General features: G+C 53.1%; 25 protein-coding genes and 22 pseudogenes (1 of these 47 running past the window's edge). 4 read left to right on the top strand and 43 right to left on the bottom strand.

What is annotated here, in order from left to right; translation table 11 throughout:
* From pyrC to JCM12539_RS05175, 39 genes and pseudogenes are all read right to left on the bottom strand, one after another.
* Positions 1-440: pseudogene (gene pyrC / locus JCM12539_RS05360) on the bottom strand (dihydroorotase); it reaches 858 nt to the left of the window's first position.
* Positions 440-1,357 carry an aspartate carbamoyltransferase catalytic subunit gene (locus JCM12539_RS05355; protein ID WP_156302072.1) on the bottom strand — a complete coding sequence of 306 codons (918 nt, stop codon included), beginning with the start codon at positions 1,355-1,357 and terminating at the stop codon, positions 440-442. Before JCM12539_RS05355 ends, pyrC begins: the two are co-directional and overlap by 1 nt.
* Before the next feature lie 423 nt (positions 1,358-1,780).
* Positions 1,781-2,317 (bottom strand): annotated as a pseudogene (gene pyrR / locus JCM12539_RS05350) (bifunctional pyr operon transcriptional regulator/uracil phosphoribosyltransferase PyrR).
* A gap of 750 nt (positions 2,318-3,067) precedes the next feature.
* Positions 3,068-4,905: pseudogene (gene lepA, locus JCM12539_RS05345) on the bottom strand (translation elongation factor 4).
* A 263-nt stretch (positions 4,906-5,168) separates the two neighbouring features.
* Positions 5,169-5,888, bottom strand: a complete 720-nt coding sequence (gene budA, locus JCM12539_RS05340) for an acetolactate decarboxylase (protein WP_054649821.1) — start codon at positions 5,886-5,888, stop codon at positions 5,169-5,171.
* A gap of 605 nt (positions 5,889-6,493) precedes the next feature.
* Positions 6,494-8,179 carry an acetolactate synthase AlsS gene (gene alsS, locus JCM12539_RS05335; protein ID WP_054649819.1) on the bottom strand — a complete coding sequence of 562 codons (1,686 nt, stop codon included), beginning with the start codon at positions 8,177-8,179 and terminating at the stop codon, positions 6,494-6,496.
* Positions 8,180-8,325: 146 nt separating this feature from the next.
* Complete coding sequence (gene dnaJ / locus JCM12539_RS05330; RefSeq protein ID WP_054649817.1) at positions 8,326-9,468, bottom strand: molecular chaperone DnaJ; 1,143 nt, start codon at positions 9,466-9,468, stop codon at positions 8,326-8,328.
* A 125-nt stretch (positions 9,469-9,593) separates the two neighbouring features.
* Positions 9,594-11,464: pseudogene (dnaK, locus tag JCM12539_RS05325) on the bottom strand (molecular chaperone DnaK).
* Positions 11,465-11,496: 32 nt separating this feature from the next.
* Complete coding sequence (gene grpE, locus JCM12539_RS05320; protein WP_156302070.1) at positions 11,497-12,060, bottom strand: nucleotide exchange factor GrpE; 564 nt, start codon at positions 12,058-12,060, stop codon at positions 11,497-11,499.
* A gap of 25 nt (positions 12,061-12,085) precedes the next feature.
* Positions 12,086-13,110, bottom strand: a pseudogene (hrcA, locus tag JCM12539_RS05315) (heat-inducible transcriptional repressor HrcA).
* Between the two features lie 792 nt (positions 13,111-13,902).
* A complete protein-coding gene (gene ribF, locus JCM12539_RS05310; RefSeq protein ID WP_054649827.1) occupies positions 13,903-14,853 on the bottom strand; it encodes a riboflavin biosynthesis protein RibF in 951 nt (316 codons plus the stop codon).
* A 54-nt stretch (positions 14,854-14,907) separates the two neighbouring features.
* Positions 14,908-15,802: pseudogene (gene truB / locus JCM12539_RS13410) on the bottom strand (tRNA pseudouridine(55) synthase TruB); the annotation flags it as partial.
* Positions 15,803-15,806: 4 nt separating this feature from the next.
* Positions 15,807-16,554 (bottom strand): annotated as a pseudogene (locus tag JCM12539_RS05300) (TerC family protein).
* A gap of 315 nt (positions 16,555-16,869) precedes the next feature.
* Positions 16,870-18,519, bottom strand: a complete 1,650-nt coding sequence (locus tag JCM12539_RS05295; protein ID WP_054649813.1) for an oligopeptide ABC transporter substrate-binding protein — start codon at positions 18,517-18,519, stop codon at positions 16,870-16,872.
* 283 nt (positions 18,520-18,802) lie between these two features.
* A pseudogene (locus JCM12539_RS05290) lies at positions 18,803-20,574 on the bottom strand (oligopeptide ABC transporter substrate-binding protein).
* A gap of 125 nt (positions 20,575-20,699) precedes the next feature.
* Entirely contained in the window at positions 20,700-21,635 is a 936-nt protein-coding gene (locus JCM12539_RS05285) for an ABC transporter permease (RefSeq protein ID WP_054649811.1), read from the bottom strand.
* 11 nt (positions 21,636-21,646) lie between these two features.
* A pseudogene (opp4B, locus tag JCM12539_RS05280) lies at positions 21,647-22,604 on the bottom strand (oligopeptide ABC transporter permease).
* A pseudogene (locus tag JCM12539_RS05275) lies at positions 22,604-23,565 on the bottom strand (ATP-binding cassette domain-containing protein). The pseudogenes opp4B and JCM12539_RS05275 overlap by 1 nt, the downstream one beginning before the upstream one ends.
* On the bottom strand, positions 23,552-24,628 hold the full coding sequence (locus JCM12539_RS05270) for an ABC transporter ATP-binding protein (RefSeq protein ID WP_054649809.1): 1,077 nt from the start codon (positions 24,626-24,628) through the stop codon (positions 23,552-23,554). Before JCM12539_RS05270 ends, JCM12539_RS05275 begins: the two are co-directional and overlap by 14 nt.
* Before the next feature lie 178 nt (positions 24,629-24,806).
* Positions 24,807-25,193, bottom strand: coding sequence for a 30S ribosome-binding factor RbfA (gene rbfA, locus JCM12539_RS05265; RefSeq protein ID WP_054649807.1), 387 nt, complete (start codon positions 25,191-25,193; stop codon positions 24,807-24,809).
* A gap of 57 nt (positions 25,194-25,250) precedes the next feature.
* A complete protein-coding gene (gene infB, locus JCM12539_RS05260) occupies positions 25,251-28,034 on the bottom strand; it encodes a translation initiation factor IF-2 (protein ID WP_054649805.1) in 2,784 nt (927 codons plus the stop codon).
* A gap of 19 nt (positions 28,035-28,053) precedes the next feature.
* The gene (locus JCM12539_RS05255; protein ID WP_439645119.1) at positions 28,054-28,329 is read right to left on the bottom strand and encodes a ribosomal L7Ae/L30e/S12e/Gadd45 family protein; all 276 of its coding nucleotides are present in this window, start codon (positions 28,327-28,329) and stop codon (positions 28,054-28,056) included.
* Positions 28,330-28,357: 28 nt separating this feature from the next.
* Positions 28,358-28,648 (bottom strand): annotated as a pseudogene (gene rnpM / locus JCM12539_RS05250) (RNase P modulator RnpM); the annotation flags it as partial.
* Positions 28,649-28,659: 11 nt separating this feature from the next.
* A pseudogene (gene nusA, locus JCM12539_RS05245) lies at positions 28,660-29,860 on the bottom strand (transcription termination factor NusA).
* 17 nt (positions 29,861-29,877) lie between these two features.
* The gene (gene rimP, locus JCM12539_RS05240) at positions 29,878-30,351 is read right to left on the bottom strand and encodes a ribosome maturation factor RimP (protein ID WP_054649801.1); all 474 of its coding nucleotides are present in this window, start codon (positions 30,349-30,351) and stop codon (positions 29,878-29,880) included.
* Positions 30,352-30,712: 361 nt separating this feature from the next.
* Positions 30,713-31,498, bottom strand: a complete 786-nt coding sequence (locus JCM12539_RS05235; RefSeq protein ID WP_054649800.1) for a Fic family protein — start codon at positions 31,496-31,498, stop codon at positions 30,713-30,715.
* Complete coding sequence (locus JCM12539_RS13100) at positions 31,488-31,700, bottom strand: hypothetical protein (protein ID WP_156302069.1); 213 nt, start codon at positions 31,698-31,700, stop codon at positions 31,488-31,490. Before JCM12539_RS13100 ends, JCM12539_RS05235 begins: the two co-directional genes overlap by 11 nt.
* 50 nt (positions 31,701-31,750) lie before the next feature.
* Positions 31,751-32,865: pseudogene (locus JCM12539_RS05230) on the bottom strand (lactate oxidase).
* 285 nt (positions 32,866-33,150) lie between these two features.
* Positions 33,151-37,480: pseudogene (locus JCM12539_RS05225) on the bottom strand (PolC-type DNA polymerase III).
* 1,275 nt (positions 37,481-38,755) lie between these two features.
* Entirely contained in the window at positions 38,756-40,477 is a 1,722-nt protein-coding gene (locus tag JCM12539_RS05220; RefSeq protein ID WP_054649798.1) for a proline--tRNA ligase, read from the bottom strand.
* Positions 40,478-40,491: 14 nt separating this feature from the next.
* Positions 40,492-41,773 (bottom strand): annotated as a pseudogene (gene rseP, locus JCM12539_RS05215) (RIP metalloprotease RseP).
* A gap of 41 nt (positions 41,774-41,814) precedes the next feature.
* Positions 41,815-42,605, bottom strand: a pseudogene (locus JCM12539_RS05210) (phosphatidate cytidylyltransferase).
* A gap of 20 nt (positions 42,606-42,625) precedes the next feature.
* Positions 42,626-43,307, bottom strand: a pseudogene (gene uppS, locus JCM12539_RS05205) (undecaprenyl pyrophosphate synthase).
* Positions 43,308-43,593: 286 nt separating this feature from the next.
* On the bottom strand, positions 43,594-44,151 hold the full coding sequence (frr, locus tag JCM12539_RS05200) for a ribosome recycling factor (protein WP_054649796.1): 558 nt from the start codon (positions 44,149-44,151) through the stop codon (positions 43,594-43,596).
* A pseudogene (pyrH, locus tag JCM12539_RS05195) lies at positions 44,151-44,872 on the bottom strand (UMP kinase). The gene frr and the pseudogene pyrH overlap by 1 nt, the downstream one beginning before the upstream one ends.
* A 192-nt stretch (positions 44,873-45,064) precedes the next feature.
* Positions 45,065-45,946 (bottom strand): translation elongation factor Ts, encoded by an 882-nt coding sequence (gene tsf, locus JCM12539_RS05190; RefSeq protein WP_054649794.1) that lies wholly within the window; start codon positions 45,944-45,946, stop codon positions 45,065-45,067.
* 82 nt (positions 45,947-46,028) lie between these two features.
* Positions 46,029-46,788, bottom strand: a pseudogene (gene rpsB, locus JCM12539_RS05185) (30S ribosomal protein S2).
* Positions 46,789-47,469: 681 nt separating this feature from the next.
* Entirely contained in the window at positions 47,470-47,766 is a 297-nt protein-coding gene (locus JCM12539_RS05180) for a GIY-YIG nuclease family protein (protein WP_054649790.1), read from the bottom strand.
* Positions 47,763-48,500: a tRNA1(Val) (adenine(37)-N6)-methyltransferase gene (locus tag JCM12539_RS05175; protein ID WP_054649788.1), complete on the bottom strand. Its 738-nt coding sequence runs from the start codon at positions 48,498-48,500 to the stop codon at positions 47,763-47,765. The genes JCM12539_RS05180 and JCM12539_RS05175 overlap by 4 nt, the downstream gene beginning before the upstream one ends.
* 103 nt (positions 48,501-48,603) lie before the next feature.
* Between JCM12539_RS05175 and JCM12539_RS05170 the strand changes: the two genes are divergently transcribed.
* The 3 genes and pseudogenes from JCM12539_RS05170 to JCM12539_RS05160 all read left to right on the top strand — a co-directional run bounded on the left by JCM12539_RS05170 (position 48,604) and on the right by JCM12539_RS05160 (position 52,001).
* A complete protein-coding gene (locus JCM12539_RS05170; RefSeq protein ID WP_054649786.1) occupies positions 48,604-49,254 on the top strand; it encodes a lysophospholipid acyltransferase family protein in 651 nt (216 codons plus the stop codon).
* A gap of 185 nt (positions 49,255-49,439) precedes the next feature.
* Positions 49,440-50,839, top strand: a pseudogene (locus JCM12539_RS05165) (APC family permease).
* Positions 50,840-51,386: 547 nt separating this feature from the next.
* Positions 51,387-52,001 (top strand): TetR/AcrR family transcriptional regulator, encoded by a 615-nt coding sequence (locus tag JCM12539_RS05160; RefSeq protein WP_054649784.1) that lies wholly within the window; start codon positions 51,387-51,389, stop codon positions 51,999-52,001.
* 91 nt (positions 52,002-52,092) lie between these two features.
* On the opposite strand, the pseudogene JCM12539_RS05155 reads toward JCM12539_RS05160, so the two are convergent.
* Together JCM12539_RS05155 and JCM12539_RS05150 are read right to left on the bottom strand one after the other, a co-directional pair.
* Positions 52,093-53,890, bottom strand: a pseudogene (locus JCM12539_RS05155) (ABC transporter ATP-binding protein).
* Positions 53,883-55,640: pseudogene (locus JCM12539_RS05150) on the bottom strand (ABC transporter ATP-binding protein). Before JCM12539_RS05150 ends, JCM12539_RS05155 begins: the two co-directional pseudogenes overlap by 8 nt.
* Before the next feature lie 236 nt (positions 55,641-55,876).
* Here JCM12539_RS05150 and JCM12539_RS05145 point away from each other — a divergent pair.
* Positions 55,877-56,560 (top strand): NAD-dependent protein deacylase, encoded by a 684-nt coding sequence (locus JCM12539_RS05145; RefSeq protein ID WP_054649782.1) that lies wholly within the window; start codon positions 55,877-55,879, stop codon positions 56,558-56,560.
* A gap of 214 nt (positions 56,561-56,774) precedes the next feature.
* Here the strand turns inward: JCM12539_RS05145 and JCM12539_RS05140 are convergent, their stop codons facing one another.
* Positions 56,775-57,002 (bottom strand): YneF family protein, encoded by a 228-nt coding sequence (locus tag JCM12539_RS05140; RefSeq protein WP_054649780.1) that lies wholly within the window; start codon positions 57,000-57,002, stop codon positions 56,775-56,777.
* Between the two features lie 104 nt (positions 57,003-57,106).
* The gene (gene rplS / locus JCM12539_RS05135; RefSeq protein WP_054649778.1) at positions 57,107-57,454 is read right to left on the bottom strand and encodes a 50S ribosomal protein L19; all 348 of its coding nucleotides are present in this window, start codon (positions 57,452-57,454) and stop codon (positions 57,107-57,109) included.
* Between the last annotated feature and the right edge of the window lie 217 nt (positions 57,455-57,671).

Raw genomic sequence — 57,671 nt, 5'->3', positions numbered from 1 at the left:
GCAAAGGCTCCCGCCTGGGCAACCGCCTCAAAGTCGACTAGCTGACCGGCAGTGCGGTTGCGGGTAATGCTAGCGTATTGGTAGACGCGCACGTGCCCCTCGCGACAATTACGTCCGCGAATAGCAGCAATGCCGTCCGCGTCGTCTGGGACTGGCACCACGTTTGGCATCGCACCCACCGTGGTAAAACCACCGTGGGCCGCCGCCATGGTACCGGTGCTGATGGTCTCCTTTTCGGTTTCACCAGGGTCCCTGAGGTGGACGTGAAGGTCTACTAAGCCCGGAGTAACAACTTTGCCCGTGCAGTCCAAAACTTCGTCCGTTGGTCCGACAGGCAGATGGTCGCCCAAAGCAGCGATCCGTCCGCCCTCGATGCGCACATCCACGTTGAGCTCCCTGTCGCCCAAAATTCCGCGGCCGTTCTGTAGTATGTATGCCATTATTCAATTCCTCCCAGCTGGTTTGCCCGCAATACTGACTCAATCATCGCCATCCGCATAAATACACCGTTGCGCATCTGCTGGACGTAACGCGATTGGCGACCCTGCACCAAGTCGCTGGCTAATTCGACGCCGCGGTTTACCGGGCCCGGATGCATAATAATCGCCCGTTGCTGCATTAGCGCGGCGCGCCCATGAGTTAAACCGTAGTGCTCATGGTACGCGTCCGCGCTAAACCCGGTGGTGGCGTGTCGTTCGTGCTGAACGCGGAGCAACATGACCACGTCGACAGTTGGCAGTACAGCGTCCAGATCCGTATAGGTACCCAATCGGTCAAAGTCGTGGCTGTACCAGTCTTCTGGGCCGGCAAAGAATACGTGGGCGCCAAGGCGTTGCAGAATCTCTGCGTTGGAGCGGGCCACCCGTGAGTGGGCGATGTCCCCGCAGATAACGATGCGTAGTCCAGCAAAGTGGCCGAACTCCTCGCTAATCGTCATCAGGTCCAGCAGGCTTTGGGAGGGGTGTTCGCCGGAACCGTCCCCGGCGTTAATCAACGCCAGCCCCAAATCGCCGCCTTCAACTAATGGCTCGTAATAGCGATCTTCCGGGTGCCGAACTACTGCCAGGTCAACACCGAGCGCGTCCAGCGTCAACAGCGTGTCGTGTAACGATTCACCTTTGCTAACGGAACTTGCCGCCGGGTTGAACGCAATTTGTGTCAGACCCAACTTGGTCTCGGCCATCTCAAAACTAGTGTGCGTCCGCGTACTGTTTTCAAAGAAGGCGTTGACGACGTACACCGGTTCGGCCAATCGCAATTGGGCGCCGTGCTTATACTCTTCGGCGCGCTGGATGAGCGCCAACGCCTCGTCCTGGTCGACGTCTAACATGTTGGTAAAGTTGCGCTGTTTGGTCATCATGATATGTGTTCCTCCGTGTGGGTGGCGGTGATTAGCGGGTTCGGGATGAGGTGCTGGGTTAAGCGAGCGTGCAATGCAGAAATCTGCGTGTAACCCGCTGCGGCAAGGAAGCCGTTCCAACCGTTGCCCGGGTGTGGGAATCACGCTACTCGTACTTATTGAAACGGGCTGCGCAAGGCAGAAAGCGACGCATAAGGCACTCAAACCCAAAGGCCAAACCCGGGCCTTTCGGTCTGAGTACCTTATGCTCTGCTTTCTAACCGCCTTGCTCCGCCCTCTGCCTTCTAAACGGCCTGCTCCGCTCTCTAAAAAAAAGGCGCCCCCTCATCTCGAGAGTGCGCCAATGTAGTTCCGGCTGCGCTAAACAGCCACCACCACAATTCTGGCTCTCTCTGGAGTCAATTAAATTGTCTGGATCAACTAAATCTGTTCAATTGTAATGCCGTCGTGCCCGTCCACCTCTTCCACGGCCACCGAAATCTGTTCCTTGGTCGAGGTCGGCACATTCTTACCAACAATATCTGCCCTAATCGGCAATTCCCGGTGTCCGCGGTCAACGAGTACCGCCAACATAATCCGCTGGGGCCGGCCCTGTGCTACCAAGCGTCCATCGCTGCCCGTGCGGTGCGACCCGTGAACAACACGTCATCGATCAGGACCACCGTCTTGTCGTCAATGTTAACCGGCAAATTTGCACCATTCACCGTAGCTTGATCTCGGTGCCCAATTTCGTGGTGATCGTCACGGTACAACGTGATATCCAAAGTTCCCACTGGTACCTTTTGACCCTCAAGTTGCTCAATCCGTTTGGCCACCCGCTGTGCTAAATAGATACCGCGGGTCTTGATTCCAACTAATACGGTGTCCTGCAGGCCCTTATTTTTTTTCGATGATTTCGTAGGTCATGCGCGTCAGCACTCGTTGCATGCCCAACGCGTCAACTAATTGTTTAGTCATCACTACCTCCTCCATTTTTGGTATAAAGCCAAGCCACAAAAAAATACCTACCACCGTGAGGATGATAGGTACTCTGCGTCCAATGTTGACGCCGATTCCTTTGCAGCCTCACGGGACTGTTTTTAAAGGACTTGTTTAATTGAGTTAAGGATAGCGGTTTTACTTGCCAAAAGCAAGGGGCATCACCAGACAATCGATTTTGTCGTTCTAGTAATCTTTTTGCGCAAACATAACAGTTCTCGTTACGGTCACAAGCACTCGTTCCAAACGATTTGAGTGGTTGAATATCATTTGGTATAATCAACCTGTGAAAAAGGAGCCACCGGGATGGACCCCCAGTGACCCCGACACAGTCTGGATGACTTTTGGTGGGCTAACCCTTGTGGTTAGCTTTTTTTTATTTGCTGATATGCACGGGCAAACCAATAGGCTGCTCGTGCCACAATCAGCAAAGCAATGGCCGCTTGGACCATCACGTCCCCTCCAGTCGTTCCAATTTAGCATGGCTACACCTCCAGTCCAAATGATTTGTGAAGGGTGTGTGCCACCTAAAACTGCTAGGCAACGACGAGAGCTACCCGTATGGTGTGACCATAGTTAAGAGTATATCTTATCTCTGTCAGTAAATAAATCTTATTAGTATTGGCTAAAAAAATGGACAGCCGTAGATAGCTGCCCAGTTAAAAGTAACGCTGATAACCATGCTGATGTTTATAGCTTTGCTTCCGAAAGTCCGCGCACTCACAACGCCTATTTTCCGCGTGTATTCTCGTCCTTAACCTTCAAAAGTGACATGAACGCTTCCTGCGGGACATCGACTGAGCCCACGGCCTTCATCCGCTTTTTACCCCGCTTCTGCTTGTCCAGCAACTTGGCGCGCCGGTCGGGGTCACCCGTGTGTATCCGGGCGGTTACGTCCTTGCGGTAAGCCTTGACCGTTGAGCGGGCAATTACCTTTGTTCCGAGCGCCGCCTGAATTGGCACATCAAACATCTGCCGCGGGATTGTTTCCTTGAGTTGGGCAACCACGCCACGGCCACGTTCGTACGCAAAGTCGCGGTGCACAATCGTACTGAGGGCATCAACGGGATCACCATTGAGCAGAATGTCCATTTTAACCAGGTCACTTTCCCGGTAACCAATCAGGTCGTAATCTAAGCTTGCGTAACCCTTGGTGCTACTTTTCAGGTCGTCAAAGAAATCGTAGATAATTTCGGATAATGGCATGTCGTACACCACGCTCACCCGGTACTTATCCAGGTAGTCCATGGTCACAAAGTCGCCCCGCTTGCGTTGGCAAAGTTCCATCACCGGCCCAACGTAATCGTTTGGCACCATGATTTGCGCCTTCACGTAGGGTTCCTGGATTTCTTTGACTTCACTCGCGTCCGGCATAGCCGCCGGATTGTCGATTGTTTCCTCGGAACCATCCGTGCGCATAATGTGATAGTCCACTGATGGTGCGGTCATAATTAGATCAAGGTTAAATTCACGTTCCAGCCGCTCCTGCACCACGTCCATGTGCAACAACCCCAGAAAACCGACACGGAAACCAAATCCGAGCGCCTGACTGTTTTCGGGTTCAAACTCCAAGGACGCGTCATTCAGCTGCAGTTTTTCGAGCGCTTCGCGTAAATCCCCAACTTGGCGTTATCCACCGGGAAGACCCCAGAGTAAACCATCGGCTGAATCTGACGGTATCCTTTGAGGGCGTGCTCGGCCGGTCGGTCCGCCAGCGTCACCGTATCACCAACCCGCGTGTCCTGAATAGTTTTAATTGCAGCCGTAATGTAACCCACGTCCCCTGCCATCAGGGCGTCCCGCTTAACGGACTTTGGCGACATTACACCCACTTCTGTTACTTCGAAGGTTTTGCCATTACTCATCAATTGGATGCGATCGCCCACTTTCACCGATCCGTCGTGCACCCGCACGTTGAGCACCACACCCCGGTAAGCATCATAGACAGAATCAAAAATCAACGCCTTGAGCGGAGCCTCAACGTCACCAGTCGGTGCGGGAATATCCGTCACGATGTGCTCGAGAATATTTTCCACGCCCAGGCCGGTCTTCGCACTCGCCATCAGTGCGTCGTCGCCGTCCAAGCCAATCATCTCTTCCAATTCCTCGCGCACCATGTCGGGCTGCGCACTCGGCAGGTCCACTTTGTTAATAATGGGTACGATCTCCAGGTCGTCGTCCAAAGCCAGGTAAGTGTTCGCCAGCGTTTGGGCCTGAACCCCCTGGGAAGCATCAACCAATAGTAAGGCACCCTCACACGCGGCCAAGCTACGGCTAACTTCGTAGGTGAAGTCCACGTGCCCCGGAGTATCGATGAGGTGAAAAATATAGTCTTCGCCATCCTGAGCATGGTAGGTCAGTTCCACCGCGTTCAGCTTGATGGTAATTCCCCGCTCCCGTTCCAGCGGCATATCATCCAGTACCTGCGCCTGCATATCGCGCTCGGAGACCGTATCCGTTAATTCCAGAATTCGGTCCGCCAACGTACTCTTGCCGTGGTCAATGTGCGCAATAATGGAAAAATTACGAATGTGTTTTTGACGCTCACGCATTTCGTCGAAGTTCATTAATTAGTTCCCGCTTTCTGTTCAAGTACATCACTGATGACCATTATACCAAAGATAGTGCAGCCACGGGTGGTCCGGGGATTAGCCGCGACATACAATGTTAGGTTACCGGGCAAAGTTGTCGCGATATTCTCTAGCAAATTGGCCGGCCAAAACAATCGTCAATCTGATTATACCTAAGTTTTAAGCATTTAAAAACTACAAATTAAAGCAGCACGAGCCGCGCCAGATAGGCAACGATTCGTACTGCTGCTTTGATTAACTTAATTTTCGGCCTGATTAATATCCCGGAGCACTTCATCAGTATTAAACTGCTCTTGACGAAATTGTTCGTTACCCGTAGGCAAATGTAGCTGCAGGTCAGTGAATTCTTGCAAGTACAAAGTCGCCCTGCGTACCTTTGCATCCAATACATGACCGCCAAAGGTCGGCTCGTCGTCTAAGAAATGCAGGTGGAAACCTGGGGACGTAGCCCCACCATAGATTGCCGGGGAATAATATCCCGACAACGTCCCTGCAATGTCCGTAGCGTTAAACACCGACTGGGCTTTAGCAGTCTCGGCCAGGGTGCCAAAAGGCGGCTGCTGGGTACCACGAACAGCTCGCGTCTGTACTTGGTCAAACTCCCCCACCAACCGAACAGCGTAGAACACATTACTCGTGCCCATCACTTGCAGAATCGTCGCCTTGATTCCAGCAAAGTTTTGGTCGGTAATTTTACCAACGGCACGATCGTCCTGGTAGTGAACGTTTGCGAACGGTACCTGCTCTTCTGGACCAACAATCCGGACATGGCCATCCGCATTTACCTGGTAGACCTGACCCGCACGCATGATTAATTCACCATCAAGCCCGGTTAACGTTCCGATACCTGTATCGCCGTGATGCATGAGTTCACCAATGGTCTGCGTACCGGCAAGTAAGCCTGGAACAAGTAAGGCTAAAGTTCCGTGCTGATATAAGGTTTGCGTATTCTTGGACACTGTTGACACTTCTTTCTTTGATGTGGTTGGTATTGGAATGGGTATATTAGGGTACTATTCGCAAAAGGCAAGTGCGAACGGGTTCTGCATGGGGAAAGCCGCTGTCCTCCACGGTACATGTGCTTATTGAGATTAACTGCGCAGGCCAGAAGACGCCACATAAGTTACTACCACTAAAAGGCCAAAAACGAGTTCGTTCCCTTACCGGTAAATACTACGGCGCTCCCGCGTTAGTTGTGCGTTTTAAAACGAGCTGCGCAGGCCAGAAGACGCCGCATAAGCAACTCCAACCAAAAGGCCAAAACCGGGTCCGTTTCTTTGGCGGTAAATGCTACGGTGCTCCCGCGTTAGTCGTACTTATTTAAACGAGCTGCGCAGGCCAGAAAGTGACGCATAAGCTACTAACACCAAAAGGCCAAGTGCGGGCCTTTCGGTGTTAGTAACTTATGCTCTGCTTTCTAAACGGCCTGCTCCGCTCTCTGCCTCTAAAACGAGCTGCGCCCCGCAGAAACTTGCGCGTAACCCGCTACGCAATGAAGCCAAACCCGGGCTTCACCGCCGTAGCAAGTTACGCTCCAGTTTCTAACCGCGGGGCTCCGCTCTCTCTAATACAGCTGATCCTCCAAAATACTCTTACCCAATTCCTCACTATCACTATAATCCACGGGAATATCAACCACAACCGGGCCATCCGTCGCGAACGCCTCATCTAACACCCGCCCCAAATCAGCTGGGTGGTCCACACGCAACCCCTTTGCGCCAAAACTCTCCGCGTACTTCACGAAGTCAACCGGGCCAAAATTGACCCCCGCCGACTGCCCGTACTTCATTTCCTCCTGGAACTTCACCATGTCATAATGGCCATCATTCCAAATGATGTGCACCAAGTTTGAGTGCAGCCGCACCGCCGTCTCCAACTCCTGCCCGGAAAATAGGAAACCACCGTCACCGGACACCGATACTACTTTGTGCTCCGGCCGCAGCAAGCTCGCCGCAATCCCCCATGGCAACGCCACACCCAACGTCTGCATCCCGTTGCTGAACAGTAGGTGACGTGGCTCAAAACTGCGGAAGTGCCGGGCCATCCAAATGTAATGCGTCCCAACGTCGACAGTGACCGTCATATCGTCGCTCACGCGTTCCTGGAGCTCACGAATGATACTGAGTGGGTGCGCCAAAGTCGCGTCAGGCGCGATTGCTGGCGGCTCGTCACGTTGCTGAATTCGCTCCTGCTCGTGGTCCAGAAAGTGCTTGGCCCCCGGCGTAACGTGGTATCCGCGCATCAGTGGAATCAACAAGTCCAAAGTCTGCGCGATATCTCCAATTAGCTCCGTCTCCGGCTGGAAGTGCGTATCAATCTCGGATGGTAATGAATCAATGTTGACGATGCGCGCATCGGCTGCCGCGTTCCAGTTGCGGGGCTCGTATTCAATTGGGTCATAGCCAATAGTAATGATCAGGTCACTCTGCTGAAGCAACTCATCCCCAGGCTGATTGCGGAAGAGCCCCACACGGCCAAAGAAATTATCGATCTGCTCGTGACTGATAATTCCCGCACCCTGGAAGGTTTCAACCACTGGCAGTTCGCTCACTGCCAGCAGATCGCGGATGGCGCGCGTCACGTCTGCGGACGAGGCCCGCATGCCCACCAGTAATACTGGCAGCTCGGCTTCCTTAATCGCCCGGGCCAGGTTGGTCATCTCGCTCAAAGACGCCGGACCGAGTTTCGGGGCCGCTAACCGCTTAATCGGAGCAGTGGTGACGGGACTGTCGGTCACGTCCTGTGGCACGGACACAAAACTAGCACCCTGCTTACCAGACGCTGCGGCCCGGTAGGCGTTCGCAATGGTTTCACTCGTGTTTTCGGGATCCTGCACTTCAACCGAGTATTTCGTAATGGGTTCAAAGACAGGCGCGTTCCGCATGCTTTGATGTGTCAACCTCTGGAGGTCACCACGCTGCACCTGACCAGAAATTGCGAGTACCGGGTCCCCCTCGGCCGTCGCCGTTACCAATCCGGTCGCCAAGTTCGACGCACCAGGGCCCGACGTCGTCAGTACTACCCCTGGTTTGCCCGTAATCCGACCGATTGCAGCCGCCATAAACGCCGCATTTTGTTCGTGGCGCGCCACGATGAGTTGGGGAGCATTAGGATTAACTGGATGTTCCAACCGTTCAAACACCCGGTCAATCTTGGCTCCAGGGATACCAAATACATACTTAACATCATGGTTTGCCAAACTGTCCACGATCATATCCGCACCGTAGCGTTGCGTTGATTTCTTTGTCATGCGTTAACCTCACAATCTTTTCGCTTATCTTTTGTAAGTGGTTCGCTATTCATACTACCACTATTGCCGGTGCAAACGCTACCCGAATTGCCGAAAAAAAAGTGGGCGTGAACAAATTTTTAGCTTTGTCCACGCCCACAATCTACTTACTTATTGAACGCATCACGAATTTTGTCGAACAGACTGCTTTCGTGCGGCTCAACTTTGTCGCCACTAGCCGCGGCGTACGCCATTAATGCGTCCTTCTGCTTCTGGTTAAGTTTCTTTGGCGTCCGAATCTTCACCGTAACAATCTCGTCACCGGTACCACTGCCGTTCAGGTGCGGTGCGCCTTTGCCACGTAAACGAATCTTGGTCTCCGTCTGCGTACCGGCTGGCACCTTCAACTGGACGGGTCCATGAACCGTATCCGCCTTCACTTCGTCACCAAGGGCGGCCTGGGCAAAGGAGATGTCCATATTCATCAAGATATCCGCACCGTCACGCACGTACTTCTTGCTTGGCTGCACGCGGAATACCACGTACAGGTCACCGAACGCCGCACCGTTGGGCCCAGCATCCCCAGCACCATCAAGCCGCATCTGCTGACCATCGTCAACACCAGCAGGCACCTTCACGTCGATACTGTGACGCTCCTGTTCCACACCAGTACCACGACAGTTAGTACACTTGTCCTTGATTTCCTTACCAGTACCGCCACAGACGTCACAGGTTTCGCGGGACTGCATCGTGCCGAGCATGGTCTGCCGCGTTACCGTGATGTAACCGGCACCGTGACACTTGCTACAGGTCTGCGGTTGCGCGCCATCTTTGGCCCCCGTACCCTTGCAGACGTGACAACGGCCCTGACGGTTGTAACTAATATTGTCGGTCTTGCCAAAGACAGCCTCCTCAAACTTGAGGTCCATCCGGTACTGCAGGTCGGCACCCCGGCGTTGACGCGCCTGAGTACCAGCACCCTGCGCGCCACCACCAAAGAAGGAGCTGAAAATGTCGTCGAAACCACCGAAGCCACCGCCGTCGAAGCCACTGTACGTTTGACCGCCAGCACCGCCACCAAATCCCTGCGGACCATCGGCACTGCCGTACTGATCAAAGGCGGCCTTCTTCTGCGGGTCGGACAGCACGGAGTACGCTTCGTTGATTTCCTTGAACTTTTCTTCCGCGCCTGGTTCGTGGTTGATATCTGGGTGGTACTTCTTAGACATCTTGCGGTACGCCTTACGAATTTCGTCCTCGCTCGCGTCCCGGCTAACACCTAAAGTCTCGTAGTAATCTTTATCAGCCATCATGACCTCCCCAAAATCGGGTTTTCAAATTGTTGTAATACATACCTACTTAATTTACCACAGGTAGCTCCATAGCAAAAGGCCAAGGCCCGCCATGAGCGGCCTTGGCCCGTTTGCTAGGAATATTACTTCTTGTCACCGTCATTAGTATCGGTGTATTCACCGTTGATGGTGTCATCGTCCTTGCCGTTGGCACCGTCAGCACTGCTACCAGCATCACTGCCAGCTGCACTGTCTGCGCCCGCAGCACCAGACTGGGCCTCTTGAGCCTGCTGGTACAACTTCACGGTCATGTCTTGGACAATCTTGTTCAGGGCGTCCTTCTTGTCCTTCATGGCGTCAACATCATTCTGTTCCTGGGCCTTCTTCAGCTCATCACGAGCGTCTTCGGCCTTCTTGATGTCAGCGTCATCAACCTTACCCTTAACGTCCTTCAACGTCTTGTCGGTCTGGAACAAGAGTTGGTCAACTTCGTTCTTGAGGTCAACTTCGTCTTTGCGCTTCTTGTCGGCGTCGGCGTTGGCCTCGGCTTCCTTCACCATCCGGTCAATTTCGTCGTCGGACAGGCCTGACGAACTCTTAATCGTGATGTTCTGGGACTTGCCGGTACCCATATCCTTAGCGGAAACCTGGACGATACCGTTCTTATCGATGTCGAACTTAACTTCGATTTGTGGCACGCCACGTGGTGCGGCCGGGATATCTGCCAACTGGAAGCGACCCAAAGTCTTGTTGTCAGCGGCCATTGGGCGTTCACCCTGCAGCACGTGGATATCAACGGCAGACTGGTTATCAGCAGCGGTACTAAATACCTGGGACTTGCTGGTAGGGATAGTCGTGTTGCGGTCGATCAGCTTAGTGAAGACACCACCCATGGTTTCAATCCCCAGGGAAAGTGGCGTAACGTCAAGCAGTACGACGTCCTTCACGTCACCGGAGATAACACCACCCTGGATAGCGGCACCCAAAGCAACGGCTTCATCAGGGTTGATGGAGTGGTCAGGTTCCTTGCCAGTCCAGCTCTTAACGGCGTCCTGAACCGCAGGAATACGGGTAGAACCACCATTCAGGATAACCTTGTCAATGTCACCATTGGAGAGGCCGGCATCCTTCAGTGCGTTCTCAACGGGTACGCGGGTCTTCTCAACCAGGTCAGCAGTCATTTGGTCAAACTGTGCCCGGGTCAAGGTCTTTTCCAAGTGCAGTGGGCCGTTAGCGCCAGCGGAAATAAACGGCAAGGAAATCTGGGTCTGAGAAACACCAGACAGGTCCTTCTTCGCCTTTTCAGCCGCGTCCTTCAACCGTTGCATGGCCATCTTGTCCTTGGACAGGTCAACGCCATTGTCAGCCTTGAAGCCTTCAACCATCCAGTCGATGATCTTGTTATCAAAGTCATCACCACCAAGGTGGGTATCACCGTTCGTGGACAGCACTTCGAAGACACCGTCACCTAATTGCAGGATGGAAACATCAAAGGTACCACCACCAAGGTCGTAAACCAGCACCTTTTCGTCGGCATCACCTTTGTCCAAACCGTATGCCAAAGCGGAAGCAGTTGGTTCGTTGACAATCCGCTTAACGTCCAAACCAGCAATCTTACCGGCATCCTTAGTTGCCTGCCGCTGGCTGTCGTTGAAGTACGCTGGGACGGTAATAACGGCCTCAGTGACGTCTTCGCCCAAGTAGTCTTCAGCGAACTTCTTAATGTACTGCAAAATCATGGCCGAAATTTCCTGCGGCGTGTAGGTCTTGTCGCCAACGGTTACCTTGTAGCCGGCTTCACCCATGTGACGCTTGATGGAAATAATCGTGTCTGGGTTCGTGATAGCCTGACGCTTAGCCACTTCACCGACCTGAATTTCACCATCCTTAAAGGAAACAACGGACGGTGTCGTCCGGTTGCCTTCTGGTTGGTGATAATCTTTGGCTCGCCACCTTCAAGAACGGCGACGGCACTGTTTGTAGTACCCAAGTCAATACCAATAATTTTAGCCATATTGATTTACTCCTTAAATTTGATTAACTGATTTATTTAGCAACAACTACCATGGCGGGACGCAGAATCCGGTCGTGCAAGCGGTAGCCCTTCTGCAGAACCTGCGCCACCGTATCAGCCGGATGCTCGTCGTCCGCGGGGACGGTCTGCACTGCCTGATGGATGGTGGGGTCAAAGGTGGCCCCGGCAGCCTCTACTTCGCTGACACCCGCTTCTTTGAGCGCCTGCTGCAGGTGATTGGCCACCATGGATACCCCCTGCTTCAGCTGCTCGGCGGCGGGGTCGGAAACCTCCGTCGCCAGGGCACGTTCAAGGTTATCCAGTGACGGCAAAATTGCCGTGATGACCTTTTGTCCGTCGTAGCGGGCGAGCTGTTCGCGCTCCTTCTTGAAGCGGGAGCTCATGTTCTTGATTTCCGCCGCAGCGCGCAGGTAATTATCCTCAAGCTCGTCCCGTTCGGCCTGCAACTGCTTAGTTGCCTCCGCTTCGGGACTATCGGCATCAATCAAATGCTCCAAGTCTTCCGCTGAACGTTGCAAATTGTCGTCCGCAACGTCAGCACCTGATTCGGGCTGTTGCCCTTCCTTTTTGGACATTGTGGTGCTCCTTTCCAAACCCACCCTAGTGGTGGTCATAGTAGTTAGTTAAGCGTGATGCTAATTCCGTTCTGAACGCCTCGAGCAAACCGATCATCTTGGAGTACGGCATCGACTTTGGCCCCAGGATGGCAATCATCCCCTGGCCGTGGTCGTTAACCGAATAGCGCGCGGTGATCAGACTTAAATTGCGGAGCGACTGTTCCGACAACTCCGAACCCAGGCGCACCGAGATTGGTCGTTGACCAGAACCATCGGTGTTCGCGTCCAACAACTGGTTTAACTCGTCTTGCCGGTCAATTAAACGGTAGATTTGCTTGAGCTCACCCAGGTTGTCGGACCCAAAGTAGTCCATGAGGTTTAGCCGACCGCAACGTAGAAACGTTCGCTGACCGCCTTTTGCAACACGTCGCCAAACGCATCTAGGAATCCCTTGGGTGTTTGTAACTGTTGCATCAAGATGGCCGGTACGTCGGTCCGCAACTTTTGCGCGACGGTGGTGAGGCTCTGGCCTACCAACTGGTCGTTGATAATCCGAATAGCTTTCTCCACCTGATCCGAATCCAACTCACGGGGCAAAGTAAACACTTGGTTCTGTACGCTACCGTCACTAGCTACGATGATGGCCATCACCTGGTGGTTACCTAGCGGCACTAGCCTGAAGCCTTCAAGGGTCAGGTTAGCCACCTCGGGCCCCAGTGTAATGGCAGTGTAACTAGTCAGGTTGGACAGAATCCGTGCCGATTGCTCGATGATTTCATCGATGCGACCAAAGTCGTTCCCGAAGGACTGACGAATGGTTTGCATCTCCTGCTCGGGAACCCGGGCCGGTGTCAGCATGTTATCGAGATAGTAACGATAACCAGCCGAACTGGGCACACGACCCGAACTGCTATGCGTTTTGCGAATCAACCCGGCATCCTCCAGCGCGGCCATGTCGTTGCGAATGGTTGCCGAACTGACGCGAATCGGTAGCGACGTCATGAGCGTTTTACTGCCCACGGGCTGACCCGTTTCGGTGTATAACTTGATGATATCTTTGAGTACCATCAATTCCCGTTCCGTTAACATGTCCTCACCTCCGGAATTAGCACTCATACTTTCTAAGTGCTAACAACAATAATATACAACCCCGGGTTAGCAATGTCAACGCGCGTTTGCTAATTTGGGTTAATTTCAGCCTTAGGTCTTAGTGGGTTAGTGGGTTAGTGGGTTAGTGGGTTAGTGGGTTAGTGGGTTAGTGGGTTAGTGGGTTAGTGGGTTAGTGGGTTAGTGGGTTAGTGGTAGAAACTGTGTGCGGCGTTTGGGGTTACGGCTTACGCGTCCTGCGCCGTGATTGCTATACCCGCACGCTCCGGCCGTTCCGGCTCCCACGAAGTTTATAGCCCGAGAAAACCACTCGGTCTATAAACTTTGCCGCCCTACGTCGCTGCGCTCCTAGGGCGCTCTGGGGTCACAGCAACCACGTCTCCGGACACGACGCCTCCACCCCAAACGCCACACAGTTTCTAGTTAAATAGTAAAGTAACCATCAATTCTTCGAAAACTCGAAATCTCTAAATGACTTGATTGTAAGGAATGATGAAATTATTTTCCATGCCAAGCAATCCAAATAATCAGTCAAGCAAACCTTGGAACAAGGACTATAAACTACTATCCGTAAATCTACTAGCATTTATAGGGAATTCGGCCGTAACGGTTATTTGATAACCATTTACACGGGCGAGAGCGTGAGGCCTGTAGCCGGTCATGACCAACGCCCACTCCACCTCCGCCATCAGTTCATTCCGACCAGCCACTTGCAATCAAAAACACCCGCCATCATCAGCGGGTGTCCTCTACCTATACTTGTGGATGTTGCGCCAAGTATGTCCGGCTGTTCGCCTCGTCCTGGTGCAACTGCTTAATCAGTCCCGCAGCGCCGTCAAACTTCACCTCGCCGCGTAAACGGTGGTACCACTCAACGGTGACCGTCTCGCCGTACACATCCTGGCTGAAATCGAACAGGTTTATTTCCACCGTCAAGGCACGTCCAGCGCCAAAAGTCACGTTGTAACCGACCGAAGCCATTCCCCCGTACCACTGGCCGCGCACACGGACCCGCGTTACATAAATACCGACCCCGGGGACCCATTCGTGTACGGGTGTCTCGATATTTAGCGTCGGAAAGCCCAACTCACGCCCGCGGGCCTCACCGTGGACCACTTTGCCCGTCGTCTGGTAACCGTAACCCAACAGCTCGTTGGCCGCGTCAATATCGCCGCCAGCCAGCGCCGTGCGGATGCGCGTTGAGCTAATCTTGTTGCCCTGCATTGTCTGCTCAGGAACCGTAATCACGTCGAACCGCCCGCGCGCGTAGCCGGGGAGTAACTCCATGTTGGCCACATCGCGCTTGCCATACGTGTAATCAAAGCCGGCTACGACCACCGCCGCTTTGAGGCGCACCAGGTACTGATCCACAAATGCCTGCGGCCCCAGGCGGGCGAACTCCGGCGTGAAGTGCGCCACGTAGAACAAGTCGACCCCTAAACCTGCTGCCAACTCCTCCTTGCGCGGGAGCGTTGATAAGTATTTAAAGGTCGCCTCGTCGGCATCACCATACACTACTGACGGGTGCACGTTAAACGTCATTAATGCCAACGGTGCGTGCCGCTTATCGGCCTCCTCGCGGGCACGACGAATAACCGCCTGGTGACCCCGGTGTAGGCCATCAAAGAAGCCCAGCACCAGCACAATTGGCTCTCCTGGTATCTCAGCATCGGTTAATGGCCGCGTAATATCAATTCTTTGCACTACAATCCCTCTATTCTTGGTGCCGGCGCCACTGCGAGTCGCGCGTGGCACCGTGTTGCCTAAGTACATCGTTTCGGGTTTGTACGCCCCGTCGACGAACCGGTAAATCCCCTTCATGACGTTATCGCGATACACACGAATACGTGGCGCCGTGGTTTCCTGAGTTAAAAACGAGTGTCCGTGCTGCACAATCTGCCACTGGGCGTCGGTTAAATCAAGTGCTGGTAGCTCACCGTACGCCCAATCCACCCCGTCAATCAAAGTATCCACGGTGCCGTCCGCAGCTGCCTGCGCTAGCTGCTCTAACGTCACGCTGTCGGCCAGAGCAAAACCACCACTTTGTTGCCGCGTCAGTTGGCTCATCACGGCCGCGAAGCCTAGCTTGCGACCTAGATCAACGGATAAAGTGCGGATGTATGTCCCCTTGCTCACCGTTGCCCGAAAAGTAAACGACTGTGTGCCAGCATCGGCATCAAAGCTGGTTGCGGAAGTCCGCACGAACTCGCTAATATGCGCGTGGCGCTCCGGGCGGGCCACCGTTTCGCCAGCCCGCGCGTATTCGTATAGCCGCCGTCCGTTAACGCGGACCGCGGAGTACATCGGTGCGACCTGAATAATGTCGCCGTTAAACGTGGCCATAGCGGTGTCAATCGCATCATCTGCTATCGGAGCCGTCAGCGGTGTGCGCGTCACCACCTCGCCATCCAGATCCTCGGTAGTGGTCGCAAAGCCCAGAGTTACCTCGCCAGTGTATACCTTGCCTCCACTTTGGAGCTGCGTAATCGCCTTGGTGGCCGTCCCAATTGCTAGCGGCAACACGCCGTCAACGTTCGGATCCAACGTGCCACTGTGCCCAATTTTTTTTGATGTGCAAAATTTTCCGTACTTTGTAAACCACGTCCGCACTGGTCATGCCGCGTGGCTTGTTAATTGGTAGTAATCCGTCCATTCGTCTAATCCTTTGTCTGTTGTTGACGCCTCTGCGTGTGGTTGTGCCATAGAATCGTGATGACAAACGCCGCTAACACAAAGACGCTAAACAATACGTTGGGCACCTCTATGTCAATTTGGGGGAGGCTCAGAAATAGTTTGACCGCAATCACCGCGATGAGCACGTAAGCCATGTAAAGTAACTCCGGCACCCGGGCAATGAGCCCAATCATTACCTGCGCAACAAACCGCATCGCGAGAATCCCAATACAGCCGCCCAATAGCACAATCACTGGGTTATTATCGATGGCCAAAGCCGTGAGGATGGAGTCCACCGAGAACACAATGTCCATCAACTCGACCGTCGCTACGGTGCCCCAAAAGGAGCGTTGCTTACGCGGTTGCTTTGCCCCATTCGCGCTTTCAGGATGGTGCTGTTCGTAAAAAAAAGTGCACCGACATGTACAGTAAGTAAACTGCACCTAGTGCCTTAATGCCCCAAAAACGCATCAAGTACGTACCCATACCGATTGCGATAAAGCGGAAAAGGTAGGCACCCCACAATCCGTACACCAGGGCTTCTTTTTCCAATTTCTGGTCGTGGAGCCCCTGCGTTTGGGCGGCCAAAACCACGGCGTTATCGACCGACAGCAAACATTCCATAATGGCCAACATGAGGATTGTCAGTAAGCCGGAGCCGGTCATGACGGCGGCATGCCAGTCACTGGCCGCAAAGAACGGGCCGTATAATTTTTCGATTAAGTGTACCATGCGTCAGGCCCCCGTTTAATTCGTACTAATATGCATTATAGCTTATGCAGTCCCCCACTGGCTATCGCTTTGTGCCGGTAAAAAGAGAGTGGACCACAATGCAGTTAGCTCCCGAGCACTAACGTAATAAGGCAGATATTCCCGAACTTAGGAATATCTGCCTCATTGTGTTAGACACAGGGAGCTGCATTGTGGTCCACGTTTGTAGGTAGCTTCTCACCATAACTCTAATTGGTCAGAAGTCGGCCGGCGTCGATGTTCGTCGTTTTCTCGAAGCAGCGAATTATGGCCGGGCCCCTTCCTAATTAGCGTTAATTAACGGGATGCACTCGTTACCGCAACGTCATCCCAATGGTTATCAGGTTTGAGCGACAAATCCTTCACCCGCGAACTAACCGGCAGCACCGTGACGCCATACGTCAACGGCGCAACGGCAGCTTCATTCAGCATGTACTTTTGCCACCGCTTGAATACGGCCACGCGGTAACCGTCGTTAAACGCTCGCGACCCGTCTATTTCTTCAAGCAGCTGCGTATTGCGCTTTGAAACAAAGCGGCTAAAGTTATACGGCGCTTGGGGGCCGTACAGTGCCATCGGTGACGGTTCAGCCCCCAGCGACCACGAACCCGCGATGATATCGATTGTAGCGGGGTTAGCCGCCACCATCTTATAGAAGGAGTTGAATTCGATTGGTCGCCCGGTAGTGAGGCGCACCCGCAGGCCCACTTTGCGCCACTGTTGCATGAAATCCGCGTACATCGCGTCGCTCGTGTCGTCACCCTGCATGACGGCTAAGTGCACGGTCAATTTGTGTCCGTCAGGATCCGTCCGGTAGCCGTCCTTGCCCTTCCGGTACCCTGCCTCATCCAACAACTTCCGCGCCCGCGTGCGGTTCAGAGTGTACCCGGAAGTCCGGAGGTGATAGCGACCAAAAGCAGTGGGAATGAGCGTGGTGCCTCGCGTCCTGGTGCCCGGATACAGCTTTTTGACCACCGCATCCACATTTAACGCGTACAGCATGGCCTGGCGCAACTTCTGATTAGCCATTTTGGCGTGTTTATTCATCACGTTACGCCCAGTCTTCTGGTCAAAGTGGCCCAGGTTAAATGCCAAATAATCGTATGACATTGACTGATCCGTGAGCATCGTGTACCCCGATGTACGCCGATAGTGCGTGTATTGCGCGCTGGGCATACCGAAAACCACGTCATACTTCTTCGCCTTCAACGCCGCGGTAGCTTTACTACTAGCCAACGTTTCGACGTTCACGTGCTGGAGGTGCGGCATCCCCCGGTAATAGTAACGGTTGCGGGCATACCGCACCGACTGCCCGTTAACCACTTTGGTCATGCGGAACGGGCCAAAGGTCAGCAGTTGACTGCGCATACGGGAACTCTTAGCTAGGTCGGCGAACGGAATGTTCTTCAGGTAGTGGTATGGTTCCGCGTACTCCCAGATGTAACCATTACCGGTCCGCTTCATGCCCGGCTTTAGTGCCTTAAAGTGCAGTATAACGGTACGCCCGTTATCACCTTGGGGTAAATTGATACCGCTGATACTCTTCGCGGCGCCAGCGTGGTAGGCAGCCATCCCCTTAATGTTAGCCAAAGCGTCCGTGTAGCGAGACGAATTTGACGCCTTGTTAGCTAAAATCTCGTAGGCGTACTCGACGTCCTTTGCGACCACTTTGTGCCCATCCGCCCACCGCACATTGCGGCGTAATTTGATGGTCGCCGTACGCGCGTGACGGTTCAGCCGCAGCGTCGCCGCCCCGTTCTGGTTGAACGTGTAGTCCCGGTTGACCCCAAAGAGGGGCTCCAAGCCAAACTGAGCAAAGTTGAGGTCCACGGTAGTCTCAGCAAACTCCGGCGCAAACGTACCCGTGAACGGAGAATTGCTGACCACGGCGGCGTCAAGCGTGCCACCCTTAATCGCGGTGTGATTGTTCGTTGTTCGCACGTGCATTGACGGCGATTTGCCAGCAGCCTGCCTACTCCCACAAGCTGCCAAAAGTAGCGTTAACGATCCCAGCATTATTAATCCCGTTCGTAAACGGTTAGTCATAATTAATTATCGACCCTTCCAGAAATCCAATATATTTTCCCCGCGTGTTCCCTAACGCTCCCCGAACAGTATAGCTCACGGTGTGCGCGGACAACAGTTAAATATCGGTGATAACGCAAACGCCCACCCCGAGATGGGGGTGGGCCGTTACGATCTTGAAAACTGGTAGAGCGGTGGTCACGGTTTAGCGACTAGTGCTAGTAACCGCAACGTCTTGCCATTGTGCATACTCTTTGTCAGCAGGTGAGATTGCATAGTTCTTAACCCGGGTGCTAGTTGGGTAAATCGTGTTGTAATACAGCGTTGGAACAACGGCTGCTTCATTCAGCATGTACTTCTGCCACTTCTTGAATGCCTTAACACGATATGCGGTGTCAAACGACTTCTCACTGTCGATTTCGTCGAGTAACTTAGTGTTTTCCTTAGAGGTAAAGCGACTAAAGTTATATGGGGCATCCTTGGAGTACAGGTCCATCGGCGATGGTTCGGAGCTTAACTGCCATGCCGCTGCGAATACGTCAATGTCGGAAGTATTGTTTTCGACCTTGTTGTAGAAGGCGTTGAATTCGATTGCGCGACCCGTAGTGAGCTTAACGCGCAGACCGACCTTCTTCCACTGCTGGATGAAGTCCTGGTACATTGCGTCACTGGTATCATCATTCTGCATTACAGCAAAGTGAATGGTCAGTTTCTTTCCCTTAGGTCAGTACGGTATCCGTCCTTCCCCTTCTTGTAACCAGCCTTGTCCAGGAGGTTCTTAGCCTTCTTGAGGTTCAAAGCGTAACCCTTGCTGTCAAGGTGGTAAGAGCTAAATGCAGGCGGGATCAGTGTAGTTGCCCGCGTCCGAACCCCAGGATAGAACTTCTTGGCCACTTCATCCAGGTTCAGCGCGTACATCATTGCTTGACGGAGTGAACGGTTGTTCATCTTGGCGTTCTTATTCATAACGTTGGTGCTAGTCTTGGTATCGTATTTGCCCAAGTTAAACCCAATGTACGAGTACTGCAAAGCTTGCTGACCAACCATCTGGTAGCCCTTCGCGTTTTTGTAATTCTTGTATTGTGATGCTGGTGTATCCAACACAATGTCGTACTTCTTTGACTTAATCGCGGTAACCGCCTTTGCAGGAGCCAGCACCTCAACATTAACCGCCTTGAGCTTAGGCGTGCCTTTGTAGTAGTACTTGTTGCGAGTAAACTCGACGGACTGACCACTGACAACCTTACTAAATTTAAATGGTCCAAACGTCACGGGGTCTTTACGAACCTTGTCGCTCTTAGCGAGATCGCTAAACGCAACGTCCTTGAGGTAGTGGTACGGTTCTGCACTTTCCCAAATATAACCATTGCCTGACTGCTTCATCCCGGGCTTCATTTGCTTGAAGTGGAGGACAACAGTCTTACCATTGTCACCATCTGGTTCAGTAATACCAGAAATGTTGTTGGCACTACCCGAATGGTATTCTTCCATACCCTTTATGTTTTGCAGTGAGTCAGTATAGCGCGATGATTTGGAGTTCTTGTTCGCGATAATCTCGTACGCGTACTCCACATCCTTGGCCACAACGGGCTTGCCGTCCGACCAGGTAACGTTTTTCTTAACCTTGATGGTGGCTGTCTTTGCCTTACGGTCCAGCTTCAGGGTTGCGGCGCCTTTATCCGTGTACTTATAGTCCTTGCCAACGCCAAACAGACTTTCAGTGGCAAATTGCATGAACTGGGCGTCAGAAGCGTTATCAGATAACTCTGGAGCAAAGATCCCAGCGATTGGAGAGCTGGATACCTCCGCCACACTCAGCGTGCCACCTTTAATCGCCTTTTTATTGTTGGTGGTAGACGACTTCATTGATGCTACAGCACTCTTCGTACTCGTTGAACTATTTGACCCACACGCCGCCAGGGTCAATGCCAGAACGGCGGTCATCGCACCCGCCATATATTTGGAACGTTTCTTCATTCTCAAATCCCCTTCCCAGAAAAATCCCGAAGTAACTACCCACAAATAATTAATAATTTCTAACTTCAAACTAATTATATACACATTATTAACAAATGCAACCGCAATTTTAATTTTTTTTGCAATTATCCACGCCGCTGCCGTGCGTTAGCTGCACGCTTCAGTGCCTGGCCAACCGCATTAATGGACAACGATAGCGTCAGCAACAGTACCGCTGCCGGCAACCACACCCACCAATAGTCGATGATCGTCACGGGATCATTCGCGTACCCGATCAACGTCCCTAGAGACGGCTGTGAGGCGGGTAGCCCAAAGCCCAGGAAGGACAGCCCGGTCTCAATACCGATGGAACTCGCTACCGTCAGCGTCAGGTCAGTGATGACAAAGGAGCTGATGTTGGGCAACACCTCGCGGAACATAATGACCACGTTCGGCGTCCCCGACGTCTTGGAGGCCATCACGTACTCCCGCTTCGCCTGCGTCAGAATCTGCGAGCGAATTAGTCGTGTGGTGGACGTCCAACTGAACAGGGTCAGAATCCACACCAGCTTCAGCGGGTCCAGATTGTTGACCAATTGGGCCAGGATGATGATGATCAGGAAGTGCGGCAACACCATCCAGAAATCGACGATGCGCATCAGCACGTTATCAATTGCCCCACCAAAGTAGCCCGAGACGGTTCCTAAGACAATCCCGATCAACTCGTTCAGAATCGCGACCGAAACCCCAATGAAGATTGAGTTCCGTGCGGCTACGAACAGGTAGTGGAACATATCCCGACCACTAGCGTCCGTACCCAGTATGTGGCCGTCCACTCCGGGAGCCAGGTACCGGTCGAGCACATTCACCGTCGTGACTTTGTCAGCGGACCAGATGATGCCACCCACAAAGGCGCCCAGGATAATCACCACCGCAATGGAAAACGCGACGATGGCGAATTTGTCCTTCAAAAACTCACGTACCAGCACCCGCATTGCAGAGGGGGTGACCAGCGTATCCGCGTCAACGTTCGCGACGCCCGCAGCGACAACCTGCGGATTTTGCTTCTTGCGTGAAAACATAAACACCCCTCCTATTCAATCCGAATGCGTGGGTCAACGATGCTCATGATGATATCGGAGAGCAGGTTACCCAGCAGCGCCAGCAGGCCAAACAGCAACGTGAGCGCGGTAATGACCGAATAGTCACGACCCGCAATCGAGTTGACGAACAGTTGGCCCATCCCGGGGTAACTGAAGATGGTTTCAACAAAGATGGACCCACCCAGCAGTCCGGTAATGGAATTACCCATGAACGCCGCAATCGGCAGAATGGAGTTGCGCAAAATATGGCGGTTGAAAACCACCTTTTCCGGGACCCCTTTGGAACGCGCCGTCCGGACAAAGTCCTCGGACGTGTTGTCAATCACCCCGGAACGTAAGTACAAAATGATGCTGGACGTGCCCAGCACACCCGCCAAAATGGCTGGCAAAATCATGTGCCGCAGCTGGCTCAGCATGACGGCCAGGCCGCCGTTAGCGCTGAGCGAGACGGATCCGGTCGTCGGGAACCAGTTCAGCACGTAGCCAAACAGCCAAATACCGAACAGGAAGAAGACGAACGACGGTAAAGACAGTCCCACGTATGAGTACAACTGAATCGCCTTGTCGCGCTTCGAGCCTTCATACCGACCGGCAATCACACCCAAAGATGGCAATTGCGTACACAATGATCAGGGTCAGCAGTGACAGCCAGAAGGTGTTAACGGCACGTTCGCCAATCAACCCGGTCACGGCGCGCTTGTAGGAGTAGCTTTGCCCCAAATCACCGTGGAATAGGTTAATCAGCCAGTGCCAATACTGAATCCACCACGGGTCGTTCAGCCCGTACTCTTGGCGCAGGTGGGCAATTTGTGCCGGGTCGGTCTGCGGCGTAATCGCGCCGGTTAGTGGATCGCCGGGCATCATCTTGGCGAGAATGAAGATAATCACACTCAACAAGAAAATTTGCGGAATCATGACCAGGACGCGTTTGAGAATTGTCTTCCACATTACTCGACGCCCCCCTTGTTGGCCGCCAAAGTCGCATCAGGCAGCGCAACGTAATGGGTCGCGGACAACTGTTGCAGGTCCAGCACCCGCCCGTCGGCACCGTAGTAACGCGACTCCTCCTGCTTGAACTCCGCCTCCACGGCCCGCCGGTGTTGGCGGTCGGCCTCGCGTTCATCGGGATTAACCTCCGGAATGGCGGATAACAGACGCTTCGTGTAAATATGTTGTGGGTGCCGGTAAATGTCCTCCCGCGTACCGATTTCAACAAACCGACCGCGGTGCATGATGCTAGGTTCTTACACATGTGCCGCACAACGCCCAGGTCGTGTGAAATGAACAGGTAGGCGATGTTGTATTCCTGCTGGATGCGCTTCATAAAGTTCAGCACCTGCGCCTGCACGGATAGGTCCAGTGCGGACACTGGCTCGTCGGCCACGATCAGCTTCGGGTTGGTCGCCACGGCTCGGGCCACACCGATACGCTGACGTTGACCGCCCGAAAACTCAAAGGGGTACTTGTACATCGCGTCCTGAGGCATCCCCACAATGTCGAGCAGTTCCTTAATGCGGTGCTGTTCCTCGGTGGCGCTCATGTTTTCAAAGTTACGGATGGGTTCCGCAATAATGTCCGCAATTCGTTTACGCGGGTTCAGGCTACTCAGTGAATCCTGAAAAATCATCTGCACATCTTTGTTGTACCGCAGATTGCGACGGGTCTGGGCCTTGGTGATGTCCTGACCTTCATACAGAATCTGCCCACTGGTCACCTTTTCCAGCCCCACAATTGCCTTACCAGTCGTGGATTTGCCGGAGCCAGATTCACCGATGAGGCCGTACGTCTCGCCCGGTTCAATGTCAAAGTTGATGCCATCAACGGCCAGCACGCGGTCCGTCACCCGGTTCCAGAAACCAGAACGGATGGGGTAGTGCACCTTTAAATCCCTAATTTCAATTAGTGCCATTAGCTACACCTCCGGCCGCAACAACGTCGTCATCTTCAAAGTGGAATGTGCGGTAACACGTACATTGAACCAGGTGCCCCGGTGCCACTTCGTGCATTGAGGGGTGCTCTTCGTGAGCAGAGGCCGGTATCCACGGAATTCGTTGGGCAAACCGACAACCGTCAATCTGCATGTGCTTCAAGTCCGGCACCGTTCCCTGGATAACGTGTAATTCATCGTCTTCGGAGTCCGCTTGCGGCATGGACCGCAGCAAACTGCGCGTGTACGGATGCTGCGGGTGGTTAAATACATCCCCCACGGTGCCCTGTTCGACGATTTGCCCAGCGTACATTACTGCCACACGGTCGGCCACTTCGGCCACCACACCCAGGTCATGGGTAATCAAGATAATACCGCTGTGACTTTCCTTCTGAATGTTAGCCAAGAGGTCCAAAATCTGTGCCTGAATCGTCACGTCCAATGCGGTCGTCGGTTCGTCGGCGATGATAATCGGTGGCTTGCAGGCAATCGCAATGGCGATCACGACCCGCTGACGCATACCACCAGATAGTTCGTGCGGGTATTGTCGTGCCACCCGTTTCGGTTCGGGAATGCCCACCTGGTCCAGCAACTCAAGCACCCGCTGTTGCCGCTCGTCTTTGTTCATATCCGTGTGGTAAACCAACGTTTCGGCAATCTGGTCACAAATCCGCATTAGGGGGTTCAAAGCCGCCAGCGGATCCTGGAAAATCATGCCAATGTCCTTGCCCCGAAACTGGTTGTACAGTTTTTCATTAAGATCGACTAAGTTGTAAGTGTTGTACTGAATCGTACCCGTCACGCGGGTGTTATGAGGATCGTGGAGCCCAATAATGCTAGTGGCGAGGGTGCTTTTACCACACCCAGATTCCCCCACGATGGCCAGTACTTCATCGCGGTGCAGCTCCAAACTTACGTCGTTCACGGCATCAAAGTAATCATCACCGTTACGAAAGGCCGTATGTAGGTGCTGAATATCTAGTAATACGTCATCCTTCTCTTCCACGAATATACCCCCTTCATTATTCTGTTGATGCCTAAACATAAAACCAACGGCACAACTTCTTAATTATTAATAATAGTGTGAATTCGATTAAATTTCAATGGACTTTTTGTGCATTTATAACCCATATTCACAGTAATAACAGAAAAAGCGCGGTCACCATAACGGTAACCGCGCTCAACGCGCATTAGCATAACAAACTATTTGTTAATGTTAATGACTATTTAGGTTCATTTTGATCCTGTTCAGCATCAGTCTCGGCGTCCTCCTTGTTGGCCTGCGCCAACAATTCGTCAATCCGGGCACCGTACTGAACCGATGTATCCTGAGCAAAGTGCAAACTCGGCACCTTGAACAACCGGATCCGCCGACCGACTTCACGCCGAATCAGGCCCTTAGCTTTGTTCAGACCCGCCAATACTTCCTCAACGTGCGCTGGTGAATCGTCCAACACGCTAAAGTAGATGGTCGCCTGCTGGAGGTCACCGGTTAACTGTACACCGGTGATGGTCACCCCATCCACACGCGGGTCGTTGACCAACTTCAGCAGAATGTCATCAACCTCCCGCTGAATCTGTTGCTCTACGCGTCCAATGCGATGTTTCATGATGATTGCCTCCTCACTGGTAATTACCGTTTGCTGCGGCTGATTGCCACAGCGTGACTACTTAACTGGCACCTGCTCCATCGTGTAGGCTTCAATTTGGTCGTCAACCTTAACGTCGTTGTAGTTTTCGATGGTGAGCCCACATTCAAACCCACTCTTAACTTCCTTGACGTCATCCTTGAAGCGACGTAGACTCGCTAGCTTGCCTTCGTAAATGACGATACCGTCACGAACCAGGCGTACGCCGGAGTCACGCGTAATGCGGCCACTATCAACCAAACAACCGGCAACCGTACCAATCTTCGAGACCTTGATGGTTTCGCGGACGGTTAGGGAACCAATCACCTTTTCCTCGTAAACAGGATCCAGCTGGCCCTTCATGGCTGCTTCAATTTCGTCGATGGCCTTGTAAATGACACTGTGCAGACGAATGTCGACATCCTCCTGCTCGGCCTGAGCCCGGGCTTGTGCGGTTGGCCGCACGTTAAACCCGATGATGATGGCGTTGGAAGCACTAGCCAGGGTCACGTCGCTTTCGTTAATGGCACCCACGGATTCGTGAATGATGTTAACGCGGACACCCTCGACCTCAATCTTCTTCAGCGAACCATCAATGGCTTCAACAGAACCCTGAACGTCGGCCTTGATGATGACGTCAACTTCCTTCATCTGGCCTTCCTTCATCGTTTCGAAGAGGTTGTCCAGAGTGACGTGTGAGCCTGCACGCCGTTCCTTATCCAGGGCACGGCTGGCACGCTCTTCACCAGCGGCACGAGCGGTCTTTTCGTCTTCAAAGACGATCAGCTTATCGGCAGATTGTGGCACGTCGTTCAAACCGGTAATTTCAACTGGCGTGCTTGGCGTTGCTTCCTTGACCCGGCGACCATGATCGTTGGTCATGACACGCACGCGACCGTACGTGTTACCAACAACGATTGGGTCACCCACACGCAGCGTACCCTGCTGAACCAGCACGGTCGCAACTGGGCCTTTGCCCTTGTCCAAACGGGCTTCGATAACGGTACCAACGGCCTTCTGGTCAGGGTTAGCCTTCAGCTCCAACACGTCAGCTTCGAGAAGAATCATTTCCAGCAGTTCGTCGATGTTCTTACCGAACTTGGCGGAAATGTTGACGAAGATGGTGTCGCCACCCCATGATTCTGGAATCAGTTCGTATTCGGCCAATTCTTCAATTACACGGTTCGGGTTAGCACCCGGCTTGTCAATCTTGTTCACCGCCACGATAATTGGTGCGTTGGCGGCCTTGGCGTGGTTGATGGCTTCAACGGTTTGTGGCATCACGCCATCGTCCGCAGCCACGACCAGCACCACGATGTCGGTGATATCGGCACCACGAGCACGCATGTTTGTGAAGGCCGCGTGTCCTGGCGTGTCCAGGAAGGTAATCAGACGGTCATTCAACTTAACCTGGTAAGCACCAATATGCTGGGTAATCCCACCGGCTTCGTCTTCAGTCACGTGCGTGTGACGCAGCTTGTCCAACAGCGTCGTCTTACCATGGTCAACGTGACCCATGATGGTAATAACTGGTGGCCGTGCCTGCAGGTTTTCCGTAGAAGTAGTTTCGGCTTCAAAGACCTTGTCCAGGTCGGTGATGTCTTCCTCAACCTTTTCCTCAGACTTAATACCGTAGTCTTCAGCAATCAACTCAATGGTTTCCTTGTCGAGACTCTGGTTTTGGTTAACCATAATCCCCAACATGAAGAGCTTCTTGATGATTTCAGCTGGTTCACGGTGCAGGATCTTACCCAGTTCCTGCGCGTTCATACCCTCACTGAAGACCAAAGTTTCTGGTAACGGCCGGTCTTTACGCTGTGGCATTGGCTTCTTTGGTTCAGTCCGCTGCTGACGGCGCTTCTTGTTCTTCCGCTTGCCCTTATATGGCGTCTCACGGCCAGTACCATAGTTACGCTGACGCGTTGGCTTTGGCCGGGACGACGTGGACGCAGCTGGCTTGCTGGCAGCCGAACGTGCGGGTGCGGCTGACTTAGCTGCTGGCTTGGCAGCCGATAGCGCCTGACGGGACTGTGATGTAGCTGCCGCGGACTTAGCCGCTGCACTCGACGGCTGAGCCGGGCGCTGTGGCTTTGGTTCCTCAAAGCGGCCAATCGGTGCGTTAGTAGCACGGAACTCCGTCTGCTGGTGCTGACGAAGACGCGCTGCCGCCGCCGCCGCGCGCGAAACACGTGGCATTGGTGCTGAAGCCTGGTTGTTGTTACCGCGACGGTTATCGTTGCGCCGGTTGTCATTGCGGTTGTTGTTGCCGCTACGACGGTTGTCGTTACGAGTAGCATTGCCGTTGTTCCCACCACGATTACCACCGTTTTGGTTACGGTTGCGGTTATCGTTCTGGGTACGGTTACCGTTACTACCCTGGTTCCGGTTACCATTACTCTGGTTCCGGTTGCCACTGTTGTTATTGCCGTTATGGTTACGGGTCGCATTGTGGTTGTTCTGCGTACCCGGGCGGCGAATAGCGCTGCGACTAATCAAAGTCTTACCATCAGCGCTCTTGTGCTGCGCGTGGCTAGTGCCCGGCTTTTTGGCCTCAGCACTAGCGGCGCTAGCTGGCTGTGCCTCTTTAGCGGGCGCGGCCTTAACTGGTGCTGCGCTGGCTGCAGAACTAGTTGGTGCCTTTGGGGCCGCCGTCGTTGCGGACGCACCCTTCAGTGCAGCACTCACCTTGCTAGCATCACCATCATCAATGGAATTCATGCTGGACTTAATACCGGTCAGGCCGGCCTTGTTTGCGGCTTCAATAACTTCTTTACTCGTGACGTTGTTCTCCTTAGCAAATTCGTAGATACGCTTTTTGCCCATCTCTTCACGCTCCGATCTTTTAGGTCAGTAGCTTACTTAGCGCTTGGGCGAATCCCGCATCGGCCACTGCAACAACACTGCGTTGGTGGCCGATGGCGGCGCTGAGCTCTGCGACGCTGAGTGGACTGGCCACCGGTACGTCGTAATAGCTACCCTTATCATTTATCTTCTTGGTGAGGTTGGCACTAGCATCACTGCCCAGTAGGACTAACCGCGCACGGTGATCAGCAATGGCGGCAAGCACAAAGTCCGTGCCCGTAACCAGTTGCCCCGCACGCTGAGCCAAGCCCACCATGTTGGTTACTCGTTCTTGGTTCATCCTGCTGGCCAAACAGCTCTTGGCGAGCCTTCTGGTGGTCAACGTAGGCAAATAACTCGTCATAAAACGCCGGGTCAATTTTCATGCTGAAGGCACCCTCGATGACGTGCTTAGCCTGAGCCGCTTTGACGGCTTCCGGGTTCAAAGCAACGTAGGCACCGCGCCCCGACTGCTTACCCGTGGGGTCGATGGCCACGGTTTGGTCATCAACCTTCACGATGCGCACCATCGACTTCTTTGGCTGCATGGTGCCAGTCAGTAGGTCTTTACGCATGGGAACTTTACGTGGCTTCATTAGCCCACCCCCTAATCGTCGGTTGGCGTAGCGTCTGCTGTCGCTTCCGCGTCATCAGTATCATCAACATCCGGTGTTACGTCTGCCGCCACATCATCAGTTGCCACCGCGTCATCCGCCGCAACGTCAGTTTCTTCGGCCACGTCTTCCGCAGTTAACTCGTCGTCATCAACGAATTCAACTTCAGACTCAGGCTTAATGTCAATCTTGAACCCAGTCAACTTTGCGGCTAACCGGGCGTTTTGACCCTTCTTACCAATTGCCAATGACAGCTGGTAATCAGGCACGATGACCGTTGCACTACGTTCGTTGTCCTCATCGTTAAATTGCACGGCGATAACCTCAGCGGGGTTCAACGCGTTAGCAATGTAGTCCGACGCGTCATCTTCCCACTGCACAATGTCCATGTTCTCGCCGGCCAGCTCGTTAACAACGGCCTGCACACGGGCACCACGGGGGCCAACGGTGGTCCCAACGGCATCAACGTTTTCGTTGGTGCTACGAACGGCTACCTTTGAACGGTCACCGGCTTCACGGGCAACGCCCACAATCTCAACAGTACCATCATAAATCTCTGGGACCTCTTGTTCAAACAGGCGCTTCACCATACCGGGGTTAGTCCGGCTAACGAAAACCTGCGGACCTTAGTGGCGTTCTCGACTTTGGATACGTAGACCTTGATGCGGTCGTGCATCTTGTAGTCTTCACGCTGCATCTGGTCGGAGCGTGGCATCACGGCCTCGACTTTGCCCAAAGACACGTAGACAAACTTGTTGTCTTTGCGTTCAACCGTCCCCTGCATGATCTCGTTCTCATACTGAGAGTACTCGTCGTACACGTTAGCGCGCTCGGCCTCGCGGACCCGCTGCATGATGACCTGCTTGGCCGTCTGCGCTGCAATGCGCCCGAAGTCCTTTGGCGTCACCTCAAACTTGATGTGGTCACCAATTTCGTAAGCCTTGTTAATCGCCATGGCGTCCTTCAGGCTAACCTCTAGACGGGAATCAAACACCTCACCCGTGACTTCCTTGACGGCGTACACCTTGATGTCGCCCTTCTTGGCGTCAAAGGTCACCTCAACGTTTTGGGCCTGGTTGTAGTTCCGCTTGTATGCGGTCTGCAAAGCCGTTTCCAGCGCGTCGATGACGATTTCCTTCTTAACGCCCTTTTCGGTCTCCAGAGCGTCGAGTGTTCAATCATTTCTTTTGACATGCTAATCCTTCCTTTACCTAGAACTCGATGGCCAGACGTGCATTGGCCAGGTTATCCCGCGCAACGGTTACCGTGCGTGGCCGTCCCTTGACTTTGTAAGCCAACGTTAACTCGGTATCCGTGAGGTCCGTTAACGTACCTTCAAAGACCTTCTGCCCATCCTGTTTTTGGAACAGGCTGATGTGGATGAACTCACCCACAGCGTTGGTCAGGTCTTCCGCCGTTTTCAGCGGACGTTCTGCACCCGGGCTTGAGACCTCCAGGAAGTAGGCCTGCGGGATTGGGTCAGGTTCGATTGCATCCAACTGTTCGCTCAGCTCGTCGTTCACCAGCACACAATCATCTAGGGTGATGCCACCCTGCTTGTCGATGTATACACGCAGGTACCAACCCGCGCCCTCCTTCACAAACTCAATGTCGGTGAGGAAAAAGTTGTGTCGGTCAACAATCGGCTGAACAATTGCTGTCACCGTATCAACCACCGTACTCATTACTGTGCCCCCTTTCGGTCGTGACACCCGGCAATAAAAAGAGTGAGCATCGCTGCTCACTCGACCGAGGTCTTAAAATCAATTATTATTTTAGCACAGGAAATGCTTAGTGGCAAGCAAATTCACTTGTCAGCGCCGGTGAGTTGCGGCCTCAAGCTAATTTCGCAATAACATTTTCTGATCGGACGACACTAGTACAAACTTCCCCATGCATTTGCTGCTTAGACAGTACCAGTTGTTTCTTTATTGCTACAATCACGCACCTTGGTTACAACGATAGATTTTAACTGACATGCATTGACGTCACTCCGCTACTATCGCCACAGGCCAGGCATATCATTCTGTCGCTAGTCCTGAGAGTTTAATCCCGGTTAGCGCTGTTAACACCACCCTTGAATTGGGGCTTATACCGGCGCGTTGGTGCGTTAATTGTTTCCGTATCTTCAGCAGGTGGCACCTCGTTCAGCTGGCTTTGTCGGTCTTCTGGGCTCGGCAGTAACCTCATCATACGCTCAAAAGCAGTAGATTTTTCTTCCGCATTGTTAGCCACATAGTATCGCATCAAGGCAATTGTAAAATCAGCTCGGTCGAGATCGTTGAACGGAAGCACTAAATAATTTCCGCTGGCAAGTGTTCCGGCCGCAGCGTTTGCGGCAATGAGGGCAGTACGTTTATTACCATCTTGAAATGGTTGCAGTGCCGCCAAATCGGCAAATACGCGCCAAGCATCACGCTCAGTCCGACCGGAATTATTGAAACGCCCCACAATTCCATCAATATCAGCAGCCGTCACTACCTCAGGCGGAATATAGCTTTGTCTATGGTTCTGACCAAGAATAATCGCAATCCGGTCATCTTCATTGTAATAGGAGTTACGTAGATGACCTGGCATCCGTGGCTGATCAGCCGAGGGCGAATCAAATTGTTTGTTAATTGCGATAATACCGGCAGTACTGAATCCGACCGCTTTAATTGCAGCAATACCCTTTAATGCGTCACTGAATATAGCAATATCGTCAGCGTTTTGCCTGAGGGGCGCAGTGGTGCCCGCATCAAGTGCTTGCTTAGTTTGTAGAACTGTACTCCCGTAATTGTTTAGGCTTCCTAAAGAAGTGATGAAGCGTGCTAAAGCGGTATTATTTTCCATTACGGCCCCCCTTTTCGACGATAACAACAATACATAAATTATTACAACGTCCGTAGTCTTCATACTTTTGATTTATATCGTTACTTTCGCGTATACCAGAATCATTGTCAAGCGCCCCGCTTGTCAGCCGCGCAACCGGAACCACCACGCCAGTACGACCAGCCACATCCACCAATAAACTTTGCTTGCCAAAGCCAAGCAAAAAAAACCGGCCCGCCACAACGTGACGAGCCGGTCCCCAAGTATTCTGAATTAGTCGTTGTACTGGAAATGGGTCAACGGAGCGTGCTTGACGTCCTCAATCGTCTTTGTGCCGGCCAACTGCATCGTAATTTCGAGCTCGTGGTCAATGGCTTCAAAGACGCTCTGGACACCCTCAGCACCGCCCAATGCCAGGCCGTAAATAACGGGACGACCAAATGCTACCAGGTCAGCGCCTGATGCCAACGCCTTGAACACGTGCTTCCACGGCGAACACCAGAATCAAAGATAATTGGTACCTGGTGGTTAACCGCTTTAGCAATGTCGGCCAACACGTCGAAGGATGCTGGTCCACCGTTAAGCTGACGGCCACCATGGTTGGATACGTAGATACCGGCCGCGCCAGCGCCAATCGCGCGCAAAGCGTCCTCTGGGGACTGAATGCCCTTAACGATTACCGGCAGGTCGGTGTACTCGGCAATCCGACGCACATCGTCCGGACCAATCTTCTGGGCCGCAGCGGCGTAAATCTCACCGATACCCTGGCCCTTACCGTCACCAGAAGCGAACTTTTCAAGGTTAGCCATCGGAATTGGGAACTGGAAGTTGTTGATGATATCCTCCTCGCGGTAACCATCAACCGTGGCGTCAACCGTTAGAATGATTGCCTTAACGCCCGCCTTCTTGGCCTCGTCCAGCAAACTTTCGTTGAACGTCCAATCCTTGCTCATGTACAGCTGGAAGAACTGTGGAGCGCCATTCCCAGCCGCGGCCGTGTCGGCAATTGACGTCGAGCTGTACGTGCTCTGAGCCATCAGCCCGCCAACAGCAGCCACACCTTTGGCAGTATCAGTTTCGCCCTTCGCGTGAGCTAGACCCTGCGCCGCCGTTGGAGCCATCATTACCGGTGTCTTGAGGTGCAGGCCAAATACGTCGGTGCTCAGGTCCGGATGATCAATGTTCGATAGCGCCCGGGGAACGATCTGCGCGTGGTTGAAAGCCTGCGTGTTTTCCTTGAGCGTCCATTCGTCTTCAGCACCACCAAAGATATAACCGAAGCCGCCGGTAGGAATAATCTTCTTCGCCTCGCCCTCGAGGGATGGCAAGTTCAGAATGTTCAGCTTTTCTTCGCGGTCACTTTGTTCGTATCCATTTGTTAAAGTCATAATTGATCACCTTTCCCGTTGCAAGTTGTTTTGTTTACGAGATTTATTGTAGCACTTACTTTTTATAAGTAAACAGAAAACACCAAATTTCCGCCATAATTTGCATTAATAGCTGATGGTGGCGGCAAAAAAATGCATCAGCGAGTCGCAAAATGCACCCACACACCGCGCCCGAAAATCATCAAGTAAACATAGCAAACAAGCGTGGGCCACCGGCATCCAACTGCCGGTGATCCACGCTTGTGGTTGCAAACCAAAAAGTCTGCGACTCTCACACATTCTTATCTAAAACAGATTATCAAATAAACTGAGCTGATTTTCATCCGGCAACTCGTCCAGGACATGCTGCGTGGTCATGTAGTCAATCAAAGTTTGCGAGACCTTGGCCCGCTTAGCCAGATCCTCTTTGGAGAGGAATGGCGTTTCTTCGCGCGCCGACACAATTTGCTTGGCCACGTTCTCACCTAGACCAGGAACTGCACGGAATGGTGCTAGTAGCGTGTGGTCGTCCACAATCTGGAAATCGTGCGCATCACTACGCTCAATGTCCACCATGTTGATTTTAAAGCCACGCTCCAGACACTCGTTAGCAATCTCCAGGATGGTTTGCAGGTTCTTTTCCTTGGCGGACGCATCCCGGCCCTTATCGCTAATTTCCTTGATGGCAGCCTTCACCGCGTCTTTGCCCCGACACATTGCTACCAGGTCGAAGTCCTCCGCACGGACGGAGAAGTATGCTGCGTAGTACACCAGCGGGTAGTAAACCTTGAACCAGGCAATCCGCAGCGCCATCATAACGTACGCCGTCGCGTGGGCCTTCGGGAACATGTACTTAATCTTCAGGCACGAATCAATATACCAATCAGGCACGCTGTCATTATCCCGCATGGCCTGCTGCCACTCGTCAGGAATACCGCGACCCTTACGCACGTGTTCCATGATGTTGAACGCCATCGAGTCGTCCATCCCCCAGTGAATCAAGTCCATCATGATGTTATCACGACAACCAATGACGTCCTTCAGGGTGATGGTACCGTTCTGCACGAGTTCCTCGGCGTTGCCCAACCAAACGTCAGTCCCGTGGGAAAGACCAGAAATCTGCAGCAGCTCGGCAAAGGTGGACGGCTTGGTTTCCTCCAACATCCCCCGTACAAAGCGTGTCCCAAATTCCGGGATGCCCAGGGTACCCATCTTGGTGCCAATCTGCTCAGGCGTAACCTCAAGTGACTCCGTTCCGGAAAACAACTTCATCACGCCCGGGTCGTCGGTCGGAATTGACTTAGGGTTAACCCCGGACAAGTCCTGGAGCATACGGATCATCGTCGGTCATCATGACCCAGCACATCCATTTTCAGAATGTTGTCGTGGATGGAGTGGAAATCAAAGTGGGTCGTACGCCAAGCCGCACTTTGATCGTCGGCTGGGTACTGGATTGGGGAGAAGTCAAAGATATCCATATTGGACGGCACAATCAGAATCCCGGCCGGATGCTGACCAGTTGTGCGCTTCACGCCTGTAGCCCCTTTGGCTAGCCGGTCCTCCTCCGCCCCACGGAAAACCTTTCCCGTATCGCGTTCGTAGGCCTTGACGTAACCATACGCGGTTTTATCCGCGACCGTGCCGATAGTGCCGGCTCGGAAGGCGTGGTCCTCACCAAACAAAATCTTGATGTAGTTGTGGGCCACTGGCTGGTAGTCACCCGAGAAGTTCAAATCGATATCGGGGACCTTATCACCGTGGAAGCCCAGGAAGGTTTCAAAGGGAATGTCGTGCCCGTCCTTGATGAGCTCAGCCCCACATTGCGGACACTTTTTGTCGGGCAAGTCAAAGCCGGAACCATACTCACCTTTGGTATAAAACTCACTGTACTGGCACTCCGGGCAACGGTAGTGCGGCGGCAACGGGTTAACCTCGGTAATCCCCGACAGCGTGGCTGCCAGACTAGACCCAACGGACCCACGGGAACCAACCAAGTATCCGTCCTTGTTACTCTTTAATACCAGCCGTTGCGCGATATTGTAAATCACCGCGAACCCGTTGCCAATAATGCTCTTGAGTTCCTTATCAATCCGGTTGGCAACAATCTCGGGTAATTCTTCACCGTACCACTGGTGGGCGGTGACCATAACGTCCTTTTCAAAGTTCTCGTTCACCCCAGGAATTTCAGGGGTGTACAACTTATCCTTGACGGGCGTGATATCGGCATCCACCCAATCTGCCACCACGTGCGTATTCGTCACAACGAGTTCCCGTGCAGTGTCGGCACCCATCCAGGCGAATTCGTGCAACATTTCGTCCGTAGTCCGGAAATGTACGTCGGGTAGCGGGTAACGGTTAAGGGGGTTAGCACCACCCTGACTGTTAATCAAAATGTGACGGTAAATAGCATCGTGATCGTCCAAGTAGTGGGGGTCACCGGTTGCCACCACCGGCTTGTCCAAGTCGTGCCCAATCTGCACAATTTTGCCGATGATATCCTTCAGGTGCGCCGGCCCAGAGACTAACTGACCCTCCAGCAACTGGGAGTAGTTAGGGAGTGGCTGTACTTCTAGGTAGTCATAGTACTTAGCCTTATCCGCGGCCTCAGCCGTCCCCTTTTGCATCATGGCCGTAAAGACTTCACCACGATCACAGGCCGATCCGACGATGAGCCTTCACGCAACGCGTTCAGACGACTGCGTGGCACGCGCGGAACCCGGTAATAATACTGGGTCATGGATTCGCTGGCTAGTTTGAAGAGGTTCTTCAGACCCGCCTGCGTCTTTGCAATGACGATTGCGTGGGTCGGACGGGCGCGCTTGTACGCGTCACCCTGACCGACCAGCGCGTTCAGTTCGTTCAGTTTAGTCCAACCGTGAAGCTCGTTAGCCTCCTTGAACATCGCGTACATTACGTAGCCAGTAGCTTCGGCATCCGCGTTCGCTCGGTGATGGTTTTCCAGCGAAATGTTGTACCGCTTGCTCAATGCATCCAGTTTGTGGTTCGACAACTCAGGGTGTAGCGAACGCGATAGTTCCAATGTGTCAATGACAGGTTGGTCAATTGCTGGCGCCCCCATCCGGTCGTACGCCGCGTTGAGGAAGCCCACATCAAACGTGACGTTATGGCCGACCAGAATGCTATCCTGGCTAAACTCGATAAACTTTTGCATCACGTCGGCTTCCTGACCACCCTGCTGAACCATCTCGTTAGTGATGTGGGTCAGGTTAATGGTGAAGTCCGATAACGCAAAGCCGGGATTGATCATCTCTTCAAATTCATCAATCACGGCACCGTCGCGCATCTTAACCGCAGCCAGTTCAATGACCTTGTCGTAGACCGCCGACAACCCGGTAGTTTCAACGTCAAAGACAACGTACGTCTGGTCATTCAGTACGGCTGGCTTGTCCGCTCGGTACGCAACCGGCGTCCCGTCGTCGACCAGGTTAATTTCCACCCCGTAGAGCATTTTTAGGCCGGCCTTACTTGCGGCCGTGTGGGCTTCAGGGTACGCCTGCAAAACGGCGTGGTCGGTGACAGCGATGGCTTCATGGCCCCACTCGGCTGCCCGGTTCACGTACTCCGAAATGCTGGGAATGGCGTCCATCTGGCTCATGTTGGTGTGCAGATGAAGCTCAATCCGCTTTTCACCCTCGGCCGTGTCTTCGCGGTCCGCGTGGCTCACCTCAACCACATCCTGTGCGTTAACAGTCAGCTCGCGGCTGTAGCTGTCTTCCTGGACACTACCACGCACGCGCAACCACATACCCTTATGGATTTGGTCAAAGACGGCCTCGTCGTTCGCGTTGTTACTAAATTTCTTGACCAAAAAGCTGCTGGAGTAATCCGTCATCTTAAAGGTAAGCAGCTTGCGTTTGCTCCGCAGTTCGCGCACCTCAGCGTCGAAAACGTATCCCTCAATGAGTACGCGTCGTTCCTCTTCGTTGATGGTCACCATCTGTTGCGGTTCATCATCGGCTTTGATATTACGACCTAGCTGTACCTTGACGTTCTGCTGCCGATCAGCATTCGCTGCCTTGGACTGCTGGATGGTCGCTGCCGCACGTTCCGCCAGGGCAGCGGTTTCCTCCGCTTTCTTAGCGTTAAAGGCCTCTAGGCTAGCGGCTTCTGCGGCCTGATCAACCACTGCGCGCATGTGTAGGCCACCAAAGCCGACATCGTGGTACGCATCCTCAAGCGCAGGAATTCCTTGATCCGAAAAGAAGCGGGCCACCACGTCGTTTTCAACGCTAATGGTAACGTCGTGACCTTGGATGGTCGGGACAACGCGGTCACACTGCTGCCGCACTAATGGTGAGGCCACGGTCGCGTGCTGCACGACGTACTCCCAATAACCGCGCACAAGGCCCTCGTCATACTGGGGATGGGCGACCTCAATGTGTACGGTGACGGACGCAATATCCTTAAACGCGGCCGCTAGTGTGTTACCGAACTCCTTAAAGAGTGCAAAGGGTAGTATTTCACCCATCGTAAAGGTGAACTCGTACCGCCGCGACTCTTTGTGCACTACAACCTGGTCGACGGTCGCGCTATTGAACGCCGGGGCGTTGGTGATTCCCGGGTCCAGGTCGATCTGCTCGACCAGTTTTTCAAACATCTCGCGCTTACTGAGCATGGCAAAAATCCTTCCGTTGGTTGGCAAATAACTAACCATCATTGTAACGCAAAGTCGGTTGGTAAATCGACCGTCACCTGACAACTAAATTGGGGCCCGTGCTGACAAAGTGGCGGCGGGGTTGCAGCTTACGGGCCTGCGGCGTGGATTGCTGCAGTAGTGGTTATCGGCGGCGTTGGCCGGGTTGGTGAGTTACGGCTTTCGTGGGCGCTCCGCGGTAATCCACTGCTAGGGCGAAACCTCCAACTCACCAAGACCCGGTGAGTTTCCGGTGCGATTTCAAGCCTGCCCGGAAAACCACCGGTCAGTCTCGAAATTCGTCGCGTTCTAATGGCTAAAGCCATAGAGCTCTCGGACTGGCTGCGCCATTCCTGCGAGAAGCACGCAGTAAGCGCTAAAGCGCAAACTGCGTGCGTTCCCTTGCAGTGGTTACCATTCCGACCCCACACGCCTCCGCCCACCGTTCCGACCGACGCGGCCTCGGACTACTGTAGCATTCACGCCTCCGGACGCGACGCCTACACGTCACCACCACTTTGCCAGAACCCGCTAGTTCGAGCGCCCAATGACATTTACGCAATTTTACAGGTACAATCCATGGCCTTGTTAAACTCCCTGGCTATCCTTCAAATGCTTTAGAAAGAGCACTCGGACAAGTCAGGGTACTAAGCTATCGAGATTATCTTGTTGGGCTAGGTCTTGGTTTGAGGCTCCATAATCTCCATCACTAGACACATTGGTATGAAAAAGATGGTTGACCAACTCGCTCATAAATCCATTCCCAAGCGGGTTCTAGCCGGTGGGGGTGCCGTGGGGTGAGGAGACGACTGGAACCCTAACGGTGAACATCTACAGTTGGTCGTACTGGCGTGGTGGCGGAGGTTGAGCGGCTGGTCCCCGTGACGGCTGCATGCCCGTAGTTCTGTCGGTTTACTTCCAGTTGACGCTTTAGCGTCTTACTAGGAGTTAACTCGCCGGTCTGGCAAGGCCAGCCCTAGAGCAGATCGACGTACAGAATCAAATTGGCTAGATCGAGCGGGTTTTGCTCGGGCCACGGCAATTCGCGGTAGCCCGGCACGGGCGTGAGCGTGAGGCACGTAGCCGGTCGCGGGGACCAGCCGTTCAACCGGAACCACCACACCAGTACGACCAGCCACCGCAGCGGTCCACCAAGTCGCAGTCCCCCACAGCACCCCCACTGGCGAGAACCACCACCCAAACAAATAGCGGAGCACCGATGCTGTGACCGGTACCCCGCTAGCTTATTTGTACACTCTAGTCGTTACTTTCGTCTTCACCCTTCAGCAAGATGGCAATCGAGTTCACGAGCTCTTCTTGTTTCACCTCAATGGCGTCCCCGTGCGCACGCAGCTTCACTTCGACGATTCCGTCATCAGCTTTCTTACCCACGGTCACCCGCACCGGCAAGCCAATCAGGTCCGCATCCGCAAACTTAACGCCCGGACGCTCCTTGCGGTCATCCATCAGCACACTGTAGCCTGCGTCCTCGAGTTGCTTGGTCACGTCCTCGGCCAACTGCACCTGAGCCGCCTGCTTCACGTTCATTGGCAGCACGTGTACATCGAATGGCGCAATGTTTTGCGGCCACACAATGCCCTGGTCGTCGGAATGCTGCTCCACGATGGCGGACAATAGGCGGGAAACCCCAATACCGTACGAACCCATGATGATTGGTTTATTACGACCGTTCTCGTCCAGGAAGTTGGCACCCATCGACTCGCTGTAACGCGTACCCAGCTTGAAGATGTGACCAATCTCAATACCGCGGGTAAACTGCAGTACTCCCTGGCCATCTGGCGACATTTCACCAGCAGTCACAAAGCGAATGTCGGCGACCTGTGTGGCTTCAAAGTCACGCCCGGGATTAACGTTCTGGTAGTGCTGGCCCGGCTGGTTAGCACCAGCAAAGGCGTTGACCATCTCGCTCACACTTTGATCCTGAATGACCCGCACCGTCTCATCGACGTTCAGGGGTCCGACGTTACCAGGTTCGGCGTGCATGTACTGTTCGACCTGTTCAGCTGTCGCCATCTCCAGGAAGTCGGCCCCCAACAGGTTCTTGAGCTTAACGTCGTTGATTTCATAGTTGCCCCGCACAATGGCCAAAACGGGTTCTTCGTCAGCAATGAACAACACGGCCTTGATAATCTGGTCAGCGTTTACGCCCAGCTTTGCCGCAACCTCGTCGACCGTCTTAGCGTCGCCGGTATCAACCAGACCCAGCTCGCTCTGTTCCTCATGACTAACAGTTGGTACCGTCATGGACGTGGCCATTTCAAGGTTAGCAGCGTAAGTGGAGCCGTCCGAGTACACAATCGTGTCCTCACCAATTGGGGCAATGGCGGAAAATTCCTTGGAATCCTGACCACCCATCGCACCACCATCACCGATGATAACGCGGTAGTTTAAGCCCAAAGCATTGAAGACGTTGATGTACGCCCGTTCCATGTCGTGGTAAACGGTGTCCAGGTCCTGCTCGTTACTCGTGAACGAGTAGGCATCCTGCATCACAAACTCACGGCCACGCAACAAGCCGTAACGTGGGCGGTCTTCATCGCGAAACTTAGTCTGAATTTGGTAGAGTACCAGTGGCATCCGCTTGTAACTGGTCAGCTGGTTCCGGACCATGGCGGTAAAGGTTTCTTCGTGGGTTGGTCCAAGAATCATCCCCCGTTCATGCCGGTCAGATAGTTGGTAGAGGTTAGGCCCGTAAGTTGACAAACGGCCCGATTCCTCCCACAGTTCGGATGGTAGCAGGTGCGGCTGGGTCATCTTGACCGCCTCAATCCGCTCCATTTCGTGGTCAATGATGGCCTCAATTTTGTCCAGAACGCGTTGTGCCAACGGCAGGTAGGCGTACACCCCGGCAGCCACCTGGTTGATATACCCCGCACGGAGCATCAACTGGTGTGACTTGGCCTCGGCGTTGGCCGGGACTTCTTTGGTAGTAGGAATAAACATCCGACTCTGTTTCATTAAGTGGTTCCTCCTCAAAATCTATGTAGGGACGCAAAGTTGCGCCCGCCTATGGTAACTAAAAAAATTCGTAATATATCGTTGATGGTAACGGCCACCATCAGCGCAATCAGTAGACCGGCAAACACTAAGGTGACCATGGCCTCATGCTCGCGCTTCACGCTTTGCCCCGGACAAGTTCAATTAGGTTAAACAGAATCTTACCCCCGTCCAGCATTGGAATCGGTAGTAGGTTCATGATACCTAGGTTGATGGAGAGCGACGCCATAAAGTAGAGGATTGTGTAGATGCCTCGTGCGATACCTGACTCGTCATGGTGTAGATGCCGACCGGACCAGCTAGTTTATTCAGTGAAAAGCCGCCAAAAACTAGTGATCGTAACGCCTTGAAAATCTGCTGGGTAATGGCCCACGGCTGGGTAAATCCGTACTTAACGGCGTTCACTACCCCAGTGTCCCGCGAACTATATACACCGAGCACACCCTTCTTAACGTGTACCCGCAACCGATTGGTCGTATCCCCGCGGCGAACGGTCACGGCGACGGTCTGGTCCTTGTCGCCCTTAATGGCCGTCGCGATATCGCTAAAACTGGCTACTTCGTGCTGACCAATCCGCACAATTTTATCGTTCGACTTCAGACCCGCAACGGCCGCGCCCGAGTTGCTTTCAACACCGCCAATGACGTTGCTATTCGACGGCGTCCCCCCAAAGGCCAATGCAAGCACAAAGAAAGTGACAACCGCTAACAGAAAGTTGTTCAGGGGGCCGGCAAAGTTGATGAGGATCCGTTGCCAAAGCGGTGCACTCTGGAACTGTACGTCCTCGGGTGCAATTTGGACTTCAACCCCGTCCTCTTCAATAATCGTGGCGTCGTGCGCAACCGTGAATGTCCGCGCGTCCTCTTCATCCCCGTTAACGTAACCGGAAATGGTCAGCGCGTTCACCAGGTCAACTTTGTCCACCACCAGCGGAATTCCCCCCGTTAGCGTCAGCCGGTCGCTAGTATTGATACGAACCACCTGGCCGTCGTCACCGATAGTAACCGTGACCTGCGTGCCCGGTTTGATGTCAGCCTCTTCATCCTGCCATCCAGCCATACGGACGTAACCACCGAGCGGTAGCAAACGTAGGGTGTACGTGGTGTGATTATGGTGGGTGCTTAGTAGTTTCGGCCCCATCCCCACAGAAAATTCACGCACTAACACGCCGGAGCGCTTCGCAAAGAAGAAGTGGCCGAACTCGTGCACGATTACGATGGTACCGAAAATAATAATGAACCAAATAATTGTCGCCAGCATGAAACCCCTCCTCGGGAATGGCCGACACCAGCTCTACGTTAAACGAAGCCGAGCCAGTGTAGCATTGGTAGGACAAACAGCATACTGTCAAAACGATCGAGAATACCGCCGTGCCCCGGCAAAATTTGCCCGAATCCTTGACGCCATAATAACGCTTGAGCGCCGACTCGACTAGGTCGCCCAACTGACCCCAGATGGATAGGAACAGCGCAATGAGAATCAATACTGGCAGGCTGTAGCCAAAATCGAAGAACTGGCCGTAAATAGCGGCGAAGATCATCGCGATAACCACGCCACCGATTGAACCCTCCCAGGTTTTGTTCGGGCTGATTGCTGGCCACAACTTGTGCTTACCAAATGCCCGACCAAAGATGTACGCACCGGAATCGGTCAACCACACAATCAACATCCCAAACATCAGCAGGGCTAAACTCCCCTGGTTACGGGCCATATCAAAGTAGTGGAAACCAGTCCCCACGTAGAGAATGCCCAGCATCGTAACGCTCACGTTATCGAAGTTGGTTTTATTCTTGCTGGTAACCGTTAGGAGCAGCAGCACCATCATGAAAATCCCCAGTAAATCAATCCGACTTAACCCCGTTTGGAGAATCCACTTGAGGTACTGGTCGGGTAACACTACTGCCAGTGTGCCGAGAGCGGCCACCAGGGCCTCCACCGAAACAATGATCTTCTTGCGCATGATGAATATTTCGCTAATACCTACCAGCGCCAGAACGGCGGCAGCAAGGTCTACCCACGGGCCACCAACAATCAGGATGGGAATAAAAATGATTAGAGCGACAACCGCCGTAATTACACGTTGCTTCATTGTATGAAAAGCTCCTTCTTCTACTTAACTTTACCAAATCGCCGGTTGCGGCTCTGAAAATCCCGAATGGCTGATTCAAGGTCAGCGGGGGCAAAGTCCGGCCACAACTGGTCAGTGAAGACCATTTCGGAATACGCCAGCTGCCAAAGGAGGAAGTTGGAAATCCGTTCCTCACCACTGGTACGAATCAGCAAGTCGGGATCCGCCAGCTCACCTAATGGAGCCGTCATGAGCTGCCCACTGATGGTGTCCATGTCAATAGCGGATGGGTCTAGTTCACCCGCTGCAGCAGCAGTAGCAATGGCGCGCGTTGCTTGCACCAACTCGTCCCGACCACCATAGTTCAACGCAAAGTTGAGCACCATGCCGGTATTATCCGCCGTATCTTTAACCGCGTTGAGCGTGGCCGTCCTGGTGGATTCAGGCAGCTGATCGACGTTTCCCATCACCATGACACGGACGTTTTGCTCAATCAGCTCAGGAACAAATTTATTGAAAAAAAAGTGACCGGCAGACTCATGAGGTAAGACACCTCTTTTTGCGGACGGCCCCAGTTTTCGGTTGAAAAAGCATACAGCGTCAGCACCTTTACGCCCAAATCACTCGCGGCGCGCGTAATGGTCCGCACGTTTTCCATACCCTGCTTGTGACCGGCTATGCGTGGCAAGTGCGCTTTTGTGCCCAGCGCCCGTTACCATCCATAATAATGGCGACATGCCGCGGGATCCGGTCCGGATCCAGTGCGGTCACCGCCGCGTCTTTGGCTTTAAACAAAAGAACGCCTCCAATTTATTTTTCAGGTTTAATTCTAGCAAAGTCGCCGGCGAACACCAACCTTAAACCGCGCCGCGTCACAATCATTACTAAAAACACGATGACCCTAAAGGCACCAATGGCACTTTAGTCATCTAGATGGTTATTCCTGACGCGAAATCCACGATAACCACCGGCTAATTCACGTTCGCATTGCCCGTCAAGTCGGCGGCAATTAACCCTCGGTGATTTCCTTTTCCTTAGCGGCAGCCATGTCGTCGGCAGCCTTAGTGGCGTCATCCGTCACCTTCTGAACGTCCTTTTCAAAACGGCGGAGTTCATCTTCACTAATTTCACCGTCTTTTTCCTGCTTCTTCAGGTGGTCCATGGCCTCACGACGCACGTTACGAATGGCAACTTTGCCCTGTTCAGCATGCTTGCCGACCTCTTTGGCCAGTTCCTGACGGGTTTCCGTCGTTAATTGCGGAATCACTAACCGAATCACGGAACCATCGTTTTGTGGGTTAATCCCCAAATCGGACTTCAGCAGGGCCGTCTCGATGTCCTTCAAACTGGACTCATCGTACGGGCTCACCTGCAGTACCCGGGGTTCAGGAATCGTGATGGCGGACATCTGGTTCAGCGGTGTTGGCGCCCCGTAATAGTCCACATTGATGCCAGTCAACAGGCTAGCATTCGCGCGGCCGGCCCGAATTGAGCCCAAGTCGCGTTCCAAAGCCTTCAGGGATTTATCCATCCGGTCCTTGGCATCATTAATCGCTGCGTTAGCCATTATTCTTCTCCTCCTTCAATCGTGGTCCCGACATCTTCGCCTTTGACCACGCGCTCAATGTTACCTGGTTCATTCATATTAAACACAACCAACGGGATGTCATTATCCATGGATAGCGAGCTGGCCGTCGTGTCCATCACGTTCAACCCCTTCGCAATAATGTCCATGTGCGTGAGGTGGTCGAACTTAACGGCGCTGTCGTCCTTGGCCGGGTCAGCGGAGTAGACACCGTCCACACCGTTCTTCCCCATCAGGATAACGTCAGCATTAATCTCTGCCGCCCGCAAAGCCGCGGTAGTATCCGTGCTGAAGTACGGGTTACCGGTACCAGCAGAGAAAATCACTACGCGGCCCTTTTCCAGATGACGCACGGCCTTCCGGCGAATGTAAGGTTCAGCAATCTGCCGCATTTCAATGGAGGTTTGTACGCGTGTTGGTACGTCAATCTGTTCAAGTGCATCTTGCAAAGCCAGGCCGTTCATGACCGTGCCGAGCATGCCGATGTAATCAGCCTGTGCCCGCTCAATGCCCATCGCGGCACCAGCTTCACCGCGCCACATGTTACCACCACCACAAACGATGCTACCTGAACGCCTAAATCGTGAACCGCTTTGATTTCCTTGGCAATTTTGCCAATGACTGGTGGCTGAATACCGAAGCCAGCATCCCCGGCCAAGGCCTCACCACTAATTTTCAACACAATACGCTTGTACTTAACCATGAATATTACTCCTCTATGTTTGCTACCCACTAGTTTACCATAGTCGCGGCGGTCCGTCCTAGTGATTCCCACTCCCAAAACCGGCTTTTGCCGGTTCATCTATCCGTGCAAAGTTGGCGTCGGCCTTGGCCTGCTCGCGGGCAAACGCCACACAAAAAGCCGCAGCAGATGCCGCGGCCTTGCCGACTATTGCTAGTCCTTGATCTGACCCATAACTTCTTCGGCGAAGTCATTGGCCTTCTTTTCGATACCTTCACCAACTTCGTAGCGGGTAAAGGCTTCGACAGTACCACCCTTGGAGGCAACAAACTTGCCCACGGTCTGATCGGAATCCTTCACGAATTCCTGGTCAACCAATGAGATTTCGGACAACCACTTGTTGACACGACCCTCAACGATCCGTGGAACGATCTTTTCTGGCTTGCCTTCGTTCTTGGTCTCTTCAGTGAAGACGTCAGTTTCGTGCTGCAATTCGTCAGCAGGAACGTCATCGCGAGTCAGGTACTTAGGGTTAATGGCAGCTACGTGCATCGCAACGTCGCGCGCAGTATCTGCATCAGCACCCTTCAAAGTTACAACAACAGCAATCTGGGCACCGTTGTGCAAGTATGAACCGAACTCTTCGTCGTCACCCTTCTTGATGATGTTGAAACGACGAAGCTTGATGTTTTCACCAATCACGGCCGTCAATGACTTAGCAGCCATGTCAATGGTGTCACCACTAGCCATCTTCAGGTTCAAAGCAGCATCCATGTCGGCAGGTTCGTTGTCAGCAATCACCTGAGCAACTTCCTTTACGTAGTCAGTAAACTTTTCGTTGGAAGCAACGTAGTCAGTTTCAGAGTTAACTTCGATAATTGCGGCCGTGTTGCCCTTAACGGCAACGGCAGCCAAACCTTCAGCGGCGGTGTTGCCACTCTTCTTAGCAGCCTTAACCAGACCACGTTCACGTAAAACGTCAACGGCCTTGTCCATGTCACCATCGGCCTCAACCAACGCCTTCTTGGCGTCCATCATACCGGCCTGAGTCTTGTCACGCAATTCCTTCACTTGTGCTGCAGTAATCTTAGCCATAGCTGGCAATCCTCCTTAATTTGAAAAAAAGCTGCCCGGAGCACCAGGCCCAGACAGCTTATTTAATTACAATGGTTAAATATTAGTCCTGAGCTTCGGCAGTGTCAGTTGCTTCGGCTTCAGTGGCTGCGTCTGCGGATGCATCGTCAGCGCCCTGTTCTTCACCCTGCTTACCTTCGATAATGGCATCAGCATCGTGGAAGTAATCAGGCGAACGGCACGGATTGCATCATCGTTAGACGGGATGATAACGTCGATGTCATCTGGGTCAGTGTTCGTGTCAACCATGGCAACGATTGGGATGTTCAGCTTGTGGGCTTCGGCAACCGCAATCTTTTCCTTGCGTGGGTCAACGATGAACATTACGTCTGGGATGCGAGGCATGTCTTCGATACCGCCAAGGAACTTCTCAAGCTTAGCCTGCTGCTTCTTCAACAGGGCAACTTCCTTCTTTGGCAGACGGTCGAAAGTACCATCCTCAGCCATCTTCTTGATGCTCTTCAGACGACGGATACGGGTCTGAATCGTAGTCCAGTTGGTCAAAGTACCACCAAGCCAACGGTGGTTAACGAAGAACTGGCCGGCACGAGCTGCTTCTTCAGCGATGGAATCCTGAGCCTGCTTCTTAGTACCAACAAACAAGAAAACACCGTTGTCTGCGGCAACATCCTTAACGAAGTTGTAGGCGTCATCAATCATCTTGACCGTCTTCTGCAGGTCGATGATGTAGATACCGTTACGTTCCGTAAAGATGAATGGCTTCATCTTAGGTTCCAACGACGGGTCTGGTGACCAAAGTGGACACCAGCTTCAAGCAACTGCTTCATGCTTAATACTGACATGATAAATCCTCCATAATGTGGTTTGACTTCTTGAAGCCATCAACTCACAGGAAGACGCTCGCGCGCACCGATCCTGCAATCCGGCTCCAATGTAAGCTTGTGTTTTGCACACGCATGATAGTATACCCGATAATACTGGTCGACGCAACCAAAACGCACAATTAGTATGCTAGGACGGGTGTGAACGCGCGGGTGACCTTTGGGACTGCGGCTTACGTGGGGTGCTCCATGGTAACCACTGCTAGGGCGAAGCTCCAACCCGCCAAGTCCGGGCGGGTTTCCGCCGCGATTTCAAGCCTGCCCGGAAAACCACCGGTCAGTCTCGAAATTCGTCGCGTTCTAATGGCTAAAGCCATAAGAACATTACACCCTGGCGGTGGTTACCATTCCGACCCCACACGCCTCCGCCCACCGGCCCGACCGACGCGGCCTCCCGATATTGTGTCAATTATGTCTCCGAGCGCAGCACCTCCGTTACCAAGGTCCACCCACGGTTCCCGATAGATTGATGACGGCATACGTTACCATTGAAAAAGTACAATGGTCTTTACACGACAAATGCGAGCTCGTGAAAATTACGTCGAATAGAATGTTAAATCTTTCCGTGAGTTGAAGATCATTGGTAAACCCTAGATAGTTGTTTTCGCTGCTCTAGTACGCCCAGCCACTAGCAACGAATAATCAATGCTGCTGTATCACTGCCCCGCGCCGCCAATGCGCACCGTGCGCCCGTAAAAACCGTTCTTTGTCCGCTCGGGGCTGGTGCTTAAAGTGCCACTCCGCGGATAGAGCGTCATGTTGGCTAGCAAATCCCTCGCTGTACACGAGTTCAACGGGTAAACGCCGCTTGGTGTACTTTGCACCTTTGCCCGCGTTGTGGGTCGCCACCCGGGCAGCCACGTCCGTCGAGTAACCACCATAAAAAGTGTTATCTGCACACTGCACCACGTAAAAAAAAGTATTTGGCTGGTTCCTCAGTCATTGAAAATCGCCGCCATTTCGGGAGTGTATTGACCGTCTTCACCGTAGACCACGAACGGTGGCATAATCCGTACACCATCCGGGCGACCGGTGCGAATTGCTTCAATCAACACCATATTGGCTTCCTTACCGGCTTTGGGGTGCACAAAGCGAATCCGCTTCGGCGCGAGGTCCGCGTCCGCTAACGTCGATAGCAATTCCACCAGGCGGTCGGGCCGGTGGACAAAGAAGGCCTTACCACCAGTTTTCAACAAACCGGCCGTAATGCGAGCAACAGTCGCAAAATCAGTGGTCAGTTCGTGACGTGCCAACGCCAGCGCCGTATTGGGGTTCTGAACACTCCCGGGCTGAACCTTGAAGTACGGCGGATTACACATCACCACGTCGACTGAGTCCTTTGCCACGTGGTCCCAAGTCTTTGCCAGGTCCCCTTCAACTACACGGACGCGGTCGTCAAAGTGGTTGAGCGCCACGCTGCGCCGGGCCATGGCCGCCAACTGCGGTTGCAACTCCACCATCGTCACGTGTACCCCAGGGACCCGTCCCGCGACAAACAATCCCACTGCGCCATTACCCGCCGCGAGGTCCACCACTTGATCCTGGCGCCGCACGCGTGCAAAATCGGCCAACAACACTGCGTCTAACGAGAATGCAAAGACGTCAGGACTCTGAATAATCTTGGTCCCATCCCGGCGTAACTCATCAATCCGTTCATTTGCTGCTAAATCCATCGTTTACTCCTGTCACCCATGCCTACAGACTCAATCATCAATGATATAATAATTCTTAACAAGGCCTTTGCGCCTGAATTGACGTAGAAATGAGGCGTTTCCCGTGTTTTATTCCATCGCCCGCGGCATCGTCCGCGCACTGATATGGCTCCTTAATGGTAATACCCATTATGAAAATAAAGACGCGTTACCCGATGGGGCGTACGTGTTAGTTGGCCCACACCGCACTTGGTGGGACCCCATCCTCTTTGCCCTCGCCGGCGCACCGCGTAAGTTTATGTTTATGGCTAAGGAAGAATTATTTCATAATCCGATTTTACGCTGGATTCTAGTCCATGCCAATGGGTTCCCTGTGAATCGCGCCCATCCTGGCCCGAGCGCCATCAAGACACCCGTGAAGAAACTCCGCCAGGGCAATTTGTCCCTAATTATGTTCCCGAGCGGTTCACGATACTCCAACGAGCTGAAGGGTGGTGCGGTCCTCATTGCAAAGATGGCCCGGGTGCCGTTAGTGCCGGCCGTTTACCAAGGACCCGTTCGCTTTAGGGACTTATTGCTGCGTAAACGAATTACCATCCGCTTTGGCGCCCCCATTGAGATTCCGGCCGGCAAATTGACCGACGAAACCCAGAAAGCACTAGGCGAGCAGATGCAGGACGCTTTTGACCAACTCGACGTCGAAATTAATCCTAACTTCAAGTACGTTGCGAACGATAAAAAGTACGAAGAAGAAAAAGAACACGGTCAGGTTTAAAATACCAATATTGGGAGTCACCATCGCTAGCTTTGTTGATGGTGACTTTTTTGGCTTTTCTTATATGGCGGTACGTTTATCCCACATTGAACGGTCAGCTTTCCTACCCCGTGCTATAATTAAACGCGATTGTCGTCGCTTAATTACGACACCACGATACTTATTCATTAGCTTGGAGGCCCACAATGTCTTTCTGGTCCAAAATTTTTCGCAAGCAGGACGTACAAACGGCCGTGCTGGCGGATCACCAACTTGCTCTCACCATGACCACCCGTGACCTCATCGCGCTGGGAATTGGCGCGGTCATCGGTACGGGTATTTTCATCCTGCCCGGCACCGTGGCCGCCACTACGGCCGGTCCGGGGATCGCCATTTCCTTCATCTTGGCGGCGGTGGTTTGTAGCTTGGCCGCGATGTGTTACGCCGAGTTCTCGTCCGCCCTACCCGTTGCGGGTTCGGCGTACGCGTACGGCAACATCGTTTTTGGCCAAATCATTGGCTGGATCATTGGTTGGGCACTGATCCTGGAATACATGTTAGCCGTAGCGTCGGTCTCCACCGGCTTTGCGGGCTACTTCAGCAGCCTCCTATCAGGCTTTGGTGTGCACCTGCCGCGCGCAATCAGCGGCTCCTTTGATCCCGGCCACGGCACCTACATCAACCTGGTTGCCGTACTGGTCGTGCTGCTGGTCGGCGCGATGCTCAGTCGCGGAATGCGCACATCCATGGTGGTCTCGCGGACCATGGTACTCATCAAAATAGCCATCATTATTCTGTTTGTCGGTGTGGGTGTTTTCTTCATTAAACCCATTAACTGGCACCCGTACATGCCATTTGGGTTCAAAGGGATCCTGGGTGGGGCATCAACCGTCTTCTTTGCTTACCTCGGTTTTGACGCCGTATCAGCCAGTGCGCCGGAGGTTAAAAAGCCGCAGCGAACACTACCACGCGGAATCATTGGCACGCTCATTATTGCCACCATCCTCTACGTCGCCGTAGCGGTTGTCCTCACCGGGATGGTGAAGTACACCCGCCTGGACGTGGCCAACCCCGTTTCCTTTGCCCTACAGGTGGTTCACCAACCACAACTCGCGGGTATCATTGCGATTGGGCCATGGCCGGGATGTTTACCATGATGCTCACGATGGTCTACAGCTCCAGCCGCCTGGTCTACGCTATCGGGCGTGACGGGCTGTTGCCAAAGTGGTTCGGTCACGTGCGGCACCAGTTGCCAAATAATTCTCTCTGGGTGGTCACCATCATTGTCGCCGTCATGGGCGGCTTGATTCCCCTCAATCAGCTAGTTAACCTGGTTAACATTGGTACGCTCATTGCCTTTGCCTTTGTCTCCATCGGCATTATTCCGCTTCGTCGGCATGAAGACATTAACAATTCAGGTTTCCGGGTTCCCGGCTACCCCGTGGTCCCGATCCTGTCGTTCATCTTCTGCCTCGTGTTTATGAGTCAGTTGAGCAAAGAAACGTGGTTAATGAGCGGCGTGTGGTTTGCTGTTGGGCTCATCATCTACTTCACTTACGGTTATCGTCACGGCCATTCAACGGCCAAGCAGCCAAAGCAATCTTAGGAGAGAGCGCAGCAGGCCGTTTAGAAAGCAGAGAGCGCAGCCCCGCGGTTAGAAACCAGAGTATAAGTAAGACCGGGCGAGAATCCCGCACTTGGATTCTTGTTCGGTCTTGCTTATACGTCGGTTTCTGGCCTGCGGAGCTCGTTTAGAAACCAGAGAGCGCAGCAGGCCGTTTAGAAAGCAAAGTATAAGCATACCCGGGCGAGAATCCCGCACTTGGATTCTTGTTCGGGTATGTTTATACGTCGGTTTCTGGCCTGCGGAGCTCGTTTTAATAAGCACGAATAACGCGGGAACGCCGAATCATTCACAAAAATTTATTTTAAAGTGCGATTAGCCTTTATGTAATGGTACCTGCCCGTCGCGTTCTTGTGCATGCAGTATCATTTTCCACGACAAAGGTTGGAGGGGCTGGCATTCAAGTCGACCTTTTGCTTGCGTGACCACCAGCGCGTTCTCCCCCCAAAAACCCCACAATTATGATCCTTGTTGTTTAAGCCACAAAAGGAGTAAGATTGAGGTACAACATTTTTGGGGGTGCCGCAACATGAAAAACGCAAACGACCGGCGAGTAATCCGAACCCAGCACGCCATTAAGCAGGCCTTCGAAGAGATGGTGCTGGCCGACCACGACGGGCACGGAATCACCGTCTCGCAACTTGCCGCACACGCCGGCATTAACCGTAAAACTTTCTACCTGCACTACGACTCAATTGTGGACCTCGCTGACTCTTACGTTGACGACATCGCCCAGGACCTCATCGCCCGGCTTGGCGCCCACACCATGGAGGAATACCAAAACAACTGGGAACTCTTCATGCACGTCTTTGACGAGTTCTTTACCAGCAACCGTGAATTCTACACTTACGTGATGACGAGCGGTGAGTATAGTTTCCTCGCACGCCGCGTGCAGTTGGAATTAACGCAATTCCTTCAGGCCGAGTTAGTCAGCCAGGTGCACCAGGAAGATGGTGCCGCCACCATTATTGCCAACTTTATCGTGACCAACATGATGATGATGGTTCGCCTCCACGCGGCCGGAACCACCGGGATGGATGTCACCCAGATTCGCGACCAGTTAATGAAGCTGACGGTTGGCGGACTCGCTGGGATGGGGCTGGTCAAAGACGATTCTCCATCCACGTCGCTAGCAACCAATTAACTCATCAGCCATCAAATTGGATACTAAAGGGGCTTGGCCCTCAGCACTAGTAACGGTGCTGAGGGCCAAGGCCCCTTTGATTTATCCGCGTTTAGTCCAACTCGTCATGGCCCGTCTGCAGTTCATACATATCGTAGTATCGGCTTCTGCGCCAATAGCTCATCGTGCGTGCCCCGCTCGACGATGCGGCCCGCATCCAATACCAGAATGAGGTTAGCATCCTTAATCGTCGAAAGCCGGTGCGCAATGGCAATGGTCGTCCGCCCCTGACGAAGCCGCCGTAAACCTTCCTGAATGAGGTTCTCAGTCTCCGTGTCGATGTTGGCCGTAGCCTCGTCCAGCACTAGGACTTTGGGATCAGTGACGACGGTGCGGGCAAAGGAGATCAGTTGCCGCTGTCCTGAGCTAAATTGGCTACCACCCTCGATGACCTTCGCCTGGTAGTCGCCGGGCAGCTGTTCAATGAACCGGTCCGCCTGGACGAATTTGGCTGCCGCCATAACCTGTTCATCAGTAATACTGTCATTGTACAGACGAATATTGCTACTAATATCGCCGTAGAACATGAACGAGTCCTGCAAGACCAGGCCAATTTTGCGACGCAGTTCCTCAGCGGGATAATCGCGAATATCCACGTCATCAATCAGCACCTGACCCTCGCCAAATTTATAAAACCGCATCATGACGTTGATAATCGAGCTTTTGCCACTCCCGGTATGCCCAACCAGCGCAACGGTTTCGCCCGGATTCGCGACAAAGCTAATGTCGTGGAGAATCTCGTGCTCACCGTCGTAGGCAAAGCTGACGTGGCGGAATTCAATTTTTCCCTGCTGCATGACTGCGTGCGCTCCAGGATTTTGTGCCGGCGCGTACTCCTCACTATCGAGGATCCGGAAAATACGGCTGCCAGCCACGACCCCGTCTTGCAAGAACGTCAGGTTGTCCATCATGTTGGTCATGGGGTTGAAGAAGTTTTGTACGTACGTGGTGAACGCGTAGACCATCCCCGCCGCCACGAAGCTGTGTAATGACGTGACCCCAAAGGCGGCCAGCACGACCACCAGAGCCAGACTGTACAGAAAGCTAATCATTGAGCCCAGAAAGATGCTGTTGGTGCGAATCATCATCCGCCGGGAGCGGAGGTAATCGTCGTTGATTTCCTCAAACTCGTCACTAATCCGATGCTCCTGACGAAATTGCTGGATAATCTGGATACCCTCGATGGATTCGTTCAGCTTGGTGTTCAGCTCTGACAGCCGTTCACGCATGTGCCGGTAAACTTTACTTGCAAAGTGGTTGTAGTACCAAACCACGAACATAAGGATGGGTAGAAACAGCAGCACCAACCCCGCGACTTTGGGCGCCATAATCAGCATCGTCACGAAGGACGTCACGATACTGGTCAGTCCCACCAAGATGGTAAGCCAAACGTTCGCAAAGTCGGCGAAGGTCATCGTGTCGTTCGTGACCCGCGAAACGATTGAGCCGGCCGGCGTTTGATCAAAATAGCGCATCCCCAATTTGTGCAACTTGGCAAACAATTGACGACGTGCATCCTCCAACCCGCGCTCACTGCCCATCTGGAAGAGGAACGACTGGAAAAATTGGGTAAACGCCTTGATAATTGTCCCCATCGCGTACAAGCTAGCAACACCCAAAATGACTGCGGTTGTCGCCGACAGGTTCCGCAAATAACGGTCCATGTATTCCTGCAGAATGAATGGTAACGCAATGTTCATGGCGGACATGCCAATGACTCCGACAATGGCCCAACCAAACTGGCGCTTATACGGCTTTGCGTACGTAAAAAGTCGCCGAATAATTTTGAGCTGTTCGCGCGCAGGAATGCTTTGTGCCCACGCAGATTGATACTGATTCTTATCAGCCATGACTGTCACCGCCTTCCACCCGACTTGCCAGCTGCTGCAGTGCCCACATTTCGGCGTACCACCCGTGGCCCGCCAAAAGTTGGTCATGAGTACCCCGCTCGATGATTCGACCACCATCCACAACGATTATTTGGTCCGCGTGCATCACGGAACTGAGTCGGTGTGCAGCTATAATGGTGGTTTTGTTGGCGCGATCGGTCTGCATGTGCTCCAGAATTTCTTCCTCGGTACGGGCATCAACCGCTGACAAGGCATCATCCAGTATTAGCAGCTCAGGGCCGCCAATAACCGCACGTGCGATGGCTAACCGTTGCTTTTGTCCACCAGACAGGCTCACCCCGTGCTCACCAACCACGGTATGGTAACCCTCAGGAAAACCTAAAATATCGTCGTGTACAGCACTAGTACGGGCCGCGGCCTCAACTGCCGCCGCATTTTCGTTGTACGCGCTAAAGCGAATATTATTTCCCACCGTGGTTGAAAATAGAAAGTTATCTTGTGGTACGTAACCGATGGCATCCAGCAGGGCATCCAGCGAATATTTACGAATGTCGTGACCACCAAACTCAATCACACCATCATAGTTGTCAAACTCGCGCATCAGCAGCTTAAAGATGGTACTTTTGCCCGCACCCACGCGGCCAACAATGCCCAAAGTTTGCCCTGCGTGGAGGGTAAAGTGTACGTCCACGAGTGCGGCGTGGTCATCACCAGGATACGTAAACTGGTTAATCGCGTAACGAATATCCCGGTCGCCGGCGTCTTAATCGCTTCCGGTGCTTCAACCACGGCGCTTTTTTTTCGGCCAGTAGTTTTTCCACCCGGTCATAGCTGGCATTCCCACGTTCCAGGATGTTAAACAGCCGGCCAATCGCAAACATGGGCCACACTAGGGCGGCCACGTACGCCACAAAGGAAACCAGCTGACCAATTGTAATCTGATGTTGCATGACCAGATAGCCACCAAAAACAATGGTGATGAGGTACGTAATCCCCATAATCAAAGTAGTAGTCGGATCGAACAGCGAGTCAATCATGTTCACACGCCGGTTAATCTTAATGGTCCGGTCAACAATCTGGTCAAAATCGGCCGTATCCTCTTTTTCCTGCCCAAACGTTTTAATGACCTTAATACCAGTCACCGACTCCTGCGTCTTATCGTTCAGGCGTGAAAAGGCGGCCTGGGATTCAATAAAGGAATCGTGCAACCGCGTCCCCAATTTGCGGGCCATGACGGCTAAGAGTGGCATGGGTAAAATGGCCACCAACGTCAACCGCCAGTCGACCACCAGGACCATAGCAATGAGCGTAGTACCCCCAGTAAGGATGGAATCAAAGAGGGTCAGGATACCGCCGCCCGCCACGTTCTGAATGGCGTTGAGGTCGTTGGTAGCGTGCGCCATCAAGTCCCCCGTACGGTGCCGCTGATAGAACGTGGTATCCATCCGCATGAAGTGCCAGAAGAGTCGCGTCCGTAACGTGCGTTCCAAAGTTGCGGCACCACCCAGATGTGGATACGCCAACCATACCGGAACAAAAACTGGAGAATTGCCGCAACCAGTAGTAGTCCAAGCCATAAAATGAGCTTACGGGCCGTCATGGCGTGATCATTCATTGCATCAACCATGCTCCCAATAACCTTTGGTGGTACCAAGTTCATCAATGAGGTCATGAACAGCGCCAGAATGCCCACGGCGTAATTGCGCCGCTGTTCGCGGAAAAACCACGCTAACCGCTTAAAGATACCCAACTGTATCAACCCCCTCCGTTTATTAAACGTCAATTATGCAAGTGTAAAACTGGTTAAAAATAAATTCAAGACTTAAAGCAAAATTAAATTGTCATGAGTGTTTGTTTAGGCGGAATAACGAGTATGGTAATCGCCAAAATAAGTGGGTACCGTCGGGAGAAGCTGGTACGGCATTATTCACGGCGGTAGTATACTGTGGTTAGTCACAACCACAAATCCAAGAGGAGGTAATTATGATGTTTGACCTACAAAGTGCCCTTAATCAGTCCGAATTCGTTTGCTTTTTAACGGGAGCCGGCGTGTCGACGGCGTCTGGTATTCCCGGCTTTCGTTCCGCAACCGGCGTCTACAGCGATCATCCCGAGTACTCGTTATCCGTAGATAATCTGCGGGCACACCCCGCCGCGTTCCACGATTTTATGGTCAACAACATGTATTACCCTGATGCTCGCCCGAACGTAATCCATCAACGCATGGCCACCATCGCTAATCGTAAAGGCACGGTGGTGACCCAAAATATCGACGGACTTGATCGCCAGGCGGGCACCAACCACCTCGTAGAATTTCACGGCAACGAATATGACCTGTACTGCGAGCAGTGTGGTCAACAATTCACTTTGCCCGAATACAAACAAAGCTACACCCACCAAAACGACGGCGGGAATATCCGTCCACGGATTGTGCTATATGGTGAACCCATCCCTACCACCACCGTACAGGCTGCGATAACGGCCGTCACCAGAGCTGATTTGCTCGTTGTAGTGGGGACCAGCTTGGTCGTGTACCCCTTTGCCGGCTTACTCAAGTATGCCTCACATACTGCTAGTATCGTTGCTGTCAACAAAACACCACTCCCGCTACCTGCGGGCGCACACATGGTGACGGGTGACGCCACGGCGGTATTCGCCCAGTTACATTAGTCTAGGCCAATATGTACGTTTCGGCAGCGTTAGCGGGTTGTACGGGCCATAAAGCGACGGATAAGCGTACCCGAGCAAGAATCCAAGTACGGAATTCTCGTCCGGGTACGCTTATCCGTCGCTTTCTAAACGGCTTGTTCCGCCCTCTAAAAAAAACGCCCCGCCTCCCCTATTCGGGACTGGCGGAGCGTTTTGCGATCGTGATGATATCAGGCTACTTGTTGTTACGCTTCTGTGCCTGCTTCATCTGGCTCATCATCTGATTGAGCTTCTTAGCGGATGGCTTCTGCCCCATCTGCATCATCATCGTACGCATCATTTCTTCGTTAATTGGCGGGTTGTCCTGGAAGTACTTCTTCATGTACGCACGCGCACCGAAGAAACCACCAATTAAACCAATAATTGCACCAATTACGATCCCTAAGATCAACATACCAATCATGCCGGTAAATCCTCCCCAAAGTCGTTGAATACCTTAACTGTAACACAGTCAGGCCGCCACACGTCCAAAAAAAAGGCGACCGGAACGGTCGCCTCGAAACAGCTTTAACGACGCTTTTCGCGAATACGAGCTGCCTTCCCACGCAGTGCACGCAGGTAGTAAAGCTTGGCGCGACGAACGGCACCGTGACGAACAACCTCAATCTTCTCAACACGTGGTGAGTGGACTGGGAAAGTACGTTCAACACCGACACCGTTGGAAATCTTACGTACAGTGTAAGTAGCGGAGATGCCAACGCCGTGGCGCTTAATTACGACACCTTCAAACAGTTGCACACGTTCGCGGTCGCCTTCGACGATGCGGGCGTGCACACGCAGAGTGTCACCAGGGCGGAAGTCAGGAACATCATCGCGCAACTGGGACTTGGTAATATCATTAATCAATTGATTCATAGATCTTTCTCCTTTGCCGACATTCAATAACCACCCTCTGTGACCAGCGGAATATCGTTGCTAGTGGTTTACCACAATTAGTAAGTTTACCATCCGGCCCCATACCTGTAAAGGGGTAGGCCTTGGCAAATTTACGGAATAGTTTGTCGAAGCTCGTCCCAATGTAGAGATCGGCAGCGTCGGTCGGACCGGTGAGCTACGGCTTTCGTGGGGCACT

Origin of the sequence: Lacticaseibacillus pantheris DSM 15945 = JCM 12539 = NBRC 106106, assembly GCF_001311175.1 — a bacterium.
GTDB classification, from domain to species: Bacteria; Bacillota; Bacilli; order Lactobacillales; family Lactobacillaceae; genus Lacticaseibacillus; species Lacticaseibacillus pantheris.
Note: the sequence above shows the minus strand (reverse complement) of the source record. Positions and strands in the feature narration are given on the sequence as shown.

Excerpts from the sequence above, each read along its gene's own strand:
- JCM12539_RS05355 (WP_156302072.1), bottom strand. The coding sequence starts at position 1,357 with ATGACCAAACAGCGCAACTTTACCAACATGTTAGACGTCGACCAGGAC.
- alsS (WP_054649819.1), bottom strand. The coding sequence starts at position 8,179 with ATGACAAAGAAATCAACGCAACGCTACGGTGCGGATATGATCGTGGAC.
- dnaJ (WP_054649817.1), bottom strand. The coding sequence starts at position 9,468 with ATGGCTGATAAAGATTACTACGAGACTTTAGGTGTTAGCCGGGACGCG.
- grpE (WP_156302070.1), bottom strand. The coding sequence starts at position 12,060 with ATGTCCAAAAAGGAAGGGCAACAGCCCGAATCAGGTGCTGACGTTGCG.
- JCM12539_RS05295 (WP_054649813.1), bottom strand. The coding sequence starts at position 18,519 with ATGCACGTGCGAACAACGAACAATCACACCGCGATTAAGGGTGGCACG.
- JCM12539_RS05285 (WP_054649811.1), bottom strand. The coding sequence starts at position 21,635 with ATGTTTTCACGCAAGAAGCAAAATCCGCAGGTTGTCGCTGCGGGCGTC.
- JCM12539_RS05270 (WP_054649809.1), bottom strand. The coding sequence starts at position 24,628 with ATGTTTAGGCATCAACAGAATAATGAAGGGGGTATATTCGTGGAAGAG.
- rbfA (WP_054649807.1), bottom strand. The coding sequence starts at position 25,193 with ATGAAACATCGCATTGGACGCGTAGAGCAACAGATTCAGCGGGAGGTT.
- infB (WP_054649805.1), bottom strand. The coding sequence starts at position 28,034 with ATGGGCAAAAAGCGTATCTACGAATTTGCTAAGGAGAACAACGTCACG.
- JCM12539_RS05255 (WP_439645119.1), bottom strand. The coding sequence starts at position 28,329 with ATGGTGGGCTTGGCTCAGCGTGCGGGGCAACTGGTTACGGGCACGGAC.
- rimP (WP_054649801.1), bottom strand. The coding sequence starts at position 30,351 with ATGAGTACGGTGGTTGATACGGTGACAGCAATTGTTCAGCCGATTGTT.
- JCM12539_RS05235 (WP_054649800.1), bottom strand. The coding sequence starts at position 31,498 with ATGGAAAATAATACCGCTTTAGCACGCTTCATCACTTCTTTAGGAAGC.
- JCM12539_RS05220 (WP_054649798.1), bottom strand. The coding sequence starts at position 40,477 with ATGAAACAGAGTCGGATGTTTATTCCTACTACCAAAGAAGTCCCGGCC.
- frr (WP_054649796.1), bottom strand. The coding sequence starts at position 44,151 with ATGGCTAACGCAGCGATTAATGATGCCAAGGACCGGATGGATAAATCC.
- tsf (WP_054649794.1), bottom strand. The coding sequence starts at position 45,946 with ATGGCTAAGATTACTGCAGCACAAGTGAAGGAATTGCGTGACAAGACT.
- JCM12539_RS05175 (WP_054649788.1), bottom strand. The coding sequence starts at position 48,500 with ATGGATTTAGCAGCAAATGAACGGATTGATGAGTTACGCCGGGATGGG.
- JCM12539_RS05160 (WP_054649784.1), top strand. The coding sequence starts at position 51,387 with ATGAAAAACGCAAACGACCGGCGAGTAATCCGAACCCAGCACGCCATT.
- JCM12539_RS05145 (WP_054649782.1), top strand. The coding sequence starts at position 55,877 with ATGTTTGACCTACAAAGTGCCCTTAATCAGTCCGAATTCGTTTGCTTT.
- JCM12539_RS05140 (WP_054649780.1), bottom strand. The coding sequence starts at position 57,002 with ATGATTGGTATGTTGATCTTAGGGATCGTAATTGGTGCAATTATTGGT.
- rplS (WP_054649778.1), bottom strand. The coding sequence starts at position 57,454 with ATGAATCAATTGATTAATGATATTACCAAGTCCCAGTTGCGCGATGAT.